At 57.6% G+C, this 56,757-nt stretch carries 53 protein-coding genes and 1 pseudogene (2 of these 54 running past the window's edge); 29 read left to right on the top strand and 25 right to left on the bottom strand.

Annotation, left to right across the window (positions count from 1 at the left end; all coding sequences use genetic code 11):
* Together JS46_RS00555 and JS46_RS00560 are read left to right on the top strand one after the other, a co-directional pair.
* On the top strand, positions 1-946 hold the 3' portion of the coding sequence (locus JS46_RS00555) for a UDP-glucose/GDP-mannose dehydrogenase family protein (protein WP_033746713.1). Its footprint begins 395 nt before the window's first position; the window shows 946 of its 1,341 coding nt (coding positions 396-1,341); its start codon lies beyond the left edge, outside the window; the stop codon is at positions 944-946.
* 14 nt (positions 947-960) lie between these two features.
* Positions 961-1,968, top strand: coding sequence for an NAD-dependent epimerase (locus tag JS46_RS00560; RefSeq protein ID WP_033746716.1), 1,008 nt, complete (start codon positions 961-963; stop codon positions 1,966-1,968).
* 86 nt (positions 1,969-2,054) lie between these two features.
* Here JS46_RS00560 and hns read toward each other — a convergent pair whose 3' ends face one another.
* Positions 2,055-2,462, bottom strand: coding sequence for a histone-like nucleoid-structuring protein H-NS (gene hns, locus JS46_RS00565; protein ID WP_033746720.1), 408 nt, complete (start codon positions 2,460-2,462; stop codon positions 2,055-2,057).
* A gap of 428 nt (positions 2,463-2,890) precedes the next feature.
* Here hns and tdk point away from each other — a divergent pair, with 428 nt between their 5' ends.
* Positions 2,891-3,508 (top strand): thymidine kinase, encoded by a 618-nt coding sequence (gene tdk, locus JS46_RS00575; protein ID WP_033746726.1) that lies wholly within the window; start codon positions 2,891-2,893, stop codon positions 3,506-3,508.
* 62 nt (positions 3,509-3,570) lie between these two features.
* Here the strand turns inward: tdk and adhE are convergent, their stop codons facing one another.
* Positions 3,571-6,258: a bifunctional acetaldehyde-CoA/alcohol dehydrogenase gene (gene adhE, locus JS46_RS00580; RefSeq protein WP_033746729.1), complete on the bottom strand. Its 2,688-nt coding sequence runs from the start codon at positions 6,256-6,258 to the stop codon at positions 3,571-3,573.
* 429 nt (positions 6,259-6,687) lie between these two features.
* On the opposite strand from adhE, the gene JS46_RS00585 reads away from it, so the two are divergent.
* From JS46_RS00585 to oppF, 7 genes are all read left to right on the top strand, one after another.
* The gene (locus tag JS46_RS00585; RefSeq protein WP_033747940.1) at positions 6,688-7,335 is read left to right on the top strand and encodes a YchE family NAAT transporter; all 648 of its coding nucleotides are present in this window, start codon (positions 6,688-6,690) and stop codon (positions 7,333-7,335) included.
* Between the two features lie 568 nt (positions 7,336-7,903).
* On the top strand, positions 7,904-9,520 hold the full coding sequence (locus tag JS46_RS00590; RefSeq protein ID WP_033746732.1) for an ABC transporter substrate-binding protein: 1,617 nt from the start codon (positions 7,904-7,906) through the stop codon (positions 9,518-9,520).
* 150 nt (positions 9,521-9,670) lie between these two features.
* Positions 9,671-11,308, top strand: a complete 1,638-nt coding sequence (gene oppA, locus JS46_RS00595; RefSeq protein ID WP_033746734.1) for an oligopeptide ABC transporter substrate-binding protein OppA — start codon at positions 9,671-9,673, stop codon at positions 11,306-11,308.
* A 93-nt stretch (positions 11,309-11,401) separates the two neighbouring features.
* Positions 11,402-12,322 (top strand): oligopeptide ABC transporter permease OppB, encoded by a 921-nt coding sequence (gene oppB / locus JS46_RS00600; protein WP_033746736.1) that lies wholly within the window; start codon positions 11,402-11,404, stop codon positions 12,320-12,322.
* Positions 12,323-12,336: 14 nt separating this feature from the next.
* Complete coding sequence (gene oppC / locus JS46_RS00605; RefSeq protein WP_033746738.1) at positions 12,337-13,245, top strand: oligopeptide ABC transporter permease OppC; 909 nt, start codon at positions 12,337-12,339, stop codon at positions 13,243-13,245.
* 11 nt (positions 13,246-13,256) lie between these two features.
* Entirely contained in the window at positions 13,257-14,270 is a 1,014-nt protein-coding gene (locus tag JS46_RS00610; RefSeq protein WP_033746740.1) for an ABC transporter ATP-binding protein, read from the top strand.
* Positions 14,267-15,268 (top strand): murein tripeptide/oligopeptide ABC transporter ATP binding protein OppF, encoded by a 1,002-nt coding sequence (gene oppF, locus JS46_RS00615; protein ID WP_033746742.1) that lies wholly within the window; start codon positions 14,267-14,269, stop codon positions 15,266-15,268. The genes JS46_RS00610 and oppF overlap by 4 nt, the downstream gene beginning before the upstream one ends.
* 69 nt (positions 15,269-15,337) lie before the next feature.
* Here oppF and JS46_RS00620 read toward each other — a convergent pair whose 3' ends face one another.
* Both JS46_RS00620 and cls read right to left on the bottom strand, forming a co-directional pair.
* Entirely contained in the window at positions 15,338-15,661 is a 324-nt protein-coding gene (locus tag JS46_RS00620) for an HI1450 family dsDNA-mimic protein (protein WP_033746744.1), read from the bottom strand.
* 45 nt (positions 15,662-15,706) lie between these two features.
* On the bottom strand, positions 15,707-17,167 hold the full coding sequence (gene cls, locus JS46_RS00625) for a cardiolipin synthase (protein WP_033746746.1): 1,461 nt from the start codon (positions 17,165-17,167) through the stop codon (positions 15,707-15,709).
* A gap of 160 nt (positions 17,168-17,327) precedes the next feature.
* Here cls and JS46_RS24000 point away from each other — a divergent pair, with 160 nt between their 5' ends.
* On the top strand, positions 17,328-17,501 hold the full coding sequence (locus JS46_RS24000; RefSeq protein ID WP_096073261.1) for a YciY family protein: 174 nt from the start codon (positions 17,328-17,330) through the stop codon (positions 17,499-17,501).
* Positions 17,502-17,529: 28 nt separating this feature from the next.
* Here JS46_RS24000 and JS46_RS00630 read toward each other — a convergent pair whose 3' ends face one another.
* The 3 genes from JS46_RS00630 to JS46_RS00635 all read right to left on the bottom strand — a co-directional run bounded on the left by JS46_RS00630 (position 17,530) and on the right by JS46_RS00635 (position 19,250).
* On the bottom strand, positions 17,530-18,597 hold the full coding sequence (locus JS46_RS00630) for an acyltransferase (protein WP_051905530.1): 1,068 nt from the start codon (positions 18,595-18,597) through the stop codon (positions 17,530-17,532).
* Positions 18,598-18,700: 103 nt separating this feature from the next.
* Positions 18,701-18,874 (bottom strand): hypothetical protein, encoded by a 174-nt coding sequence (locus JS46_RS24410; RefSeq protein WP_187143638.1) that lies wholly within the window; start codon positions 18,872-18,874, stop codon positions 18,701-18,703.
* Positions 18,875-18,953: 79 nt separating this feature from the next.
* Positions 18,954-19,250: a YciI family protein gene (locus JS46_RS00635; protein ID WP_033746748.1), complete on the bottom strand. Its 297-nt coding sequence runs from the start codon at positions 19,248-19,250 to the stop codon at positions 18,954-18,956.
* A 201-nt stretch (positions 19,251-19,451) separates the two neighbouring features.
* Here JS46_RS00635 and tonB point away from each other — a divergent pair, with 201 nt between their 5' ends.
* On the top strand, positions 19,452-20,195 hold the full coding sequence (gene tonB / locus JS46_RS00640; RefSeq protein ID WP_033746750.1) for a TonB system transport protein TonB: 744 nt from the start codon (positions 19,452-19,454) through the stop codon (positions 20,193-20,195).
* Positions 20,196-20,223: 28 nt separating this feature from the next.
* Here tonB and yciA read toward each other — a convergent pair whose 3' ends face one another.
* The 4 genes from yciA to JS46_RS00660 form a co-directional block, all read right to left on the bottom strand.
* Positions 20,224-20,646, bottom strand: a complete 423-nt coding sequence (gene yciA, locus JS46_RS00645; protein WP_033746751.1) for an acyl-CoA thioester hydrolase YciA — start codon at positions 20,644-20,646, stop codon at positions 20,224-20,226.
* A gap of 65 nt (positions 20,647-20,711) precedes the next feature.
* A complete protein-coding gene (locus JS46_RS00650; protein WP_033746753.1) occupies positions 20,712-21,251 on the bottom strand; it encodes a septation protein A in 540 nt (179 codons plus the stop codon).
* 59 nt (positions 21,252-21,310) lie between these two features.
* Positions 21,311-22,045: a YciC family protein gene (locus JS46_RS00655; RefSeq protein WP_033746755.1), complete on the bottom strand. Its 735-nt coding sequence runs from the start codon at positions 22,043-22,045 to the stop codon at positions 21,311-21,313.
* Between the two features lie 27 nt (positions 22,046-22,072).
* Positions 22,073-22,489, bottom strand: a complete 417-nt coding sequence (locus JS46_RS00660; protein ID WP_033746758.1) for a YkgJ family cysteine cluster protein — start codon at positions 22,487-22,489, stop codon at positions 22,073-22,075.
* Between the two features lie 253 nt (positions 22,490-22,742).
* Here JS46_RS00660 and ompW point away from each other — a divergent pair, with 253 nt between their 5' ends.
* On the top strand, positions 22,743-23,375 hold the full coding sequence (gene ompW / locus JS46_RS00665; protein ID WP_033746760.1) for an outer membrane protein OmpW: 633 nt from the start codon (positions 22,743-22,745) through the stop codon (positions 23,373-23,375).
* A 44-nt stretch (positions 23,376-23,419) separates the two neighbouring features.
* On the opposite strand, the gene JS46_RS00670 is transcribed toward ompW, so the two are convergent.
* From JS46_RS00670 to JS46_RS00700, 6 genes and pseudogenes are all read right to left on the bottom strand, one after another.
* Positions 23,420-23,734 carry a BON domain-containing protein gene (locus JS46_RS00670; RefSeq protein ID WP_033746762.1) on the bottom strand — a complete coding sequence of 105 codons (315 nt, stop codon included), beginning with the start codon at positions 23,732-23,734 and terminating at the stop codon, positions 23,420-23,422.
* 145 nt (positions 23,735-23,879) lie between these two features.
* Positions 23,880-24,686 (bottom strand): tryptophan synthase subunit alpha, encoded by an 807-nt coding sequence (gene trpA, locus JS46_RS00675; RefSeq protein ID WP_033746766.1) that lies wholly within the window; start codon positions 24,684-24,686, stop codon positions 23,880-23,882.
* Positions 24,686-25,876 carry a tryptophan synthase subunit beta gene (gene trpB / locus JS46_RS00680; protein ID WP_033746769.1) on the bottom strand — a complete coding sequence of 397 codons (1,191 nt, stop codon included), beginning with the start codon at positions 25,874-25,876 and terminating at the stop codon, positions 24,686-24,688. The genes trpA and trpB overlap by 1 nt, the downstream gene beginning before the upstream one ends.
* 43 nt (positions 25,877-25,919) lie before the next feature.
* Positions 25,920-27,281, bottom strand: a complete 1,362-nt coding sequence (gene trpCF, locus JS46_RS00685; protein WP_033746772.1) for a bifunctional indole-3-glycerol-phosphate synthase TrpC/phosphoribosylanthranilate isomerase TrpF — start codon at positions 27,279-27,281, stop codon at positions 25,920-25,922.
* Between the two features lie 2 nt (positions 27,282-27,283).
* Positions 27,284-28,878 (bottom strand): annotated as a pseudogene (trpD, locus tag JS46_RS24490) (bifunctional anthranilate synthase glutamate amidotransferase component TrpG/anthranilate phosphoribosyltransferase TrpD).
* Positions 28,878-30,440 (bottom strand): anthranilate synthase component 1, encoded by a 1,563-nt coding sequence (locus JS46_RS00700; RefSeq protein ID WP_033746780.1) that lies wholly within the window; start codon positions 30,438-30,440, stop codon positions 28,878-28,880. Before JS46_RS00700 ends, trpD begins: the two are co-directional and overlap by 1 nt.
* A gap of 279 nt (positions 30,441-30,719) precedes the next feature.
* Between JS46_RS00700 and JS46_RS00705 the strand changes: the two genes are divergently transcribed.
* Entirely contained in the window at positions 30,720-31,604 is an 885-nt protein-coding gene (locus JS46_RS00705; RefSeq protein WP_033746782.1) for a PHP domain-containing protein, read from the top strand.
* 13 nt (positions 31,605-31,617) lie between these two features.
* Complete coding sequence (locus JS46_RS00710) at positions 31,618-32,238, top strand: L-threonylcarbamoyladenylate synthase (RefSeq protein ID WP_033746785.1); 621 nt, start codon at positions 31,618-31,620, stop codon at positions 32,236-32,238.
* A gap of 8 nt (positions 32,239-32,246) precedes the next feature.
* Here the strand turns inward: JS46_RS00710 and JS46_RS00715 are convergent, their stop codons facing one another.
* The gene (locus JS46_RS00715) at positions 32,247-32,894 is read right to left on the bottom strand and encodes a serine protease (protein ID WP_200879013.1); all 648 of its coding nucleotides are present in this window, start codon (positions 32,892-32,894) and stop codon (positions 32,247-32,249) included.
* Positions 32,895-33,528: 634 nt separating this feature from the next.
* Positions 33,529-34,875 carry an MFS transporter gene (locus JS46_RS00720; protein ID WP_152560648.1) on the bottom strand — a complete coding sequence of 449 codons (1,347 nt, stop codon included), beginning with the start codon at positions 34,873-34,875 and terminating at the stop codon, positions 33,529-33,531.
* A gap of 270 nt (positions 34,876-35,145) precedes the next feature.
* On the opposite strand from JS46_RS00720, the gene rluB reads away from it, so the two are divergent.
* Positions 35,146-36,030, top strand: coding sequence for a 23S rRNA pseudouridine(2605) synthase RluB (gene rluB / locus JS46_RS00725; protein ID WP_033746791.1), 885 nt, complete (start codon positions 35,146-35,148; stop codon positions 36,028-36,030).
* Between the two features lie 35 nt (positions 36,031-36,065).
* Here rluB and cobO read toward each other — a convergent pair whose 3' ends face one another.
* Together cobO and JS46_RS00735 are read right to left on the bottom strand one after the other, a co-directional pair.
* Complete coding sequence (gene cobO, locus JS46_RS00730) at positions 36,066-36,656, bottom strand: cob(I)yrinic acid a,c-diamide adenosyltransferase (protein ID WP_033746794.1); 591 nt, start codon at positions 36,654-36,656, stop codon at positions 36,066-36,068.
* Positions 36,656-37,417: a YciK family oxidoreductase gene (locus JS46_RS00735; RefSeq protein WP_033746797.1), complete on the bottom strand. Its 762-nt coding sequence runs from the start codon at positions 37,415-37,417 to the stop codon at positions 36,656-36,658. The genes cobO and JS46_RS00735 overlap by 1 nt, the downstream gene beginning before the upstream one ends.
* Before the next feature lie 175 nt (positions 37,418-37,592).
* Here JS46_RS00735 and sohB point away from each other — a divergent pair, with 175 nt between their 5' ends.
* Entirely contained in the window at positions 37,593-38,642 is a 1,050-nt protein-coding gene (gene sohB / locus JS46_RS00740) for a protease SohB (RefSeq protein WP_033746799.1), read from the top strand.
* A gap of 128 nt (positions 38,643-38,770) precedes the next feature.
* On the opposite strand, the gene JS46_RS00745 is transcribed toward sohB, so the two are convergent.
* Positions 38,771-39,019, bottom strand: coding sequence for a YciN family protein (locus JS46_RS00745; RefSeq protein WP_033746801.1), 249 nt, complete (start codon positions 39,017-39,019; stop codon positions 38,771-38,773).
* Between the two features lie 371 nt (positions 39,020-39,390).
* On the opposite strand from JS46_RS00745, the gene topA reads away from it, so the two are divergent.
* The 4 genes from topA (at position 39,391) to acnA (ending at position 47,121) form a co-directional block, all read left to right on the top strand.
* Complete coding sequence (gene topA, locus JS46_RS00750) at positions 39,391-41,988, top strand: type I DNA topoisomerase (RefSeq protein WP_033746803.1); 2,598 nt, start codon at positions 39,391-39,393, stop codon at positions 41,986-41,988.
* A 198-nt stretch (positions 41,989-42,186) separates the two neighbouring features.
* Positions 42,187-43,161, top strand: coding sequence for an HTH-type transcriptional regulator CysB (cysB, locus tag JS46_RS00755; protein WP_033746805.1), 975 nt, complete (start codon positions 42,187-42,189; stop codon positions 43,159-43,161).
* A 495-nt stretch (positions 43,162-43,656) separates the two neighbouring features.
* On the top strand, positions 43,657-43,815 hold the full coding sequence (locus JS46_RS23150; protein ID WP_071997406.1) for a YmiA family putative membrane protein: 159 nt from the start codon (positions 43,657-43,659) through the stop codon (positions 43,813-43,815).
* Positions 43,816-44,439: 624 nt separating this feature from the next.
* Positions 44,440-47,121, top strand: coding sequence for an aconitate hydratase AcnA (gene acnA, locus JS46_RS00765; RefSeq protein ID WP_033746809.1), 2,682 nt, complete (start codon positions 44,440-44,442; stop codon positions 47,119-47,121).
* 114 nt (positions 47,122-47,235) lie between these two features.
* Here the strand turns inward: acnA and ribA are convergent, their stop codons facing one another.
* Positions 47,236-47,832, bottom strand: a complete 597-nt coding sequence (ribA, locus tag JS46_RS00770) for a GTP cyclohydrolase II (RefSeq protein WP_033746813.1) — start codon at positions 47,830-47,832, stop codon at positions 47,236-47,238.
* 229 nt (positions 47,833-48,061) lie between these two features.
* Between ribA and pgpB the strand changes: the two genes are divergently transcribed.
* From pgpB to yciH, 5 genes are all read left to right on the top strand, one after another.
* A complete protein-coding gene (gene pgpB, locus JS46_RS00775) occupies positions 48,062-48,826 on the top strand; it encodes a phosphatidylglycerophosphatase B (protein WP_033746816.1) in 765 nt (254 codons plus the stop codon).
* Positions 48,827-48,954: 128 nt separating this feature from the next.
* Positions 48,955-49,263: a LapA family protein gene (locus tag JS46_RS00780; protein ID WP_033746819.1), complete on the top strand. Its 309-nt coding sequence runs from the start codon at positions 48,955-48,957 to the stop codon at positions 49,261-49,263.
* 6 nt (positions 49,264-49,269) lie between these two features.
* A complete protein-coding gene (gene lapB, locus JS46_RS00785) occupies positions 49,270-50,439 on the top strand; it encodes a lipopolysaccharide assembly protein LapB (RefSeq protein WP_033746821.1) in 1,170 nt (389 codons plus the stop codon).
* A gap of 203 nt (positions 50,440-50,642) precedes the next feature.
* Positions 50,643-51,365, top strand: coding sequence for an orotidine-5'-phosphate decarboxylase (gene pyrF / locus JS46_RS00790; RefSeq protein ID WP_033746822.1), 723 nt, complete (start codon positions 50,643-50,645; stop codon positions 51,363-51,365).
* Positions 51,362-51,685, top strand: a complete 324-nt coding sequence (yciH, locus tag JS46_RS00795) for a stress response translation initiation inhibitor YciH (protein WP_033746825.1) — start codon at positions 51,362-51,364, stop codon at positions 51,683-51,685. Before pyrF ends, yciH begins: the two co-directional genes overlap by 4 nt.
* A gap of 83 nt (positions 51,686-51,768) precedes the next feature.
* Here the strand turns inward: yciH and osmB are convergent, their stop codons facing one another.
* Positions 51,769-51,984 carry an osmotically-inducible lipoprotein OsmB gene (gene osmB, locus JS46_RS00800; RefSeq protein WP_033746828.1) on the bottom strand — a complete coding sequence of 72 codons (216 nt, stop codon included), beginning with the start codon at positions 51,982-51,984 and terminating at the stop codon, positions 51,769-51,771.
* Between the two features lie 351 nt (positions 51,985-52,335).
* On the opposite strand from osmB, the gene araD reads away from it, so the two are divergent.
* From araD to JS46_RS00815, 3 genes are all read left to right on the top strand, one after another.
* Positions 52,336-53,037 (top strand): L-ribulose-5-phosphate 4-epimerase, encoded by a 702-nt coding sequence (gene araD / locus JS46_RS00805; protein WP_033746831.1) that lies wholly within the window; start codon positions 52,336-52,338, stop codon positions 53,035-53,037.
* Positions 53,038-53,359: 322 nt separating this feature from the next.
* On the top strand, positions 53,360-54,343 hold the full coding sequence (gene kdgT / locus JS46_RS00810; RefSeq protein ID WP_033746834.1) for a 2-keto-3-deoxygluconate transporter: 984 nt from the start codon (positions 53,360-53,362) through the stop codon (positions 54,341-54,343).
* A 140-nt stretch (positions 54,344-54,483) separates the two neighbouring features.
* Positions 54,484-55,350: a crotonase/enoyl-CoA hydratase family protein gene (locus JS46_RS00815; protein WP_033746837.1), complete on the top strand. Its 867-nt coding sequence runs from the start codon at positions 54,484-54,486 to the stop codon at positions 55,348-55,350.
* A 12-nt stretch (positions 55,351-55,362) separates the two neighbouring features.
* Here JS46_RS00815 and pdeR read toward each other — a convergent pair whose 3' ends face one another.
* Positions 55,363-56,757, bottom strand: partial view of a cyclic di-GMP phosphodiesterase gene (pdeR, locus tag JS46_RS00820; RefSeq protein ID WP_033746840.1) — the 3' portion only. Its footprint extends 591 nt past the window's final position; only the last 1,395 of its 1,986 coding nucleotides appear in the window; its start codon lies off the right edge, out of view; its stop codon occupies positions 55,363-55,365.

Raw genomic sequence — 56,757 nt, forward strand, 5'->3', positions numbered from 1 at the left:
CGTGATGGAAGAGACCCTGCGCGATCGCGGCGTCAGCCTGACGTTTGACGTGGTATCCAACCCGGAGTTTCTCAAGGAAGGCGCAGCCGTCAACGACTGCATGCGTCCTGAGCGCATCGTGGTAGGTACGGATAATGAGGAAGTCGAAGAGCTGTTGCGCGAACTCTATGAGCCGTTCAACCGCAATCACGACCGAATGATCGTTATGGATATCCGCAGCGCGGAGCTGACCAAGTATGCGGCGAACTGCATGCTGGCGACCAAAATCAGCTTCATGAACGAGATCTCCAACCTGGCCGAACGTCTGGGTGCGGACGTCGAGAAAGTGCGTCAGGGCATCGGTTCTGACTCACGTATCGGCTACCACTTCATCTACCCAGGCTGCGGCTACGGCGGTTCCTGCTTCCCGAAAGACGTGCAGGCGCTGATCCGTACCGCTGAGTCGATCGGCTATAAGCCGCGTCTGCTGCAGGCGGTGGAAGATGTTAACGACAGCCAGAAAACCAAGCTGCCCGCTTTTATCAAACGCCACTTCGGCGAAGATCTGAGCGGTAAAACCTTTGCTGTCTGGGGTCTGTCGTTCAAGCCTAACACCGACGATATGCGTGAAGCCTCCAGCCGCGTGCTGATGGAATCGCTGTGGGAAGCAGGCGCAAGCGTTCAGGCGTTCGATCCGGAAGCGATGGACGAAGCGCAGCGCATCTATGGTCACCGCAGCGATCTGAAGCTGATGGGCACCAAAGAAGCGGCGCTGCAGGGCGCGGATGGCCTGGTCATCTGCACCGAGTGGCAGAACTTCCGTGCGCCGGACTTTGACGTAATTAAAAATTCCCTTAAAGAACCCGTGATTTTTGATGGTCGCAACCTGTATGATCCAGAGCGTATCAGCAAACGCGGTTTTGTTTATTATGCAATCGGCCGCGGAGCGTCTATTCAAATTGCGTAATTAACGAGGGAAGTATGAACATTCTGGTCACCGGCGCCGCAGGCTTTATTGGATTTCACGTCACTCAACGCTTGCTGGCCGCCGGTCACCAGATTGTCGGCATCGATAATCTTAATGACTATTATGATGTCGGCCTGAAACAATCTCGTCTTGATTTAATCGCACAGCACCCCAGCTTCAGGTTTATTAAAATGGAGCTGGCGGATCGCGCTGCCATGGCCTCGTTATTCGAACAACATGCGTTTCAACGCGTCATTCATCTGGGCGCGCAGGCGGGCGTACGCTATTCTATCGATAACCCTCACGCCTATGCCGACGCCAACCTGATTGGACATTTAAATATTCTTGAAGGATGCCGTCATCATAAAATCGAGCATCTGCTCTACGCATCCTCCAGTTCTGTTTATGGGCTGAATCGTAAAATGCCATTTTCGACGGACGACAGCGTCGATCATCCGGTTTCGCTTTACGCAGCGACGAAAAAAGCCAATGAGCTAATGTCGCATACCTATTCGCATCTTTATAACCTGCCGACCACCGGCCTGCGTTTTTTTACCGTATATGGTCCATGGGGTCGTCCGGATATGGCGCTGTTTAAATTTACCCGCGCCATGATCGCCGGCGACGCGATCGACGTCTATAACCGCGGCGAAATGAAGCGCGACTTTACCTATATCGACGATATTGCCGAAGCCATTGTGCGCCTGCAGGATGTTATTCCGCAGCGCGATGAAAGCTGGACGGTGGAAACGGGCTCGCCTGCCACCAGTTCTGCGCCGTATCGCGTATATAACATCGGAAACAGTCAGCCGACCAGCCTGATTAAATATATCGAGGCAATTGAAAAAGCGTTGGGCGTAACGGCAAAGAAAAATCTGCTGCCGATGCAGCCTGGCGATGTGCTGGAAACCAGCGCAGATACCGAGGCGCTATATCAGGCAATTGGCTTTAAGCCGCAGACCAGCGTAGAAGAGGGCGTAGCGCGCTTTGTCAGCTGGTATCGTGAGTTTTATAACGTCTGATAAAAAAGGAAGCCTGCGCTTCCTTTCCCTGATTAATCCGGGGTCACCTAACCGGGTGACCCAAATGATTGAAGCACTATCAGTTATTACAGCAGAAAGCTGTCCAGCTGTTTACCTTCTTCTTCGATCGCTTTTTTGATTACCGCAGGCGTACGACCCTGACCGGTCCAGGTGCGGGTTTCGCCGTTTTCATCGACATACTGATATTTAGCCGGACGCGCAGCGCGTTTAGTTTTACCTGGCGCTTTAGTTTCAGCAATTGTGCTTAACAGCTCATTGGGATCGATTCCATCCGCCAGCAGCATTTCTCTGTATTGCTCAAGTTTGCGCGTGCGTTCTTCACTTTCCGCTTTAGCATGCGTCTCTTCTTCGCGGCGCTCATTAACCACGACTTCGAGTTTTTCCAGCATTTCTTCCAGCGTTTCCAGTGAACACTCTCGAGCCTGCGCGCGTAATGTACGGATATTATTAAGGATTTTTAGTGCTTCGCTCATTGTCCTGATCTCTGAATATATTAATGAAGAGGTGTTCTGCCAGCTAATAATAGTGGCGGCAAAAAATTACTGCAATAGTAAAATAAGTGGAACGGTAAAGAATGATAATTAATTTTTCCGCTGAGGTTTAATCAAATGAAACGATAAGGCGGTTGATATTCGCGCGTCGGCACGTTATGAAAAATCTGAAACGTTAAAGTGAGCAGCGTTTTCAGAGTGACGTAAGGCCAGAACCAGCGAGGCAAGGTGCCGCTTTACAATAAAGTTCAGGTACAAATGATTAAAAAAAAAGGCAAAGACGAAGCGCGTTTTTTCTCTTGCTGGCGAAGTTGTAAACAGCCTGTACGAAATAATCACCGCCATAATTTGCCTTTATCTGTGATAGAATTCCGCCCATTCTGTTTGCAATGCTTTGAGAAACCACGCTAATGGCTCAGCTCTATTTTTATTATTCCGCAATGAATGCAGGGAAATCCACCGCGCTATTACAGTCGTCTTACAATTATCAGGAACGCGGTATGAGAACTCTGGTCTATACCGCTGAAATTGACGATCGTTTCGGTGCGGGCAAGGTCAGCTCGCGTATTGGTCTTTCTTCGCCGGCAGCGCTGTTTAACGCGCAAACGCAGCTGGATGAGGAGATCGCGGCGGAACATGCGCGCCAGCCAGTGCACTGCGTACTGGTAGACGAATGCCAGTTTTTGACGCGCGATCAGGTTAAGGCGCTCTCCGACGTCGTGGACAATATGGATATCCCGGTGCTCTGCTACGGACTGCGCACCGACTTTCGCGGCGAACTCTTTGGCGGTAGCCAGTATTTGCTTGCCTGGGCCGACAAGCTGGTGGAATTGAAAACCGTCTGTCACTGCGGTCGCAAGGCAGGTATGGTATTGCGGCTCGACGCCGAAGGCCGCCCGTACAGCGAGGGCGAGCAGGTGGTGATCGGCGGCAACGAGCGTTATATCTCGGTATGCCGCAAGCATTACAAGCAGGCGATAGAACAGGGGTCGCTGGCCGCCATCTACGGCCAGCAAAAACCTGGCTGACGCCGACTCCCGACAGCCATAAAAAAACCCGCCGAAGCGGGTTTTTTCTTACAGGCCGGTTATCAGGCTTTTTTCGCTTTCTTCTCGGCTTTCTCCATTTTCAACGGCTGTGCGGCCTGTGCCTGCGCCACATCGGCGAAGGGCTCGACGTATTCGCGGCCGTAGAAGGTATCCATCATAATCTGTTTCAGCTCGGCGATCAGCGGATAGCGCGGGTTAGCGCCGGTACACTGGTCGTCGAAGGCATCTTCGGCCAGCTTGTCGACTTTCGCCAGGAAGTCCGCTTCCTGCACGCCGGCTTCACGGATAGAGGTGGGAATACCCAGCTGAGTTTTCATCTCATCCAGCCACGCCAGCAGCTTCTCGATTTTCTGCGCGGTGCGGTCGCCAGGCGCCGCCAGACCTAAATGGTCTGCGATTTCCGCGTAGCGGCGGCGCGCCTGCGGACGGTCGTACTGGCTGAACGCTGTCTGCTTAGTCGGGTTATCGTTAGCGTTATAGCGGATAACGTTGCCAATCAGCAGGGCGTTGGCCAGACCGTGCGGGATATGGAACTCGGAACCCAGCTTGTGCGCCATAGAGTGACAGACGCCAAGGAAGGCGTTCGCGAAAGCGATACCGGCGATAGTGGCGGCGTTGTGCACGCGTTCACGCGCCACCGGGTTTTTCGCCCCTTCCTGATAGCTGGCTGGCAGATTCTCTTTCAGCAGTTTCAGCGCCTGCAGCGCCTGGCCGTCAGAGTATTCGTTAGCCAGCACAGAGACATAGGCTTCCAGCGCGTGCGTTACCGCATCCAGACCGCCGAAGGCGCAGAGCGAACGCGGCATGTCCATCACCAGATTGGCGTCGACAATCGCCATATCCGGGGTCAGGGCGTAGTCCGCCAGCGGATATTTCTGACCGGTAGCGTCATCCGTCACGACGGCAAACGGCGTCACTTCCGAACCGGTGCCTGAGGTGGTGGTGATGGCGATCATGCGCGCTTTTACGCCCATTTTCGGGAATTTATAGATACGTTTGCGGATATCCATAAAGCGCAGCGCCAGCTCTTCGAAGTGGGTTTCCGGATGTTCGTACATCACCCACATGATTTTCGCCGCATCCATCGGGGAGCCGCCGCCCAGCGCGATAATCACGTCAGGTTTAAAGCTGTTCATCTGCTCGGCACCTTTACGCACGATGCTCAGCGTCGGGTCAGCCTCAACCTCAAAGAAGACTTCGGTTTCAATGCCGTGCGATTTCAGCACGCGCGTCACCTGATCGGCGTAGCCGTTGTTGAACAGGAAGCGGTCGGTGACGATAAAGGCGCGTTTCGCACCGTCGGCGGCCACCTCTTCCAGCGCAATCGGCAGCGAGCCGCGGCGGAAGTAGATGGATTTCGGAAGTTTATGCCACAACATGTTTTCTGCTCGCTTAGCCACGGTTTTCTTGTTGATAAGGTGTTTCGGTCCCACGTTTTCGGAAATGGAGTTACCGCCCCAGGAGCCGCAGCCCAGCGTCAGCGAAGGCGCCAGCTTGAAGTTGTAGAGGTCGCCGATACCGCCCTGAGAAGCCGGAGTGTTGATCAGAATACGCGCGGTTTTCATGCGGTCGCCGAAGAAGTTCACGCGCGCTTTCTGGTTGTCCTGGTCGGTATAGAGGCAAGAGGTATGGCCGATACCGCCCATCGCCACCAGTTTTTCCGCTTTCGCCACGGCGTCTTCGAAATCGCTGGCACGGTACATCGCCAGCGTCGGCGAGAGTTTTTCATGGGCAAAGGGTTCTGATTCGTCTACCAGTTTCACTTCGCCAATCAAAATCTTGGTGCTGCTCGGCACGCTGATGCCGGCCATTTCGGCGATTTTGTACGCCGGCTGACCGACGATGGCGGCGTTAAGCGCGCCGTTTTTCAAGATGACGTTCTGAACCGCTTTCAGCTCCTCGCCCTGCAGCAGATAGCCGCCGTGGCTGGCGAAGCGCTCGCGCACCGCGTCATAAACGGCGTCAACCACGATAACCGACTGCTCGGAGGCGCAAATCACGCCGTTATCGAAGGTTTTGGACATCAGAATAGAGGCGACGGCACGTTTGATATCGGCCGTTTCGTCAATCACCACCGGCGTATTGCCCGCGCCGACGCCGATCGCCGGTTTACCGGAGCTGTAAGCGGCTTTCACCATGCCGGGACCGCCGGTCGCCAGAATAAGGTTGATGTCAGGATGGTGCATCAGCTGGTTAGAGAGTTCGACAGACGGCGCGTCGATCCAGCCGATAATATCTTTTGGCGCGCCGGCGGCGATGGCGGCCTGCAGCACAATATCCGCCGCTTTATTGGTGGCTTCTTTGGCGCGCGGATGCGGCGAGAAGATAATGCCGTTACGCGTTTTCAGGCTGATCAGCGCCTTAAAAATCGCCGTTGAGGTCGGGTTGGTGGTGGGAACGATACCGCAAATCAGGCCGATAGGCTCAGCGATGGTGATGGTGCCGAACGTATCGTCGGTATCCAGCACGCCGCAGGTCTTTTCGTCTTTATAAGCGTTATAGATATATTCTGAGGCAAAGTGGTTTTTAATAACTTTATCTTCGACGATGCCCATGCCGGATTCGGCGACCGCCATTTTGGCGAGAGGGATGCGGGCGTCAGCGGCGGCGAGGGCGGCAGCGCGGAAGATGGCGTCAACCTGTTCTTGAGTGAAGTTGGCGTATTCACGCTGTGCTTGTTTTACGCGTTCTACCAGTGCGTTAAGTTCAGCGACATTAGTAACGGCCATGGTGCTCTCCTGAAGGAAGTTAAACTCTGTTAGTAAACCTGCCTGGAGTCCTGATTATAGCCATGCTGCGCTAATATTTTGGCCTAAGCCAAAAAGCCAGAATTTTCGTTGGCTTACTGAAAGAGTTTTCGCACGGGTCAAACCACTTTGCTAATCACTTTCGATGGGAAAAGATTACCTGGAATGGGGTAGATGAATATTGATTCAGATCAATTTAAACCCAAGCTGACACCTTTCAGCAGCCATTTTTGCCAATGACTGGCAGGCGGCGCGCGTTGACCGGTTTTACTCCTGTTCTGCGCGCCGCGCTGGCGCTACAGGCTCGCTGTTTTGCCCTGAAGCAGCAGAATTTTCTGTTTAGTTGACTGGTTAACGCGGCAGTTTTTGCGTAAATTAAGCGCGATTTCTTTTCCCTCATCGGAGCGAACCGTGAACCCTGCGTTGCTTGATCTTTCGGGCTATATCAAATTCTTTGTTGGCCTGTTCGCGCTGGTGAATCCAGTCGGCATTATTCCCGTCTTTATCAGCATGACCAGTTATCAGGCGGCGGCTGAGCGTAATAAAACCAATATGACCGCAAACCTGGCGGTCGCCATTATCCTCTGGACCTCGCTGTTTCTCGGCGACGCCATCCTGCATATTTTCGGCATCTCCATCGACTCCTTCCGCATCGCGGGCGGCATTCTGGTGGTTACCATCGCCATGTCGATGATCAGCGGCAAGCTGGGCGAAGATAAACAGAACAAGCAGGAGAAATCGGAAACCGCCATTCGTGAGAGTATCGGCGTGGTGCCGCTGGCGCTGCCGCTGATGGCCGGACCTGGCGCTATCAGCTCGACCATAGTCTGGAGCACGCGCTACCACAGCTGGCAAAACCTGCTGGGCTTTAGCGTGGCAATTGCGCTCTTCGCCTTTTGCTGCTGGCTGCTGTTCCGCGCCGCGCCGCTGATGGTGCGCGTGCTCGGCCAGACCGGCATTAACGTGATTACGCGTATTATGGGCCTGCTGCTGATGGCGCTCGGCATTGAATTCGTGGTAACCGGCATCAAAGCGTTATTTCCTGGGCTGGTGAATTAAGGCGGCTTAATTTCCAGCGCAAACGCCGATATGTCTCTTAATGGTGCAATTGCACATTTTATTGCACCGTTATAATGCAATTATTCCTGCGGCTTAATCCGCTGCAAAAATTATTAAGCAAATTACTTACCTGCCTGTCGCGCCAGACGCGATCTCATCCCGCTGTGACTATTTTCACATCATAAAATGTCAGCACTCGCTGAAATGGCATCATAAACTGGCATGAAAGCTGCAATTATCTGCTTTTTGTTTTCACAATGAACAAAAAGGCAGAAGGGTTGCGCATTCTTCCGCAGCCAATACGGAGAAAGCGCGAGTTAACGCGGAAAAACAGGTAAACTGCTGTATAAACAGGGTGATAACTATTATTTCCGCGCAAAAATTAACGCTATCCTCCTGCATGAAGACGTGATAAAAGAGAATCAGGTAACATTTTTGTTATTTTTACTTTGTCGGCAGAGGCGGCGTTCTGCTAATTTTCGGCGCAATAGTTTTTCATTTGGTCTCAAAGTGAGAACGCTTCTTGCTTATGAGCTAAAGGGCTTATGAAGAAGGGTTAACTTTTTTGATGAAATGGAAGATTACGCCGCTGTCACTCAGCTTAATGATACTCTCCGGCGCCGCGCACGCCGCTACTGTTCCCCCAGGCACCGAACTCGCCGCCACGCAAAATATCGTGATTAATAACGGTACTGAGGTCTCTTCGCTCGATCCGCAAAAGATCGAGGGCGTGCCGGAATCGCGCATTATCTCCAACCTGCTGGAAGGGCTGGTGACCACCGACAATACCGGCGCTATCGTGCCGGGCGTGGCGCAGTCGTGGCAAAACGAGGGCGGAAAGGTCTGGACCTTTACCCTGCGCGACAACGCGAAATGGAGCAACGGCGCGCCGGTTACCGCGCACGATTTCGTTTACAGCTGGCGACGTCTCGCCGATCCTAAAACCGCTTCGCCCTATGCCAGCTATCTGCAGGCGGCGCATCTCAGCAATATCGACGAGATCATGGCCGGTAAAGCCGCGCCTGACAGCCTCGGCGTCAGGGCGCTGGACGACCGTCATTTGCAGGTCACCCTGAGCGAACCCGTGCCCTATTTTATCTCGATGCTGGCGAACGCCGCGCTGTCGCCGGTCCACGCGGCGACGGTAGAGAAGTGGGGCGATGCCTGGACTCGCCCCGAGCACTATGTAGGCAACGGCGCCTATCTGCTAAGCGAGTGGGTGATCAACGAGAAGCTGGTGCTGAAGCGCAATCCCGGCTACTGGGATAACGCCCATACGGTAATCGAGCAGGGCACCTTTCTGCCGATCGAGTCGGACCATAACGACGTCAACCGCTATCGCAGCGGCAACACCGATATGACCAACAGCGTGGTGCCGCCCGAGCTGTTCCGTAAGCTGCAGGGCGAACTGGGCGATCAGGTGAAAGTCAGCCCGCTGCTCTGCACTTTCTACTACGAGATCAACAATAAAAAACCGCCGTTTGACGACGTGCGCGTCCGTACCGCCATCAAGCTGACGCTGGATCGCGATATCATCACGCAGAAAATCATGGGGCAGGGCCAGATCCCGGCTTATAGCCTGACGCCGCCTGCGACGGCGGGCGTGAAGTTGACGCCGCCGGCCTGGTTCACCTGGAGCCAGGCGGAACGCAACGCGGCCGCTAAAAAACTGCTGGCCGAGGCGGGCTATAACGCCCAGCATCCGCTGCGCTTTACGCTGCTCTACAACACCTCCGATCAAAACAAAAAGCAGGCGATCGCCGCCGCCTCGATGTGGCAAAAGAACCTCGGCGCGCAGGTCAGTCTGCAGAATCAGGAGTGGAAAACCCTGCTGGAGACGCGCCATCAGGCGCAGTATGACGTAGTGCGTGCCACCTGGTGTGCCGACTACAACGAGCCCTCCACTTTCCTGAATATGCTGATCGGCAACGCCTCTATCAATACGGCGTTTTACCACAGCGAAAAGTATGACCGTCTGATGGCGCAAACCTTATCCGCCAGCAGCGAGGCGGCGCGCGCCGCGCTCTACCAGCAGGCTGAAGCACAGCTCGACAACGACTCGGCGATTGTGCCAGTTTATTACCGCGTCAGCGTGCGGCTGGTAAAACCCTGGACAGGCGGTTTTACCGGCAAAGATCCGCTCGATATGACCGATTTGAAATATTACTTCATTAAAAAGCACTGAGGCTGACCCGGCAACATAAGCCGGGAAGCCCGCGCGGTGCTGAAGCCTTTCGGGGCAAACAACTATCCTCAGCCAAAATGAGGAACCCGCTAACGGGGGACGCCGGGACGGCTTGCCGTGTCGGTGAAGATAAAAAACTGGAGTGTAATAATGAACCACATCACGAAAAAAAGTCTGATTGCTGCAGGCGTTCTGGCAGCAATGGGCGCACTGGCAGGGAATGCAGTGGCGGCAAACGTTCCGGCAGGGACTGAACTGGCGGCGAAACAGGAGCTGGTGCGTGGCAACGGCGATGAAGTGCAGTCGCTGGACCCGCACAAAATTGAAGGCGTGCCGGAAGACAACGTGGCGCGCGACCTCTATGAAGGTCTGCTGGTCAGCGACAGCAATGGCCACCCGGTGCCGGGCGTCGCGGAAAGCTACGAAAACAAAGATTTCAAAGTGTGGACTTTCCACTTACGCAAAAATGCCAAATGGTCAAACGGCGAGCCGGTGACCGCGCAGGACTTCGTCTACAGCTGGCAGCGTCTGGCCGATCCGAAAACCGCGTCGCCCTACGCCAGCTATCTGCAGTATGGCCACATCGAGAACGTTGACGACATTATCGCCGGCAAAAAACCGACCTCCGATCTGGGCGTAAAAGCGCTGGACGACCATACGCTGCAGGTCACGCTGAGCGAACCGGTTCCCTATTTTTATAAACTGCTGATCAACGCCGTGATGTCCCCGGTTTACAAGCCGGCAATTGAAAAATTTGGCGATCAGTGGACACAGGCGCAAAACTGGGTCGGCAACGGCGCGTTTAAGCTGGAAGCGCATGTGATCAATGAACGCATCACCCTGGTGCGTAACCCTCAGTACTGGGACAACGAGCATACCGTGCTGAACAAAGTTACTTTCCTGCCGATCAACTCCGAAGTTAGCGACGTTAACCGCTACTTCTCGGAAAACGGCAGCGACATGACCTATAACAACATGCCGATCGAGCTGTTTAAAAAGCTGCAGCGCGAAAATCCGAAAGAGCTGCATGTCGATCCCTATCTCTGCACCTACTACTATGAGATCAACAACCAGAAAGCGCCGTTTACCGATCCGCGCGTGCGCGCCGCGCTTAAGCTGGGTCTGGATCGCGACATTATCGTAAACAAAGTGCTGGCGCAGGGTCAGCTACCGGCCTACAGCTATACTCCGCCGGCTACCGACGGCATGGATATTCTGCCGCCGGACTGGTTCAAATGGTCACAAGACAAGCGTAACGAAGAGGCGAAAAAGCTGCTGGCTGAAGCGGGCTACACCGCTGACAAACCTCTGACCTTCAACCTGCTTTACAACACGTCAGATCTGCATAAGAAGCTGGCGATCGCCGCCTCGTCGATCTGGAAGAAAAATATCGGCGTCAACATCAAGCTGGAGAACCAGGAGTGGAAAACTTTCCTGGACACGCGTCATCAGGGCAACTTTGACGTGGCGCGCGCCGCCTGGTGCGCGGATTATAACGAACCGACGTCGTTCCTGAACACCATGCTCTCCGACAGCAGCAACAATACCTCGCACTATAAGAGCGCGGAATTCGATAAAGTCATCCACGATGCGATCAAGGCGGCAGACGACAAGGCGCGCGCGGCGGATTATGCCAAAGCAGAGCAGATTATGGATAAGGACAGCACCATCGTGCCGGTTTACTACTACGTGAACGCACGTCTGGTGAAACCTTACGTCGGCGGCTACACCGGTAAAGATCCACTGGATAAAACGCTCGACAAAAACTTTTATATTATCAAACACTAATAGCAAACAGGCTATCGGCAAGGGCGGCGCGCTGTGCGCCGCCTTTATGTACTTTGTACGCTTTGTGAAGCAATAAGCCTGGTAGGTACGGCAATGTTAAAATTTATCCTGCGTCGACTGCTCGAAGCGATCCCCACGCTTTTCGTGCTGATCACGATCTCATTCTTTATGATGCGCCTTGCGCCCGGCAGTCCTTTTACCGGCGAGCGCACGCTGGCGCCGGAAGTGATGGCGAACATCGAAGCGAAGTACCATCTGAACGATCCCATCGGCAAACAGTATCTGGATTACCTGATCCAGCTGGCGCACGGCGACTTCGGCCCTTCGTTTAAATATAAAGATTACACGGTTAACTATCTGGTCGGCCATGCGTTCCCGGTGTCCGCCAAACTGGGTCTGGCGGCCTTCGTGCTGGCGGTGATCCTCGGCGTGACGGCGGGCGTCATTGCGGCGCTCAAGCAGAACAGCCTGTGGGATTATGCGGTGATGGGGGTCGCCATGACCGGCGTGGTGATACCCAGCTTCGTGGTGGCACCGCTGCTGGTGCTGCTCTTCGCCATCACCCTGAAATGGCTGCCGGGCGGCGGCTGGAACGGCGGGCAGCTGCGCTATATGGTGCTGCCGATGGTGGCGCTGTCGCTGGCCTATATCGCCAGCATCGCGCGTATTACCCGCGGCTCGATGATTGAGGTGATGCACTCCAACTTCATCCGCACCGCGCGCGCCAAGGGACTGCCGCTGCGCCGCATCGTGCTGCGCCATGCGCTCAAGCCCGCGCTGCTGCCGGTGCTCTCCTATCTCGGCCCGGCGTTTGTCGGCATCATCACCGGTTCAATGGTGATCGAGTCGATTTACGGCCTGCCCGGCATCGGCCAGCTGTTCGTTAACGGCGCGCTGAACCGTGACTACTCGCTGGTGATGAGCCTGACCATCCTGGTCGGGGTTCTGACTATTATTTTCAACGCGATTGTCGACGTGCTCTACGCCGTGATCGATCCGAAAATCCGTTACTAAATCTGGAGCTCGCGATGATGTTGAGTAAGAAAAACAGCGAAGCTCTCGACGCCTTCAGCGAAAAGCTGGAGGTAGAAGGGCGCAGCCTGTGGCAGGATGCGCGTCGCCGGTTTATCCATAACCGTGCGGCGCTGATCAGCCTGCTGGTGCTGGTGCTGATTACGCTATTTGTTATTTTCGCCCCGATGTTCGCGCAGTTTAGCTATGACGATACCGACTGGGGCATGATGTCCGCCGCGCCGGACACCACGTCCGGCCACTGGTTCGGTACCGACTCCTCCGGGCGCGATCTGCTGGTGCGCGTCGCCATCGGCGGACGCATCTCGCTAATGGTGGGCATCGCGTCGGCGCTGATCGCGGTGATTGTCGGCACACTTTACGGCTCGATCGCCGGCTATCTCGGCGGCAAAACCGACTCGGTGATGATGCGTATCCTGGAGATCCTGAACTCCTTCCCGTTTATGTTCTTCGTGATCCTGCTGGTGACCTTTTTTGGCCGCAATATCCTGCTGATCTTCGCCGCTATCGGCATGGTCTCCTGGCTCGACATGGCGCGTATCGTGCGCGGGCAGACGCTGGGGCTGAAGCGTAAAGAGTTTATCGAAGCGGCGCACGTCGGCGGCGTCTCTACCGCCAGCATCGTACTGCGTCATATTGTGCCGAACGTGCTGGGCGTGGTGGTGGTTTACGCCTCGCTGCTGGTGCCGAGCATGATCCTGTTCGAATCCTTTCTGAGCTTCCTTGGCCTCGGCACACAAGAGCCGCTGAGTAGCTGGGGCGCGCTGCTGAGCGACGGCGCCAACTCGATGGAGGTGTCGCCGTGGCTGCTGCTGTTCCCGGCCGGTTTTCTGGTGGTGACGCTGTTCTGTTTCAACTTTATCGGCGATGGTTTGCGTGACGCCCTCGACCCGAAAGATCGCTAAGGAGTTTCCCGATGACTATTCATGAATTTCAGCCGGCGATGGCCGCCCGCGCGGGAAGCGACCTGTTACTGGAAGTCAAAGATCTGCGCGTCACCTTCCAGACGCATGATGGCGACGTGACGGCGGTTAACGACCTGAATTTCTCGCTGCGCGCCGGCGAAACCCTGGGCATCGTCGGCGAGTCAGGTTCCGGCAAGTCGCAGACGGCGTTCGCCCTGATGGGGCTGCTGGCGAAGAACGGCCGCATCGGCGGCACGGCGCTGTTCAACGGCAAAGAGATCCTCAACCTGCCGGAGAAGGCGCTGAACAAGCTGCGCGCCGAGCAGATAGCGATGATTTTCCAGGATCCGATGACCTCGCTTAATCCCTATATGCGCGTCGGCGACCAGCTGATGGAAGTGCTGAAGCTGCACAAGAGGCTGAGCGGCGCGCAGGCGTTCGAAGAGTCGGTACGCATGCTCGACGCGGTGAAAATGCCGGAAGCGCGCAAGCGCATGAAGATGTTCCCGCATGAGTTTTCCGGCGGTATGCGCCAGCGCGTGATGATCGCCATGGCGCTGCTCTGCCGGCCTAAGCTGCTGATCGCTGACGAACCGACCACGGCGCTCGACGTCACCGTTCAGGCGCAGATCATGACGCTGCTGAATGAGCTGAAGCGCGAGTTCAATACCGCAATCATCATGATCACTCACGATCTGGGCGTGGTAGCGGGCATCTGCGACAAGGTGCTGGTGATGTATGCCGGCCGCACCATGGAATATGGCCGCGCGCGCGACGTCTTCTACCAGCCGGCGCATCCCTATTCGATCGGGCTGCTGAGCGCGGTGCCGCGCCTGGACGCCGAGGGCGAAAGCCTGACCACCATTCCCGGCAACCCGCCCAACCTGCTGCGTCTGCCGCAGGGCTGCCCGTTTCAGCCGCGCTGTCCGCATGCGATGCCGATCTGCACCCAGGCGCCGCCGCTGCTGCCGTTTGGCGAAGGGCGCCTGCGCGCCTGCTTTAAGCCGGTGGAGGAGTTAGTATGAGTACCGTCGCTGAGAAAAAAGTGCTGCTGGAAATCGCCGATCTCAAGGTGCATTTCGACATTAAAGATGGTCGCCAGTGGTTCTGGCAGCCGCCGAAATCGCTCAAGGCGGTGGACGGCGTCAGCCTGCGCCTCTACGAGGGCGAAACCTTAGGCGTGGTCGGCGAGTCCGGCTGCGGCAAATCGACGCTGGCGCGCGCTATCATCGGCCTGGTGAAGGCTACCGACGGACGCGTCGCCTGGCTGGGTCGCGATCTGCTTGGGCAGAGCGAAGAGGAGTGGCGCAAGGCGCGCAGCGATATCCAGATGATTTTCCAGGATCCGCTGGCCTCGCTTAACCCGCGCATGACCATCGGCGATATTATCGCCGAGCCGCTGCGCACCTATCATCCGAAAATGCCGCGTCAGGAAGTGAAAGACCGCGTCAAAAACATGATGATGAAAGTGGGCCTGCTGCCGAACCTGATCAACCGCTATCCTCATGAGTTCTCGGGCGGCCAGTGTCAGCGTATCGGCATCGCGCGCGCGCTGATCCTCGAGCCGAAGCTGATTATCTGCGATGAGCCGGTCTCGGCGCTTGACGTCTCGATTCAGGCGCAGGTGGTGAATCTGCTGCAGCAGCTGCAGCGTGAGATGGGGCTGTCGCTGATCTTTATCGCGCACGATCTGGCGGTGGTGAAACACATTTCCGACCGCGTGCTGGTGATGTATCTTGGCCACGCCGTCGAGCTGGGCACCTACGATGCGGTCTACAACAACCCGCAGCATCCCTACACGCGGGCGCTGATGTCGGCGGTGCCGATCCCCGATCCGGATCTGGAGAAGAACAAGCAGATCCAGCTGCTGGAAGGGGAGCTGCCGTCGCCGATCAACCCGCCGTCAGGCTGCGTGTTCCGCACCCGCTGTCCGATCGCCGGCCCGGAGTGCGCGAAAACGCGGCCGCTGCTGGAGGGGAGTTTCCGCCATGCGGTCTCCTGCCTGAAGGTGGATCCGCTGTAATAAAAAACGCCGGGCAGTCGCCCGGCGTTCTTCAGAGTATTGATCAAGCCCGCAAGCGGCTCAGATCGCTTATTCGCGCCAGAGAATATGACACAGCTTGTGGTCTTTTTCGCGGCACAGCAGCACGCGCGCGAACACGTCGGTAATCGGCTCGCCGTCCGCTTCGCCCAGCCCAATCACCACTTCAGAGAAGAAGTCCGGGTTAAGATCGAAATCGACGTGCTCCTTCCAGTCTTCCGAGGGATCGAACAGCTCTGCGCCGCCGCGCTCTTCGAACTGGAGGTTGAAAAGAATAATATCCGCCGGATCGAGGTTGTCGCCTGCCAGTTCAAGAAAAATGTCGTAGGCCTGTTCCAGCGTTTCGTCTTCGGTAAGGCGATTATTTAAATCCATGATCGATCCTGTCTGCCTTGAGGCGCGTTGCAATTTCCGCTCGTTTTACAGTAAAGGACTAAAGAAGTAAAACAGTCGTTCAACGATGCGCTGCCACCAGGCACGTTTTGACCATCGTTTCCCGTCCAGCAAACGGGAGCGTGCGATATAGTCGTCCTGCACGCAAGCCAGATCGCTGCCGAAGCCGGCGTCGTCTACCACCAGCGTAATTTCAAAGTTGAGCCACAGGCTGCGCATGTCGAGATTCACCGTGCCGACCAGGCTGAGCTGGCCGTCCACCAGCACGCTCTTGGTGTGCAGCAAACCATCCTCAAACTGATAGATCCTGACGCCCGCTTCCAGCAGCTCGCTGAAAAAGGCGCGGCTCGCCCAGCCCACCAGCAGCGAATCGTTATGGCGCGGCACGATAATGCTTACCTCGACGCCGCGCAGCGCCGCCGTGCAGATGGCGTGCAGCAGATCGTCGCTCGGCACAAAGTAGGGCGTGGTCATAATCAGCTGCTCGCGCGCCGAATAGACGGCGGTCAGCAGCGCCTGATGGATCATATCCTCCGGGAAGCCTGGCCCAGAGGCGATTACCTGCACCGTATGGCCGCTTTCGCGTTCGAATGGCATAATATTGCCGTCGGGCGGCGGCGGCAGAATACGCTTGCCGGTTTCAATCTCCCAGTCGCAGCTGTAGACGATGCCCATGGTGGTGGCGACCGGGCCTTCCATACGCGCCATCAGGTCTACCCACTGTCCGACGCCCGCGTCCTGCTTGAAGTAGCGCGGGTCCACCAGATTCATGCTGCCGGTATAGGCGATATAGTTATCGATCAACACCACTTTGCGGTGCTGGCGCAGGTCCATACGGCGCAAAAACACGCGCAGCAGACTGACCTGCAGCGCCTCCACCACGTCAATGCCGGCATTGCGCATCATGCCAGCCCAGGGACTGCGGAAAAAAGTCACGCTGCCCGCCGAGTCGAGCATCAGACGGCAGTGCACGCCGCGCCGCGACGCCGCCATCAGAGATTCGGCCACCTCGTCCGCCAGCCCACCGGGATGCCAGATATAGAACACCATCTCAATATTGTGGCGCGCCAGCTGGATATCACGGATAAGCGCCTGCATCACGTCGTCTGAACTGGTAAGCAGCTGCAGCTGATTGCCTTTAACGCCGGCGATGCCCTGGCGATTCTCGCAGAGCTGGAACAGCGAGCGCGCCACGTCGCTGTGTTCGGTAGCGAAAATATGGCTGCGCTGTCTCAGATCGCTCAGCCATTTTGCGGTGGCGGGCCACATGGTGCGCGCGCGCTCCGCGCGGCGCTTGCCCAGATGAAGCTCGCCGAAAGAGAGGTAAGCGATAATACCCACCAGTGGAAGGATATAGATAATCAACAGCCAGGCCATGGCGGAAGTAACCGTACGGCGCTTCATCAAAATACGTAGCGTGACGCCGGCAATCAGCAACCAGTAGCCAAACAGCAGCAACCAACTGATTAGAGTATAAAAGGTGGTCATTAAGTGGACATCCCGTTCGCGCTTGGTCAGAGAAGTTTACGTGCTGACAGACCACAACGAAACCCCCAATCGCCGCCGGGATCGATAAGAGATCCGAGTTGGCATTAGCGTGGAGATCTTTATAATGCGGCCGCGTGATGTCGAAGCAGGAGAGAAGGTGATGAGAAAAAGCAGAAATGAAGTAGCGCGCTGGAGAATGTTGCGGCAGGCGCATCGCCGTCGCGCCCGCTGGCTGGAAGGCCAGTCGCGTCGCTACAGCCGAATCCATGCGATTCGCCATCAGCTGGCGCAGCAGCAGCGCCGTTCGATACTGTTTATCACGCAGAATACCTGAGAAAAGCCGCCGCAAGGGCGGCTTTCTTTTAGGCGGCTTTCACCCGTGCGGATCGAGCAGCAAAAAGTCGATATCCCAGCGGTTCGATATAGCGCTGCGACAGCCAGGCGACAAACAATGAGATGGCCAGCGCCACAAGAAACTGCATAACGCCATGCACAGGGATCCTCTTGTCTACCATGCGCATAATGACGTTATGGATCAGGTAGAGCGAATAGGAGATATCGCCAAGCCAAATCAACACGCGCGGCGTCAGTTTAGCCAGCAGATCGTCATTGATCGCTACCGCCATCAGCAACAGGCTGACTATTCCGCCGGAGTAAGTGAGTCCGTGCGCGACATGGGACCGCTCTACAATATGCCAGATCGTCCAGAGCAGAATGCCAGTTAACAGTAGCCGACGAACCAGCGTCGGCAAGCGCAGCAGTACTGGCCAGGCGAGTCCCACCGCCACCCCGGCGGCAAATTCCCAGATAATTGGGTTCGTGATCAGGTTAAGCATACCGTGGCGAAAGGCGTAACCCTGCGTCTCAAGCGATATCGCTTGTCCCTGGAATAACGGGAACAGAATCAGCGATGCTATTAGCAAAGCGGCGAGCATTATCCAGCGGTGTCGCAGCAACAGGCTGCACGCCATCAGCAGATAGAACCAGATCTCATAATTCAATGTCCAGCGAATGCCGTACAGCCCGGAATCATCAACGTAAAAAGGGCCATTATCGGCGCTTACCGTGGTAAATGTCAGGGCGCTAATCAGATTATCGAGTTTGTCCTGATAGTGTAAAAGACTCATGCCGCCGCCCAGCGCGAAGCTGAGCAACAGCAGAAAATAATAAGCGGGCAATAAACGCAGCAGGCGACGCTGAATAAAGTGCCAGGCCGCCTTTGGGCCAGTAGACATTCGCGCAACGGAAAGCGTGATAACGAAACCGCTTAGGGCAAAGAAAAGATCGACCCCGATAGCGCCCCAGCCAAACAGGCGATCGCCCGCGCCGGGAAATTGCATATTAATGGTGTAGCGATAGTGAAAGGCCAAAACAGCAAGCGCAGCGATGCCACGCAGTGCCTGAACAGAATTAATCTGTTTATTTTCCATAACAAATCCGCGCCAGAGTGCTAAAAGAGGCGCAGTATAACGGTTATTGAGAAAATTCTTAATGTCGGGCAGGCATATTCTTTACGAAAGTTTAACGTTTGCCTCAATACAGTCGACTGACCAGCACCACATTTACCAGCTGTGCCGCCGCGGCGATTACAATCAGCATTACGATAAGCTGTTTTTTCTGTTTCCAGCCGTCACGCCGCCAGATCAGCAGCGCCTTGACGATCAACCCGAGGGCCAGCGCCAGCAGCGCAATCACCAGCCATTGCATCGCGTTCACTCCATGCGAAAGAAATAAAAATGGCTTCGGCGCGGACGCGGAAGCCATCGTGACAACATCGGTCGGAGGATCAGAAGACGCGTTTAAAGGGTTTTACCGCGACGTTTTTGTAAACGCCGGCCGCAATGTAGGGATCGGCCTCTGCCCAGGCTTGCGCAGCTTCCTGCGAGCTGAACTCCGCGATAATCGCTGAACCGGTAAAACCGGCGACGCCAGGATCGTTGCTGTCAACAGCCGGCATCGGTCCGGCGACGATCAGACGGCCTTCATCCTGCAGCAGCTGCAGGCGCGCCAGATGGGCAGGGCGCACCGAGGTGCGTTTTTCCAGAGAATCAGCGTTATCTTCGGCGTAGATGATGTACAGCACTTGAAAGCCCCCATTGGCTCATCATATTTTCGCAACACGGTAAGGGATCGTAAATAAGAGTGCAAACGAAAGATGGCGTAATGCATAAGGGGCAGCAGGTCAGGTTAAAAAACGGCAATATCTGACCATTTTTCAGCAGTTATTGAAACTGATTGCTATTTGCATTTAAAATCGTGGCTTCATTCTCTTACTGCGACTGTTATGACCACGTTGACGATGCCCATTTTAAAACGTACGCCTGTTTCCGTGCTGCTCTCTGTTGTCCTGCACGGTTCAGTTATCGCCGGCATTCTCTATGCCTCGTTTCATCAGGTAATCAACGTTCCTAAGGTCTCGCAGCCGATTAGCGTCAGCCTGGTCGCGCCGGAAGTGCAGCCTGAACCTGCGCCTGTAGTCCAGCAGCCGCAGCCCGAACCGCAGCCTGAGCCGGTTCCAGAGCCGCAGCCTGTGCCGGAACCGCCTAAGGCCGAGCCGGTGCCAATTCCGGTGCCGCAGCCTAAACCCAAGCCAAAGCCCAAACCGAAACCTAAGGTAGAGCACAAGCGTGAGGTGAAACCGCGCCAGGAGGCGAAGCCGCAGGAGAATCCGTTCAGGCAGGACGCGCCGGCCACCCAGACGAAACCGACCACTGCCCCGAAATCGACGCCGTCGCCTTCGCCATCGCAGTCGACCTCGCAGGGGCCGAAGGCGCTCAGCGTGTCGAAACCGGGGTATCCTGCACGCGCGCAGGCGCTGCGTATTGAGGGGCGCGTGCAGGTACAGTTTGACGTCGGCGACGACGGGCGCGTGGAAAATATCGCTATTCTCTCCGCGCAGCCGCGCAACATGTTCGAACGCGAGGTGAAACAGGCGATGAAACAGTGGCGCTATCAGCCAGGCCGTCCCGGCAAAAACCTGAAGATGACGATCGTCTTTAAAATCAACGGCGGCTCCAGCATCGAATAAAAAAAGCGGTCGTCTGACCGCTTTTTCGCTACTCCGCCGCTTCGAGGTTTGCGCGTCCCGGCGGCAGCGGGCGCGATTTGCCCTCATTATCCACGGCGACATAGATAAACACCGCTTCGGTGGCGCAGTAGGTCTGGCCGATAGGTTCCGATGAGACCTTCTTGATCCACACTTCGACATTGATGGTCATAGAGCTGTTGCCAGTGCGGATGCAGCGCGCGTGGCAGCTCACCACATCGCCCACCGCGACCGGCTTGAGAAACGACATGCCGTCGACGCGCACCGTTACCACGCGTCCTTCCGCAATCTCTTTCGCCAGAATGGCGCCGCCCATATCCATCTGCGACATCAGCCAGCCGCCGAAGATATCGCCATTGGCGTTGGTATCCGCCGGCATCGCCAGGGTACGTAACACCATTTCGCCTTGCGGCAACTTATGTCTTTCGCCCATTGCTCGACTTCTTATGCAGGTGAAGGCGCGCTGCGCCCGTAAGCCCCGTTCTGACCAGGCCGTTTTTATTTTTCTTCTTGTTGCGGCATCTGTCGCCAGATGTAGAGTCCGCTAATCAGGGTAAACAGCAGGGTAAGCGCGGTCAGACCGAATACTTTAAAGTTAACCCAAAAGGCTTCAGGCAACCAAAACGCGACGTAAATATTCGCCAGGCCGCATGCGAGGAAAAAGATCGCCCAGGCGACATTCAGGCGGCGCCAGCTGCTTTCCGGCAGCTGGATCTCTTTGCCCAGCAGGCTTTTGATCAGCGGCTGCGCCATAAAAAACTGGCTGTAGAGCAGCGCCAGCGCGAACAGGCTGTAGATCACCGTGACTTTCCATTTAATAAACTCATCGTTATGGAAAACCAGCGTCAGGGTGCCGAAGATCGCCACCAGGGCGAAGGTGAAAATGGTCATTTTTTCCAGCTTGCGGTAGAGCACCCAGCTCACCACCAGCGCAAGGCCGGTGGCGACGATCAGCGCGCCCGACGCGACGAAAATGTCGTAAAGCTTATAGAAAATAAAGAAGACCACTAAGGGAAGGAAATCGAGTAACTGCTTCATAGTCATTCCAGTTCAGCGAAAACAACACAAAGCCGCGCGCCCCACAGGGCGCAGCGCGCTTAACGAACCAGCATATAGAGCCGGAAAAGGTAGATAACCAGCAGGGCGGAGATCAGGTTGCCGATAGCGGTGATAGCGATGGCCAGCACGTTATCCGGCAGCGCCGTCAACGAGGAAGAGGCGAACAGCAGCGCCATTTTCGCCAGCAGCCAGAGAATAATCGCCGGCGCGATCAGCCTGACGTTTTTCCATGCCAGACGGGAGCTGGCGCGCATTGCGGCGAAAATGCCGCTTTTTTCACTCGCCAGGATCACCGGGGAGAGCGACAGCAGAATCGCCAGAATAATGCCAGGCACCATCAGCACCATAAAGCCCAGCTGCACCACCAGGGTAATCAGGAACGTCTGCAGCAGCAGCTTCGGCAGCAGCGGGGCGGAGGCGCCGATAGCGCGCAGTGCGCTGACGCGCTGTCCAGCGGAGACCATCGGGATCAGGCAGAGCATGCCGCCCAGCAGCAGCGTATTGCCGATCAGCGCGGAGAAGGTGCCGGCCGCAGAGGCGCGCAGCAAAATGCGCTGCTGCTCAGGCGACATATTTTGCACCAGTTCAAACAGCGAAGAGGCGCTGCTATCGCCCTGCTGAAGCTGAGCCAGCTGATCGCCGCCTGGGGTAAAGGCGTGCACCAGAATGACCGTGATAAAGGCCGTCAGTAACGACATCAGCACGATGGTCAGAAGCTGGTGGCGGAAAAAATTTCCTGTGTCACGGTATAACGAGCTTGCCGTGATAGACATGTACTCTCCTTGGTGGAACCGGGTTGATTAACCCGGCGATTGTACATGGTCTGGCCCGGCGCTGGCACCCGCAGCGCGATAACTTTCTGTCATGGAAGGTAAAGAAGGGTGAAAAAGAGGCGGCAGGCCATAGCGGGCGCGGGCGCGGTCGCAGGCTTCGTTATAAATGCCGTTTTCGCCCGACATGGCGAATTCGCGACAGGGCGAGGGGCGCTGCGCATAGATGCCGCAGGAGGTACAGCCGCCCGGCTCGCCCTGCAGCGCCACGCAGCGCGGTTCGCGCGTGTTGGTGCCGCGCATATTGCGCATCAGCAGGCTTAACGGCTCGGTGAGCTCGACCGGGACCGCGCCGCCGGCGTCATCGGCTTCAGCCCAGTAAAACGAGACGCGGAAATGGGCGCAGCAGGCGCCGCAGGTCATGCAAGGGTTTAGATTATCGCTCATTTGATCGCCCGCCACTCCTGAGGCATCGAACCAAAATCAACACGGGAAAAAAGCAAAATAATCACGCCGCTGAATTTCTTCAAGCGAAATTTCAGGCAAGCCTGCGGGGTTAAAATTGATCTAAATCAAACCCTTCCTTTTTATATGGTTTTTCGTGATTGATTCGGATGCATTTTTTGCAAAATCCCGCTAGAACGTTGCCCACAACGTCACACCATAATTTCCCCCGTTTATCTTGTGCAAAGGAGTGATCATGAAATTGGCAAAATGCGCTTTCTTACTGGCAATGGCTCTACCGCAGCTGGCACTGGCTCATGAGGCAGGCGATTTCTTTATGCGCGCCGGCAGCGCGACGGTGCGTCCTACCGAAGGTTCCGATAACGTACTGGGCATGGGCGGCTTTGACGTCAGCAACAATACCCAGCTCGGCCTGACCTTTACTTATATGGCGACAGACAACATCGGCGTCGAGCTCCTCGCGGCGACGCCGTTCCGCCATAAGGTGGGCCTGGGCGCAACCGGCACGCTGGCGACGGTGCGTCAGCTGCCGCCGACTCTGATGGCGCAATATTACTTCTTCGACAGCCAGAGCAAAGTGCGCCCCTACGTCGGCGTGGGCATCAACTACACCACTTTTTTCGACACGGACTTTAATCAGACCGGCCGTGATGCAGGGCTGAGCGACCTTAGCGTGAAAGATTCCTGGGGCGTGGCGGGACAGGTCGGTCTCGACTACCAGATTAACCGCGACTGGATGCTGAACGCCTCGCTCTGGTATATGGATATTGATACGGAAGTGAAGTTTAAGGCGGGCGGCAAGCAGCAGAATATCGATACGCGCATCGATCCTTTTGTCTTCTTCTTCGGTGCAGGCTACCGCTTCTGATAAAAAAAGGCCGCGAATCGCTCGCGGCCTTTTGCTTTTCTGCGTTATTTAATCTGCATGTTGTTCACAACAGACTTCACGCCTTTCACGGTACGGGTCACTTCTACCGCACGGCTGGCCATCTGCGGCGAGCTGACGAAACCGCTTAGCTGCACGCGGCCCTTAAAGGTTTCAACGTTAATCTCGCGTGATTTGAGTTCATCGTCATTCAGCAGCTGTGCTTTGACTTTGGTGGTGATCACCGTGTCGTCGATATAACCGCCGGTGCCTTCCTGCTTCGCCGTCGGCGCACAGGCGCTCAGCGTCAGCGCAACAACCACGGCGACCAGCGCGCCTGCAAGGACTTTAAACAGTTTCATTGCTTCTCTCCCTGTCTCAAACAAGATGCGCCGTTACCATAACGGCGCGCAAAACAAGTGTGGGCGGGAAAAGCGAAAGCGGCAACGTTGGGATGTAAAAAAGAGTGAAAAATCATGCTCCCTCAGCGCAGAGAGCATGAAAAGATCAGCGGGTGGCGGCTTTCAGGCTGCTGACGAAGGCGGTCAGTTTCGCCAGCATCTCTTCCGGCTGCGCATGGTGCTGCTCAATGATTTTCACAATCGCCGAGCCGGAGATGGCGCCCGCGGCGCCCGCGCTGAGCGCCTCTTTGACCTGCGCCGGTTCGGAGATGCCGAATCCCTGCAGCGGCGGCGCGGCGTTATATTCGCGCAGCTTTTCGATCAGGCGCTGCAGCGGCAGGCTGCTGGCGCGATTTTCCGCGCCGGTCACGCCCGCGCGCGACAGCAGATAAGTGTAGCCGCGGCCGTGAGAGGCGACTTCGCGCAGCAGATCGTCGCTGGCGTTAGGCGGACAGATAAAGATCGGCGCGATACCGTGGCGCAGCGCCGCCTGGCGGAACGGCGCCGACTCTTCGACCGGCACATCCGCCACCAGCACTGAATCCACGCCCGCTTCGGCGCAACGCGCATAGAAGGCGTCGATGCCGTTGGCGAACACCAGGTTGGCGTACATCAGCAGGCCGATGGGCAGATCGGGATATTTCCGGCGCACGCTGCTGAGCAGTTCGAAGCACTGCGCGGTTGTCGTGCCAGCCGCGAAGGCGCGCAGGGTGGCGTTCTGAATGGTTGGGCCATCCGCCAGCGGATCGGAGAAGGGAATGCCCAGCTCCAGCGCGTCGGCGCCGCCCGCGACCAGCGCGTCGATCACGCTTAACGACAGCGCCGGCGAGGGATCGCCCAGCGTGACGAAGGGCACGAACGCGCCTTCTTTGCTGGCCTGTAAACGCGTAAACAGCTGTTGATAACGCTCCATCAGATTTCTCCCTGCGCAGTCAGAATATCGTGAACGGTAAAGATGTCTTTATCGCCGCGGCCCGAAAGGTTTACCACCAGCAGCTGCTCTTTCTCTGGATTCTCGCGGATCATCTTCAGCGCGTGGGCAAGGGCGTGCGAGGACTCCAGCGCCGGGATAATGCCTTCGGCGCGGCAAAGTTCCTTGAAGGCGGCCAGCGCTTCATTATCGGTAATCGACACATAGTCGGCGCGGCCGATGCTGTTGAGGTGCGCATGCTGCGGGCCGACCGACGGAAAGTCGAGACCGGCGGAGATAGAGTAGGACTCTTCGATCTGACCCTCTTCGGTCTGCATCATCGGCGACTTCATGCCGAAATAGATGCCGACGCGGCCATGCTTGAGCGGCGCGCCGTGCTCGCCGGTCTCAATGCCGTGACCGGCAGGCTCGACGCCGATCAGGCCGACGCTCTCTTCATTGATAAAGTCGGCGAACATGCCGATGGCGTTCGAGCCGCCGCCGACACAGGCGATAACCGCATCAGGCAGACGCCCCTCTTTTTCCAGAATCTGCGCTTTCGTCTCTTCGCCGATCATGCGCTGGAACTCGCGCACGATAGTTGGGAAAGGATGCGGGCCCGCCGCGGTGCCAAGCATATAGTGCGCGGTTTCGTAGCTGCCGGACCAGTCGCGCAGCGCCTCGTTGCAGGCGTCTTTCAGCGTGGCGGAGCCGCTGTGCACCGGGATCACCTCGGCGCCCATCAGTCGCATGCGGAAGACGTTCGGCGACTGGCGTTCGACATCTTTCGCGCCCATATAGATGCGGCACTTCATGCCGAGCAGCGCGCACGCCAGCGCCGAGGCAACGCCGTGCTGGCCCGCACCGGTTTCGGCGATGATCTCATTTTTGCCCATGCGTTTCGCCAGCAGCGCCTGACCCAGCACCTGGTTGGTTTTGTGGGCGCCGCCGTGCAGCAGATCTTCGCGCTTCAGGTAGAGGCGCGTTTTCGTGCCTTTCGTCAGGTTGCTGCACAGCGTCAGCGCCGTCGGGCGCCCCGCATAGTTTTTCAGCAGGTCGGTGAATTCCGCCTGAAACGCCGGGTCTTTCTGCGCCTCGACAAAGGCCGCTTCCAGCTGTTGCAGCGCCGGCATCAGGATCTGCGGCACATACATGCCGCCAAAGTCGCCAAAATAGGGGTTCAGTAGAGTCATGGTTTCATCTTCCTTTTAGGCCCGCCGCAGCGGACCTGACAAATCAGTAGGCACGCAGCGTGCGGAAAACCGCCGCGATTTTGCTGGCATCTTTGATGCCGGGCGCGCTTTCCACGCCGGAGTTGAAGTCGAGGCCCGCGCAGCCGAGGCGCGCCGCTTCAACGCAGTTGTCTGCGCCAAGGCCGCCGGCAAGCAGCACGTTGCTTAAATCCTGGTCCTGCAGCAGCGACCAGTCGAAGCGTTCGCCGCTGCCGCCGTTGCCGTTGTCAAAGACGTAGCGATCGACGTGCGGCCAGTCGCGCGCGGGCAGCGCGCTTTTGATGCTGAGCGCTTTCCAGATAGCGACGGCGGCGGGCAGCGCAGCGCGCAGCTCTGCGACATAGGCGCGATCTTCATCGCCGTGCAGCTGAACGGCGCTCAGGTGCAGCGTATCGGCCATCGTGACAACGTCACTGATAGCGCTGTTACGAAACACGCCGACGTAGCGCAGCGGCGCGCCGGCTATCACCTGCTGCGCCTGCGACGCGTCGAGCCGACGCGGCGAACCGTCGGCGAAGATCAGGCCGCCGTAAAGCGCGCCGGCCTCAAAGGCGGCGCGCGCGTCTTCCGCTCGCGTCAGCCCGCATACTTTGTTGTCGCCCAGCAGCACGCGACGTACCGCGGCCGCCAGGTCCGGCTCTTCCATCAGCGCCGAGCCGATCAGGAAGCCGTTGGCAAAATGGCTCAGCTCGCGCACCTGAGCATAGTTATGAATGCCCGATTCGCTGATCACCGTTACACCGTGCGACAGGCGCGGCGCCAGCTGACGCGTGCGGTCGAGATCGATCGACATATCACGCAGGTCGCGGTTGTTGATGCCGACCACTTTCGCTTCCAGCGCAATGGCGCGCTCCAGCTCCGCTTCGTTGCTGACCTCGGTCAGCACGCCCATTTTCAGGCTGTGCGCCACGGCGGCCAGCTGACGATACTCCTCGTCGTTCAATACCGACAGCATTAGCAGGATGGCGTCAGCCTGATAGTGGCGCGCCAGATAGATCTGATAAGGGTCGATGATAAAGTCTTTGCACAGCACCGGCTGGGTAAGCGCCGCGCTGACGATGGGCAGAAAGTCGAAGCTGCCCTGGAAATATTTCTCGTCGGTCAGCACCGAGACGGCGGAGGCGTAGTGGCGATAAACGCCCGCGATGGCCGCCGGGTCGAAATCGTCGCGGATCAGCCCTTTAGAAGGGGACGCTTTTTTACACTCCAGAATAAAGACCGTGCGGGCGCCCTGCAGCGCGTGGTAAAAGCTGCGGGAGGCGGGCTGCACGTCATTCTGAAAGGCGGCGAGCGGCTGTTGCGCCTTGCGCGCCTCGACCCACTGCGCTTTGTCCTGAACAATCTTCTCTAAAATCGTACCTTGCATGGTTATCCTCTTGCTGCCAGAGCGACAACGCGTTCATAGGCTTGTCCGCTGCGGATAGCCTGAAGCGCACGCTGCGCGTTTTCACGCAAATCTTCATGACCGAATACTTTCAACAACATCGCCACGTTGACGGCGACCGCTTCCTCATGGGCCTGCTGGCCATTACCCTGAAGTAAACGGGTCAGAATGTCACGGTTTTCTTCCGGCGTGCCGCCGGCCAGCGCTTCTTTGGGATGGAAGCCGAAACCGAAGTCTTCCGGCGTGAGCTGATAGCGGGTGATTTCGCCATCGCGCAGCTCGGCAACGTGGGTTTCGCTGTGCAGCGCCACCTCGTCCATACCGGCGCCGTGCACCACCGCGGCGCGCTGGTAGCCCAGCACCTTCAGCGTCTGGGCGATCGGCAACACCAGTTCGGGGCTGTAGACGCCGATCACCGCCAGCGGCGGCCGCGCCGGGTTGATCAGCGGGCCAAGCACGTTGAACAGGGTGCGGGTTTTCAGCTGCTGGCGCACTGGCATCGCATGGCGAAAGCCGGTGTGATACTGCGGCGCGAACAGAAAGCAGACGTTGAGATCGTCCAGCGCCGCGCGCGCCTGCTCGGCGGGCATATCCAGGCTGATGCCGAACGCCGCCAGCAGATCGGAGGAGCCCGACTTGCTGGAGACGCTGCGGTTGCCGTGCTTCGCCACTTTCAGCCCGCAGGTGGCGGCGACAAAGGCGCTGGCGGTTGAAATATTGATGCTGTTGCTGCCGTCGCCGCCGGTGCCGACGATATCGGCAAAGGCGTAGGTCGGGCGCGGAAAGGGTCGGGCATCTTCCAGCAGCGCGCTGGCGGCGCCCGCGATCTCCTGCGGCGATTCGCCGCGCACCTTCATGGCGATCAGCGCGGCGGCAAGCTGCGTCGGCTCCAGCTGACCGGTAATAATGGCGCTGAACAGCTGATGGCTTTCGCCCTGAGTCAGCGACTGCGCCTGATAGAGTTTTTCCAGGATGGCATGCATGATCATTCTCCCTGTGATGTCGCCAGCGCCCAGGCCAGCGTCTGCTCCAGCAGACGGGCGCCCTGAGTGGTCAGGATGGATTCAGGATGGAACTGGAAGCCGCAGACGCGATCGGCGTCGTGGCGCACCGCCATCACCATGCCGTTGTAGCTGGCGTTGACCGTCAGCTCCGCCGGCGTATTGCTGCCCACCAGCGAGTGATAGCGCGCGACCGGCAGCGGGTTGCTCAGTCCGGCGAACATCGCTTCCTCGTCGTGATTCACGGCGGAGGCTTTGCCGTGCAGGATCTCGCCCGCCTGGCCGACATGGCCGCCGTAGGCTTCGACAATCGCCTGGTGGCCGAGGCAGATGCCGATAATCGGCAGGCGCCCGCGCAGGGTTCGCAGCAGCTCCGGCATGCAGCCAGCGTCTTTCGGCGCGCCAGGACCCGGCGACAGCATCAGCACCGGATTCTCCATGCGTTGCAGGCGTTCGGTCAGCACCGACGCCGGCACATTGTTGCGGTAGATCACCACGTTGTGGCCGAAGGCGCGCAGCTGATCAACGAGGTTATAGGTAAAGGAGTCGATGTTATCGAGCAGCAGGATATCGGCCATCAGAAAATCTCCTTGCAGTGATGGGCGGTCGCGATGGCGCGCAGCACGGCGCGCGCTTTGTTGCGGCTTTCGTCCGCTTCGGCCTGCGGGTTGGAGTCGAGCACTACGCCGGCGCCCGCCTGTACGGTGGCGACGCCGTCCTCCACCCAGGCGGAACGAATAACGATGCAGGTATCGAGGTCGCCGTTAGCGGTGAAGTAGCCGACCGCGCCGCCGTAGCTGCCGCGGCGCGTGCCTTCCGCCGCAGCGATCAGCTGCATGGCGCGCACTTTCGGCGCGCCGCTCAGGGTGCCCATATTCATGCAGGCGCGGTAGGCGTGCAGCACGTCGAGGTCTTCGCGCAGCGTGCCGACCACGCGCGACACCAGGTGCATCACGAACGAGTAACGGTCGACCTTGGTCAGATCGGCGACGTAGCGGCTGCCCGGCACGCAGATGCGCGCCAGATCGTTGCGCGCCAGATCCACCAGCATCAGGTGCTCGGCCAGCTCTTTATGATCGGTGCGCATCTCAAGCTCAATGCGGCTGTCGAGATCGCGATCCAGCGAACCATCGGCGTGTCGGCCGCGCGGACGCGTGCCGGCGATCGGGTAGATCTCGATCTGGCGCGTGGCGGCGTCATACTTCAGCGAGCTCTCCGGCGAGGCGCCGAACAGCGCGAAGTCGCGATCCTGCATAAAGAACATATAGGGGCTGGGATTGCTGTTCTTCAGCGTTTCGTAGGCGGCGAGCGGCGACGGGCAGGGCAACGAAAAGCGGCGCGACGGCACGACCTGGAAGATCTCGCCGATGCGAATCGCTTCCTGCATCTGACGCACGGTGTCGCAATAGGCTTCGTCGCTCTGGCTGACGCTCAGCGTCATCTGCTCGACTTTCTGCACCGGCAGCGCCGGCGCGGGCTGCAGCATCTGACCGTGCAGCTGCTCAATACGGCTTTGCAGACGCTGGAATTCGCTGGTGGAGGGGCAGAACAGGCTTGCCTGCAGCGTAGCGCTGCGCGTCTGATGGTCGAGCACCAGCAGCGTCTCCGCCAGGTAGAAGCAGTAGTCGGGGCAGCGCTGCTGATTTTCCAGCGCGGGCAGCTCCTCGAAGCCCGCCACCAGATCATAGGCGAACAGGCCGCCCAGCAGCACCGCTTCGCGCTCGTCCGCCGGCGCGTTCACCAGACGTGGAATCAGGCGCAGCGCGTCGAAAACCGACAGCGCCTGCAGGCGCGAGTCTTCATCCTGCACCGCGTCGGCGGACGGAAAGTGCAGCTCGCGGCCGTCCGGACGCGGTTCGATTTTCACGTCCGCAGGCAGCGCCGCGTCGAGCAGCGGCAGCAGAGCGCGACCGTTTTCCGACAGCGCCTGCACCGTTACGCAGGATCCCAGCGCGCTGACGCGCAGGGCGCTGTCGACGATCAGCAGGCTCTTCAGGTTCTGTTTGCTGTCGATATCTGCCGACTCGAGCAGCAGCGTTGCCGGACGTGCGCCGCATAACTGGTGAAACACTGCGGCCGGATCTTCGCGATAGGGCGCGGTGCCGGTAATCAACTTCACTGTAGGTTTCGCATTTGGCATGTTGTTCTCTCTGAAATTCGCCTAAAAAAAAGCCCGCTTTAAGCGGGCTCGGGTCTCTGCACTGCGTTACGCAAGGGATGCTGGACGTCGCCCGTCGGGGGAAACATCGCGCCACCAGCCTGCAGAAAGCATCAAAATCGTCGCCATGACAGAGAACCCGTTTAGTTGTGAACTTGTGTACTAGTTAACGGGTTCAGCGGATAAAAGTCAATACGCTTTTTCACCCGAGCATAAAATCGTTATCATGCTGGCCGCTTCATCGTGCAGCAGGAGTGCCATTTGAACGAGATTGCCCGTTTTCCTCTTTATGATTTACACAGCCATACCCGCGCCTCTGACGGGCTGCTGACGCCCGAGGCGCTGGTCGAGCGCGCCGTCGCCATGCGCGTCGGCGTGCTGGCGATTACCGATCACGACAGCGTGGCGGGCGTCGCCGCGGCGCAGCGCGCCGTCAGCGAGCAGGCGCTGCCGCTGAAGGTGCTGGCGGGCGTAGAGGCGTCGACGCTGTGGGAAAACCATGAGATTCATATCGTCGGGCTGAATATCGATATCAGCCATCCGGCGATGATTGCCTTTCTGGCGGAGCAGGCGCGCTGTCGTCAGGCGCGCGCAGAGCTGATCGCCGAGCGGCTGGAGAAGGCGCGCATCCCTGACGCGCTGGCTGGCGCCGCGCGGCTGGCGGATGGCGGTGTCATTACGCGCGGCCACTTCGCCCGCTTTTTAATTGAGCAGGGCAAAGCGGACACGGTGGCGCAGGTGTTCAAAAGCTATCTGGCGCGCGGTAAAACCGGCTACGTTCCACCGCAATGGTGTACAATTAAACAAGCCATTGATGCCATTCATCATTCTGGCGGCTGTGCGGTGCTGGCGCACCCAGGTCGCTACGGTTTGTCGGCGAAGTGGCTGAAGCGGCTTATCGCGCATTTCCGCGATGTGGGCGGCGACGCGATGGAAGTCGCGCAGTGTCAGCAGGCGCCCAATGAACGCGCGCAGCTGGCGCAGTACGCCCGCGATGCCGAGCTGGCTGGATCGCAAGGTTCCGATTTTCACCAACCCTGTCCGTGGATTGAGCTGGGCCGCAAACTCTGGCTGCCGGCTGGCGTCGAGCCGGTATGGGAACGTTTCCCGGCGCTGGCGCCCGCAGTCTCTGACGCGGACAGGTGATACGAGGTTTTTTATGAGTCAACTGTTTCACATTCATCCGGACAATCCGCAGCCGCGCCTGGTTTCGCAGGCGGTCGACTACCTCAATAAGGGCGGGGTGATCGTCTATCCTACCGACTCCGGCTATGCGCTGGGCTGTCGTCTGGAAGAAAAAAACGCGCTGGAGCGCATCTGCCGCATTCGTCAGCTGGACGGCAATCACAACTTCACGCTGATGTGTCGCGATCTGTCGGAAATCTCCAACTATTCTCAGGTAGATAACAGCGCGTTTCGCCTGCTGAAAAACAACACGCCGGGCAGCTATACCTTCATTCTGAAGGCGACCAAAATTGTGCCGCGTCGGCTGATGAACGATAAGCGTAAAACCATCGGGCTGCGCGTGCCGTCCAACCCGATTGCGCTGGCGCTGCTGGAAGCGCTCAACGAGCCGATGATGTCGACCTCGCTGATCCTGCCGGGCAACGATTTCACCGAATCGGACCCGGAAGAGATCCAGCACAGCATCGGCAAGCTGGTCGATTTAATTATCGATGGCGGCACGCTGGGACAGCAGCCAACAACGGTTGTCGATCTCACCAGCGATGCGCCCGCCGTCGTGCGCGAAGGTTCAGGCGATCCCCGACCTTTCCTGTAACAGCCTGGTCAGGCGCCGCTCTGCGCCGTCTGACCAATATTCTGTTTCAGCCAGTTTTGAAAGTCGGAATAGGGAATATAGAGCGACACATCTTTTAAAACGGTTTTGCCGCTGCTGCTACTTTTTATTTCATCGCTAAAACCAACAATGACGCCGCCCAGCGTATTATCCGCATTATAGACCGCGCCGCCCGACATCCCTTTTACTACGCCGGCATTTGACGCCATCGCCATACAGGGTTTTTTATTCCAGCTGTTGCGAATGGCGGTGCGCGCTAAATTACTGCCCGATGATTCAACCGGCATAGCGGAAATAAAACTGTAGCCGTACATTTTGACCGGATCGCCGATGGCGCCGCTGCGGAATTTCGCCACCGTAGCCGCATCATTCTTGTGGTAAATGATCGCCAGATCGCAATAGGGGTGATACGCCTTTACGCGCTGCACGGCAAACTTCGCCACGTGTGCCGCGGTCAGGCTATATTCAGGCGTGATGGGAATGCTGCTGCCCAGCGTGCCGAGCCCGAGAACCGTAGGAATGCCGGTGAAACTCATGTCCACGTGCTGCATTGCCGTACGGCTATATTCGGTATGGCCCACAGAGCAACCGCTCAAAGCCAGCGCAGCAAACGCCGGCCATAAGAACAGTTTTCTCATGGTGATTATCTTCATGCTGGCATGTCGGAAAATCCCTGGTGAAGATTTTTGACATGCAATTTCAGACTCATCATTGAGCCGTATTAACGCTGCATTTCCGGTAGCGCCGGTTTATTTTTTAAAGAAACTGCAAAGAGTAAGTTAAATTCTCGTTAATAACTTTCGCTGGAGTAACGCTATAAGATTAATAATACGAAAGTGATTATTTGCGTTTCTGGCTCTGATTTTACCGGTAAATAATCTGCAGACAATCGATTAAGATTAATCTTAAAAAGAAATGTGGATAAATAGGGTGATAAACCAATCTGTGGTTTTAAAGGCAGGTATAAAGTGCGACGGCCATTCAGGTAACGCGTTCTGTGTTAAATTATCAGAATAATTCACTACTGTGATAACTAATGACAGATGAAAAAATGCAGCAGAGAAGTGAGTTAAGCTTAACGCTCTTTTAATTGTATCGTAAAGCTAATGAGTCCTCTGCTGCCGCCATACATTAGCGGCGGCAATCAGAGCATGCAGCGCGTAAAACTATTTTCGCTTCAGCAGGTTGGCGAAAAAAACGGCCAAAATGTTGTTGCGCGGCAGATTAATCATTGCCCTCGTGAAGAGGGCAACTGAGAGGAAACCGGTCGAGTTAGCGCCGCTGCCAGCTGTGATATTCCGCATCGCGTCGTCCCGGCGCGGTCTCCGGCAACCGTGCCAGACCCACCAGAGAGATCGCTCCCAGTACCCCGACATAGATCGCCAGCCCATACCAGTGGCCATCCGTGATCTGCAGGATTTTAACCGCGGCCAGGCCGAGAATACCGCTGCCGATCAACGAACCGATTTGCCAGATCACCGCAATGCCGCTACAGCGGATATGGGTAGGAAAGAGTTCGGGGAACCACGACGCCTGCGGGGCGTAACACATGCTGTGGCCCAGCGTCAGCGCCACGATCATGGCGATCTGCGTCAGCCAGTAGCTGTTTTGCTGCAGGGCGAGGAAAAAGGGCACGATTGACAGCACGATCAGCAGGGTGCCAAGCAGGTAAACCGGTTTGCGGCCGATGCGATCGGAAAGCGCGCCCATCAGCGGGATGGCGAAAATTTCCAGTATCACCGCCACAATCATGCTTTCCATGAGAATATTGTTGTCGAGCTGGTTCGCTTTGCCCCATGCCAGAATGATCACCGTAAACAGCGCGAAGGCGCAGGCTTCGATCAGCTTTGCCGCCACGCCGTTCAGCACTAGCCCCGGATAAGTCTGGATTACCTCTTTCAGCGGCCGCGACTCTGCCGCTTTGGTGGAGCGGATCTCGGCGAATACCGGCGACTCGTCGATGCGCAGACGGATAAACAGCCCGACGATTACCAGCAGCGCGCTCAGCAGAAAGGGCACGCGCCAGCCCCAGCTCATCATCTGATCTGTGGTCAGCATGGCGTTCAGGATGGCGAACAGCGCCAGCGGCAGCAGAAAGCCGGTCGGCGCGCCAATCTGCACCCAACTGGCGAAATAGCCGCGCCGCGCGGGCTGCGCATACTCCGCGGTCATCAGCACCGCGCCAGCCTGCTCGCCGCCAACGCCAAAGCCCTGCAGCAGACGGATAACGATAAGGGATATTGGCGCCCAGATGCCGATGGTGGCGTAGGTCGGCAGCAGGCCGATGCAAAAGGTGCCCAGGCCGACAATAAGAATGGTGACCACCAGCGCTTTTTTACGACCCACTTTATCGCCGATATGGCCGAATATAATCCCGCCGACCGGTCGCGCCAGAAAGCCGACGGCGTAGGTGGCGAAAGCGGCCAGGGTGCTGACCAGCGGATTATCGCTGGGAAAGAAGAGGTGGCCGAAGAACAGCACCGCAGCGGTGCCGTAGGCAAAAAAATCATAATATTCCGCGGCGGTGCCGATGGCGGATGCGCTGGCGACCCGGCGTATTATCTGCCGATGATCGGCGTCTCCAGAAGCCTGGATGGACGGGGTGATTTCAGAGGTCACTGGAAAGTCTCCTTAATATAAATAAGGCACTACCATACAAGTCTGGTTTATAGGGTGTTGCGAAAGCGATCACAACTGGTGGAAAAAGCGCCTTGTTTCCATCGTCAAAAAAGGCTGCAGATTGCTAACGGCATCTCCTGCCGTCAGTAAATTAAGCAGGTTACAAAACCGTAAATTAAAGGTATAATAGGCGGAATGTCATAACTTAAGTTATTGATTTTAAAGAATTTTAACCCAAATGACGCCTGGGAAGGCGACAGTGAGGCCGCTATGAGCGAAAAGTTACAGAAAGTCCTGGCACGTGCAGGCCACGGTTCCCGTCGTGAAATCGAAGCAAAAATCGCCGCCGGTCGCGTCAGTATCGACGGCAAACTCGCCACGCTGGGCGACCGCATTGAAAATGACAAATCCCTGAAAATCCGCATCGACGGCCATCTGGTTTCTATCGCCGAGTCGGCGACGGAAGTCTGCCGCGTGCTGGCCTACTATAAGCCTGAAGGCGAACTCTGCACCCGTAGCGATCCGGAAGGCCGTCCAACGGTGTTCGATCGCCTGCCGCGCCTGCGCGGCTCCCGCTGGATTGCGGTTGGACGTCTTGACGTTAATACCTGCGGGCTGATGCTGTTCACGACCGACGGCGAACTGGCGAACCGCCTGATGCATCCGAGCCGCGAAGTTGAGCGCGAATATGCCGTGCGCGTGTTTGGTCAGGTGGACGACGATAAAATTCGCCAGCTGAGCAAAGGGGTGCAGCTGGAAGATGGCCCGGCAGCCTTTAAAACGCTGCGCTTCGCCGGCGGCGAAGGGGTCAACCAGTGGTATAACGTCACCCTGACCGAAGGACGCAACCGCGAAGTGCGTCGCTTGTGGGAAGCGGTCGGCGTGCAGGTCAGCCGCCTGATGCGCGTGCGCTACGGCGATATCACGCTGCCGAAAGGCTTGCCGCGCGGCGGCTGGATGGAGATGGATCTGGCGGCGGTGAACTATCTGCGCTCGCTGGTGGGCATGGATGACGAAACGGTCACCAAGCTGGCGGTGGAAAAAGATCGTCGCCGCACCAAGGCGAATCAGATTCGTCGTGCCGTCAAGCGGCATACGCAGGTGAGCAGCAGCGGTCGACGCAGCAACAACAACAGCGGCGGCAAACGCGGCTAATAAAAAACGCAGCTCACGGGCTGCGTTTTTTTTGCCTACCAGTCGATGCCTTGCTGCGCCTGGATCCCAGCGTCGAAGGCGTGCTTGACGGGCCGCATTTCGGTCACGGTATCCGCGCGCTCGATGAGCGCGCGATGGCAGCCGCGCCCGGTCAGGATCACGCTCTGATGCGCCGGACGCGCCGCCAGCGCGCGCTCCAGATCGTCCAGCGGCAGATAATCCATGCTCACCATATAGGTGATCTCGTCGAGCAGCACCAGATCCAGGGTAGCGTCCGCCAGCATGCGCATGGCGTGTTGCCACACACCCTGACAGGCGGCGGTGTCGGTCGCGCGGTTCTGCGTCTCCCAGGTAAAGCCGGTGGACATCACCTGAAACTCCACGCCGTGCTGCGCCAGCAGATTGCGCTCGCCGTTGGGCCATTCGCCCTTGATAAACTGGATAACGCCCACCTTTTTGCCGTGCCCCACCGCACGCAGCGCGGTGCCGAAGGCGGCGGTGGTTTTGCCTTTGCCATTGCCGGTAAAGACCATCATGATGCCGCGCGTTTCCGTCGCGGCGGCGATGCGCGCGTCAACCTGCTCTTTCAGCCGCTGCTGTCGCTGCTGGTGGCGATCGTCGCCCATTACTCTGCCGCTCCTGGCTTGCGTCCGGGCTGGGCGTCGAAGCTGATGCCGGTTTTGCGGCGGCTGTCGTCGCCCATGACATAAAGGTAGAGCGGCATCAGATCGGCCGGGGTTTTCAGCTTGTCGGCATCTTCCTGCGGGAAGGCGGAGGCGCGCATTTTGGTGCGCGTGCCGCCAGGATTGATACAGTTGACCCGCAGCGACTGGTTCTTATACTCATCCGCCAGCACCTGCATCATGCCTTCGGTGGCGAACTTCGACACCACATAAGCACCCCAGCCGGCACGGCCGGTGCGGCCCACGCTGGAAGTAGTGAAGACCAGCGAGCCGGCGCTTGATTTCAGCAGCAGCGGCAGCAGCGCCTGGGTCAGGAAAAAGGTGGCGTCGAGGTTAATCTTCATGACCTGCTGCCAGATCTGCGGATCCAGCTCGGCGAGCGGCACGATCTCGCCCAGAATGCCGGCGTTGTGCAGCACGCCGTCCAGACGCGGAAACTGCTGCGCCAGCTGGTCGGCCAGCTGCTGACAGGATGTCGGGGTCGCCTGCGCCAGATCGAACACCAGGCAGTGCGCCGGGCGCAGGCCCAGCTGAGCGATCGCCTGCTGCGTTTGCTCCAGCCGATCCAGGTTACGTCCCAGCAGGATCACTTCCGCGCCGTAGCGCGCATAGGTAATGGCGGCTTCGCGGCCAATGCCGTCGGAGGCGCCGGTGACGAGAATGATGCGGTTTTGCAGCAGGTCGCTTTTCGGTTGATAGTGCACGACGTGTTTCCTTGAGCGCGTAAACGGGTTTTTGGCTTTATGCCTCAATTCGCCGGAGGGTGCAATCATCCGCAGGCGCTTTCTGTGCCGGGCGCTGGCATTTCAGGCGACGCGCGACGCTAAACCCGGTAAACTCTCCGATCGGTGCTAATTCTCTGTTTAATAAGGCGGCAGAATGGATTTACTCTCCAGCTATGGATTATTTCTCGCTAAAGCGGTGACGGTGGTGATCGCCGTCGCCGCCGTTGTGGCGATTATCGTTAACGCGGCGCTGCGCAAGCGCGGCCAGGCGGCCGGGCAGCTGCGGCTGACGCACCTGGGCGACGACTATCAGCAAATGAAGGACGATCTGCAGCTGGCTAAAATGAAGCCGCAGGTGCAGAAAGTGTGGCTGAAGCAGCATAAAAAAGCGGAAAAGCAGAAGGCGAAGGCGGAGAAGCGCGCCGCGAAGCAGGGCGTCGTCGAGAGCCAGAAGCCGACGCTCTATGTGATCGATTTCAAGGGCAGCATGGATGCCGGCGAAGTCACGGCGCTGCGCGAAGAAGTTTCCGCCGTGCTGGCGGTGGCGGAGAAGGGCGACGAAGTGCTGCTGCGGCTGGAGAGCCCGGGCGGCGTGGTGCATGGCTACGGCCTGGCGGCGTCGCAGCTGCAGCGCCTGCGCGATCGCGGTCTGCGCCTGACGGCGGCGGTGGATAAAGTGGCCGCCAGCGGCGGCTACATGATGGCCTGCGTGGCGGATCGCATCGTGGCGGCCCCTTTCGCCATCCTCGGCTCCATCGGCGTGGTGGCGCAGATCCCGAACTTCAACCGCCTGCTCAAGCGCAACGATATCGATGTCGAACTGCATACCGCGGGGCAGTACAAACGCACCCTGACGCTGTTTGGCGAGAATACCGACGAGGGCCGCGAGAAGTTTCAGGAAGATCTCAACGAAACGCACCTGCTGTTTAAAGAGTTCGTGCATCAGATGCGGCCGTCGCTGGATATCGACAAAGTCGCGACGGGCGAACACTGGTATGGCCGCCAGGCGCTGGCGTTAAATCTTATCGACGATATCAGCACCAGCGACGAGCTAATCATCAGTCAGATGGATGTGTTTAACGTGCTGGGCGTGCACTATGCGCGTCGTCGCAAGATGATCGACCGCGTCACCCACAGCGCCGGCTCGGTCGCGGAACGCCTGCTGATGAAGTGGTGGCAGCGCGGCGAGAAGCCGCTGCTTTAACCGCCAGCCAGGCAAATATCTGATCAGCCTGCAGGCGGCTATCTGGCCCTGAAGAGCAAAGCGTCGCGCGCAAGGGAGTGCGCGGGACAAGCACGCAGAAATGCGTTTTTGCTATCAGGGCCGGGTTTTTACGCCAGGTGATAGCGCGACGAGAGCGTCAGCGCCAGATATTTAAAGACGTTAAACACCGCCGTAGTTTTCGCTGTCGGCAGCCCTTCGTCATCAAGAAAAAAGGGGCCGCGGAACACCAGCACGTCGCCTTGCTGGATCACCTCGTCGGCTTCCAGACCGGCAAAATAATCGTCGTGTTCCCGAATAAGCGTATTGGCTTTTTCCAGTAGCGCCTGGCGTGAAATGGGTTGCGTATTTTTCTGCATTGAATATCCCCTTTTTGACATCCATAAAATCCTTTCTATATTACGTGCCAAAACCGCTGCGCGGCAAATCAGCAAAACGCGTGAAAATCTGGCGCAAAATTCAACTGAGTGCTAATTAAGTTGCGTAACGAATTTTATCAGGTAGAGTGTGGGCGATTCAGATTTCAGGGAGATCACACCGGGAAGTGTGATTGTGTCAGATGAAAAAGTCGCTCTTATTCATACCCTTGCATAAACATATGCCAGCTGGCCCGAGATTGACCCCGCAGCCTTGAAAAGCAAAAAAGGCGCAACAATATTGAACCCACTGGGTTTCTGGGCATCAAATCCTCTCCCGTTTATCAGGACGTTTTCATTAGGTAAAGGTACATATGGGTAAAGCACTCGTCATCGTTGAGTCCCCGGCAAAGGCCAAAACAATCAATAAATACCTCGGTAGTGACTACGTGGTGAAATCCAGCGTCGGTCATATCCGTGATTTGCCGACCAGTGGTTCAACCGCGAAAAAGAGTGCTGACGGGGCCGGCGACAAAAAAACGAAAAAAGTTAAAAAAGATGAAAAGGCCGCGCTGGTCAGCCGTATGGGCGTCGACCCCTATCACGGCTGGAAAGCGGATTACCAGATCCTGCCCGGCAAGGAAAAAGTCGTCTCCGAACTGAAAGCGCTGGCGCAGAACGCCGACCACATTTATCTCGCAACCGACCTTGACCGCGAAGGGGAAGCCATCGCCTGGCACCTGCGGGAAGTCATCGGCGGCGACGACAAGCGCTTTAGCCGCGTAGTGTTTAACGAAATCACCAAAAATGCGATTCGTCAGGCGTTTGAAACGCCGGGCGAACTGAATATCGACCGCGTCAACGCCCAGCAGGCGCGTCGCTTTATGGACCGCGTCGTCGGCTATATGGTCTCGCCGCTGCTGTGGAAAAAAATCGCGCGCGGCCTTTCTGCCGGTCGCGTCCAGTCCGTGGCGGTGCGTCTGGTGGTTGAGCGCGAGCGGGAAATCAAAGCGTTCGTGCCGGAAGAGTACTGGGAGCTGAATGCCGATCTGCATACCGCGAAAGGCGACCTGCTGGCTATGTCGGTCACCCACCAGAACGACAGCCCGTTCCGTCCGGTTAATGGTGAGCAGACCCAGGCCGCCGTCGCGCTGCTGGAAAACGCCCGCTATGAAGTGGTGGATCGCGAAGATAAACCGACCAGCAGCAAGCCTGGCGCACCCTTTATTACCTCGACGCTGCAGCAGGCGGCGAGTACGCGACTCGGCTTCGGCGTCAAAAAAACCATGATGATGGCGCAGCGCCTCTATGAAGCGGGCCATATTACCTACATGCGTACCGACTCCACCAACCTGAGTCAGGATGCGCTGGCGATGGCGCGCGGCTACATTGACAAAAACTTCGGTAAAAAGTATCTGCCGGAGACGGCGAACACCTACGCCAGCAAAGAGAATTCCCAGGAAGCGCACGAAGCGATCCGTCCTTCCGACGTCAACGTCGTGGCGGAAAAGCTCAAGGATATGGAAGCGGACGCGCAGAAGCTCTACCAGCTGATCTGGCGTCAGTTCGTCGCCTGTCAGATGATGCCGGCGCAGTACGACTCCACCACGCTCACCGTCGCTGCCGCTGGCTTCAAGCTGAAGGCGAAAGGTCGCACGCTGCGCTTCGACGGCTGGACGCGCGTGATGCCTGCGCTGCGTAAAAACGACGAAGACCGCACGCTGCCGCACGTCGTCAAAGGCGAAACGCTCGATCTGCAGCAGCTGACGCCAAGCCAGCACTTCACCAAACCGCCGGCGCGCTTCAGCGAAGCCTCGCTGGTGCGCGAGCTGGAGAAGCGCGGCATCGGCCGTCCGTCTACCTACGCCGCCATTATCTCGACCATTCAGGATCGCGGCTACGTACGCGTCGAGAACCGCCGTTTCTACGCCGAGAAGATGGGCGAGATCGTCACCGATCGGCTGGAAGAGAACTTCCGCGATCTGATGAACTACGATTTTACCGCCACCATGGAAGACAGCCTTGACCGCGTCGCCAATAACGAGGCGGAATGGAAAGGCGTGCTGGATAACTTCTTTAGCGACTTTACTCAGCAGCTGGATAAAGCGGAGAAAGATCCGGAAGAGGGCGGCATGCAGCCGAACCCGATGGTGCTCACCTCTATCGACTGTCCGACCTGCGGACGCAAGATGGGCATTCGCACCGCCAGCACCGGCGTCTTCCTCGGCTGTTCAGGCTATGCGCTGCCGCCGAAAGAGCGCTGCAAGCAGACCATCAACCTGATCCCGGAAAACGAAGTGCTGAACGTGCTGGAAGGCGACGACGCTGAAACCAACGCGTTGCGCGCGCGTCGCCGCTGCCAGAAGTGCGGCACGGCAATGGACAGCTACCTGATCGATCCGCAGCGTAAGCTGCACGTCTGCGGCAATAACCCGGAGTGCGACGGTTACGAGATCGAGCAGGGCGAATTCCGCATCAAAGGCTACGATGGTCCGGTAGTGGAGTGCGAGAAGTGCGGGTCGGAAATGCACCTGAAAATGGGGCGCTTCGGCAAGTATATGGCCTGTACCAACGACGACTGTAAAAACACGCGTAAAATTCTGCGTAACGGCGAGGTTGCGCCGCCGAAAGAAGATCCGGTCCCGCTGCCTGAACTGCCGTGCGAGAAATCGGACGCCTATTTCGTGCTGCGCGACGGAGCGGCTGGCGTGTTCCTCGCGGCCAACACCTTCCCGAAATCGCGTGAAACCCGCGCGCCGTTAGTGGAAGAGCTGCAGCGCTTTAAAGATCGCCTGCCGGAAAAACTACGCTACCTGGCTGAGGCGCCTGCGACTGATGCCGACGGCAACAAGACGATGGTGCGCTTTAGCCGTAAAACCAAACAGCAGTATGTCGCCTCGGAGAAAGAGGGCAAAGCGACAGGCTGGTCGGCGTTTTATATCGACGGCAAGTGGCAGGAAGCGAAAAAGTAATCTCCTCTCATTATCTAAGGCCAGCGCTGCTGGCCTTTTTCTTAGCCTTATATCAAAACGTTCTACATTCCTCCCCGCGATGATATAGTGGTTATAGCATTTCCGACATGTTCCTGTGCTTTGCCTCTTTTCTCACCGATCCGGCGAAAATACGTCAATCGGGGATGCTGCTCTGTAGCTTACTGGGATGGAACAGATATGAAATTGCAGCAGTTGCGCTATATCGTCGAAGTGGTTAATCACAACCTGAACGTCTCTTCGACAGCAGAAGGGCTTTACACTTCTCAGCCGGGCATCAGTAAGCAGGTGCGCATGCTGGAGGATGAGCTGGGCGTGCAGATCTTTGCACGCAGCGGCAAGCATTTAACTCAGGTTACGCCGGCTGGCGAGGAGATCATTCGCATCGCCCGCGAGGTGTTGTCCAAAGTCGATGCGATAAAATCGGTGGCGGGAGAGCATACCTGGCCGGATAAGGGATCGCTTTATGTGGCGACAACCCATACCCAGGCGCGCTATGCATTGCCGGGCGTCATTAAGGGCTTTATCGAGCGCTATCCGCGCGTCTCCCTGCATATGCATCAGGGTTCGCCGACGCAGATCGCCGAGGCGGTCTCTAAAGGCAACGCCGATTTCGCTATCGCCACCGAAGCGCTGCATCTCTACGACGATTTGATTATGCTGCCGTGCTACCACTGGAATCGCGCTATCGTAGTAACGCCCGATCATCCGCTGGCGGGCAAGGGCCAGGTCTCTATTGAAGAGCTGGCGGAATACCCGCTGGTGACCTACACCTTTGGCTTTACCGGACGTTCGGAACTGGATACTGCGTTCAACCGCGCTGGCCTGACGCCGCGCATTGTGTTCACCGCAACCGACGCAGACGTTATTAAAACTTATGTGCGCTTAGGCCTTGGCGTCGGCGTTATCGCCAGCATGGCGGTCGATCCCATTGCCGATCCTGACCTGGTGCGCATCGAGGCGGCGGAAATTTTCACCAACAGCACCACCAAAATCGGCTTCCGGCGCAGCACCTTTTTGCGTAGCTATATGTATGATTTTATTCAACGCTTTGCGCCGCACCTGACGCGTGACGTGGTCGATGCGGCGGTCGCGCTGCGCTCCAACGAAGATATCGAAGCGATGTTCAAAGACATCAAGCTGCCGTTTAAGTAACGCCGCGTTTCGTTTAGCATTGCTAAAGGCTGCCCTGGGCAGCCTTTTTTATCCGTAGCCGTTAGCGCCACCTTAATGTCGAAAAAAGTTATTATTTTTTTGTAAATGAAACATCGATCACATGTTTTTCTGTTTACGTTACTTAAATGAGAAACAGTACACAATTTTAACTTTGCCGCTTTGCGCCACGCCAGGATTATTCCCATACTCCAGTTAAGACCTGATGTGAAAGCGCTTTTTATCAGGACTTATTAAGTTAACTCAAATTTGAAATGGCCCTAATCGCAATTTAACTCAAATTTGCAATCTAATAATTCAATTAAGGAAATGTATCGCGGTTAATTATTCCTTAAGTTTTCAGGCCACGTTGATTAATAGCGTTAATCGTTGTGCTCAATAAAAATAACTGGATTTTCGGCCTTAATGAGTTTAGGATTCGTCCTAAATCTTAATCGATGTTATCAATCGTTTTATTGAGAGTGATTATCAAAAACTATGGCTACGAGACTGACTGTACAACCGGACTTCCGGGCAAAAAGCACCAAGGTTGAGCGCTCTGGTAACACCCGTCGCAAGGCCTGGTTAACCGTAATAGCTGCTTCTGCGCTGTTTTGGGTAGTTGTAGCATTGATGATCTGGCGTATATGGGGCTAAACCATGTGGGCAAACACACTCAGCCGTAAACAGTCGTTATCCGCGCCTCAGCTTCAGGCGCGAGCCTGTAAAGGCAAAGAGAGCAGCGTGACGGAACGCAAAGTGACTATCCCGGACAGCTGGGAACTGAGTGAGAATCAGCGTCACTTCATCGAGTCTTTCATGGACACGAAAGCTAAATAAGCTGTCAGCGTAACTGGCTTCGCCAGCGTAATACTTCTTTCCGGTTATCCGGCGGGCAAATTAAAAGCCCACTCTTTTACACTCAGCATAAAAAAGGTGTCATCTGTCTGATGACTGCAGGATTTTTTTACGCCCGAATTCGGGAGGAGTGACGTATGAATATGACTATCAATAGCATTAAGATCTCCTGGCTGAGCGCATATGCATTCTCGTTTGCATTCTGGGCAGCGGCCGTATGGATTGCTGTATAACCTGAAAGCGGTATTTCTCCTTATTCTTTTCGCCAGCGCCTCGCATACTCTGCGGGGCGTTTTCGTTTGTCTGCACAATGGTGTAGCATTTCGTGTTGTAATCAAAACGTTAAAGAAAATGTAGTCTATCTTTAACATAAACCTTGTTCTCTCTGAGGTTACCGCGATCACGATAAGAAAAGGAGGAGCTATGTCGGACACCCTACGCGAGCAGAGTCAGGACACGCTGCAGGTCGACAAGCAGCAGTATCATATTTTCAGTCTACCCCGCGCCGCCCAACACCTCGGCAACATCGACCGCCTTCCCAAATCGTTAAAAGTGCTGCTGGAGAATCTCCTGCGCTGGCAGGATGGCGATTCCGTGACGGAAGAGGATATTCAGGCGCTGGTTGGCTGGCAGCAAAATGCGCATGCCGATCGAGAAATTGCCTACCGGCCTGCGCGCGTACTGATGCAGGACTTTACCGGCGTGCCGGCGGTAGTGGATCTGGCGGCGATGCGAGAAGCGGTAAAACGCCTCGGCGGCGACGTGGCGAAGGTCAATCCGCTCTCGCCGGTCGATCTGGTTATCGACCACTCCGTTACCGTGGATCGCTTCGGCGACGACAGCGCGTTTGAAGAGAACGTCGAGCTGGAGATGGCGCGTAACCATGAGCGCTATGTCTTTTTGCGCTGGGGCCAGAAGGCCTTTAACAAATTCCGCGTCGTGCCGCCGGGCACCGGCATCTGTCACCAGGTGAACCTGGAGTATCTCGGCAAATCGGTCTGGCATGAGCAGATCGACGGCAAACAGTTCGCCTGGCCAGATACGCTGGTCGGCACCGACTCGCATACCACCATGATCAATGCGCTCGGCGTGCTGGGCTGGGGCGTCGGCGGCATCGAAGCTGAGGCGGCGATGCTCGGACAGCCGGTATCTATGCTCATTCCCGACGTGGTCGGCTTTAAGCTGACCGGCAAGCTGCGTCCCGGAATTACCGCCACCGATTTAGTGCTGACCGTGACCCAGATGCTGCGCAAACATGGCGTGGTCGGCAAGTTTGTAGAGTTCTACGGCGACGGTCTGGCGGATCTGCCGCTGGCCGATCGCGCGACTATCGCCAATATGGCGCCGGAATATGGCGCAACCTGCGGATTCTTCCCGATCGACGACGTCACGCTGGGCTATCTGACGCTCACCGGGCGCGATGCCGAGCAGGTCGCGCTGGTGGAAGCCTACGCCAAAACCCAGGGGCTCTGGCGCAATCCGGGCGACGAGCCGATCTTCACCAGTTCGCTGGCGCTGGATATGGATAGCGTAGAATCGAGTATCGCCGGCCCCAAACGTCCGCAGGATCGCGTTTCCCTTGGCGATGTGCCTGCCGCGTTCAACGCCAGCAACGAGCTGGAGGTGAATCACAGCCAGCCGGCGCATAAATCCGTCACCTATACCGATAGCCGCACCGGTCTCAGCCATGAGATCGAAGACGGCGCCGTGGTGATCAGCGCCATTACCTCCTGCACCAACACCTCTAACCCGAGCGTGCTGATGGCGGCGGGGCTGCTGGCGAAAAAAGCGGTTGAGCGCGGCCTGAAGCGTCAGCCCTGGGTGAAAGCCTCGCTGGCGCCGGGTTCGAAAGTGGTGTCCGACTATCTGGCAGTCGCGCAGCTGACGCCTTATCTCGATAAGCTGGGCTTTAACCTGGTTGGCTACGGCTGCACCACCTGTATCGGCAACTCCGGGCCGCTGCCCGACGAGATTGAAGCCGCAATCAAAGAGGGCGATCTCACCGTCGGCGCCGTGCTCTCCGGCAACCGCAACTTTGAAGGCCGCATCCATCCGCTGGTGAAAACCAACTGGCTGGCGTCGCCGCCGCTGGTGGTCGCCTACGCGCTGGCGGGCAATATGAAGATCAATCTGCAGACCGAACCGCTGGGACAGGATGCGCAGGGCAGGGACGTTTTCCTGAAGGATATCTGGCCGTCGCCGGAAGAGATCGCCACGGCGGTGCAGCAGGTGACCAGCGACATGTTCCATAAAGAGTACGCCGAGGTGTTCTACGGCACCAAAGAGTGGCAGGAGATTAAAGTGAGCGAAGCGGCCACCTATGCGTGGGACGAGGGCTCTACCTATATTCGCCTGTCGCCGTTCTTTGACGATATGGAGCGCGAGCCGAAACCGGTTGAAGATATTAAAGGGGCGCGCGTGCTGGCGATGCTCGGCGATTCTGTAACCACCGACCATATTTCGCCCGCCGGCAGCATCAAAGCGGACAGTCCGGCGGGACGCTATCTCCAGTCTCACGGCGTTGACCGGGCCGACTTTAACTCCTACGGCTCACGACGCGGCAACCATGAAGTGATGATGCGCGGCACCTTCGCCAATATCCGTATTCGCAACGAAATGGTGCCCGGGGTTGAAGGCGGCTATACGCGCCATATCCCCAGCGGCGAGCAGCTGGCGATTTATGACGCGGCGATGAAGTATCAGCAGGAGGGCACGCCGCTGGCGGTGATTGCCGGTAAAGAGTACGGCTCCGGTTCGAGCCGCGACTGGGCGGCGAAAGGCCCGCGTTTACAGGGCGTGCGCGTGGTGATCGCCGAGTCGTTCGAGCGTATCCACCGTTCCAACCTGATTGGCATGGGCATTCTGCCGCTGGAGTTCGCGACGGGCGTGACGCGTAAAACGCTGCAGCTGACCGGCGAAGAGGTGTTTGATATCGATAATCTGTCGCAGCTGCAGCCGGGCTGCACGGTGCAGGTAACGATGACGCGCCCGGACGGCACGCAGGAGACGCTGGATACGCGTTGCCGCATCGATACCGGCAACGAACTGACCTACTACCGCAACGACGGCATTCTGCACTACGTTATTCGCAATATGCTTAACTAAGCGCAATGCCGGGGAAACCCGGCATTTCCCAATACGGCAATAACGCGGTCGGCGCAGGTCGCTTTGCTCTTCGAACCCTGCCGCCCGCGTCTCAGCTATTAAAACTGAAAGCAGTTATTCCGATTTCGGCAGCAAATGGCCCATCTTCGCGGCTTTGGTATCCAGGTAGTGCGCGTTCTTCGGGTTGCGACCGACGATCAGCGGCACGCGCTCAACGATATTGATGCCAGCTTCGCTGAGGATCTCCACCTTACGCGGATTATTGGTCAGCAAACGTACTTCGTTCACCCCCAGCAGCTTAAACATATCGGCGCACAGCGTGAAGTCGCGCTCGTCCGCCGCAAAGCCGAGCTGATGGTTGGCTTCAACGGTGTCATAGCCTTTATCCTGCAGCGCATAGGCGCGGATCTTGTTCAGCAAGCCGATATTGCGGCCTTCCTGACGATGATAGAGCAGCGCGCCGCGACCCTCTTCGGCGATAGCGTTCAGCGCCGCTTCCAGTTGAAAACCACAATCGCAGCGTAAACTGAACAGCGCGTCGCCGGTCAGGCATTCCGAATGAACGCGCGCCAGCACGGGCGTGTTATCGCTGATGTCGCCGAAAATGAGCGCGACGTGATCGTGACCGGTTGCCAGTTCTTCAAAACCTACCATGAGGAAATCGCCCCAGGGCGTGGGCAGTTTGGCTTCTGCCACCCGTTTAAGCTGCATGTGACTCTCCAGAACCTTCAGAGGATGCGCTATTCTAAAACAGCGCACAGGCCAGTATGGCCTGAAAAAATTGGCAATATTGTGCCACAACGTGAAGTTGGGCTGGTAATTTGTCAGAGCGATTGTAGTGATAAAGCACGATTATCCAATGCGCAACAAGTTATGTTATTATTTTTTAAGATAAAGTTATTTTCAAGCGGCAAAATGAGGCCGTACCAGAGGAGAAAGGATGCTGCAGATTTTGCGTCGCACTACGGCAGGCATGTTGCTGCTGATGATCATTCCGCTCGTGGTCTGGGCGACCGGCTGGCGCTGGCAGCCTGGCGAAAGCGACGCGGTGCTGCACGTCCTTTACTGGATGACCGAAACCGTGACGCGTCCCTGGGGCACCCTGACCAGCCTGTTGCTCAGTCTCTGGGTGCTCTGGTGCCTGCGCTTTCGCCTCAGGCCCGCGCTGCTGCTGCTGGTGATCATGAACGCCACCATTCTCACCGGGCAATACACCAAATCCTATATCAAGGATCAGGTTCAGGAGCCGCGTCCGTATGTCGTCTGGCTTGAGCATAACCACGGCCTCGACGATCGCGAGTTTTACAGCATGACGCGCAAAGAGCGCGGTCAGCGCGTCGATCAGCTGCTCGCCAGCGACCAGATGCTGCCAGGCTGGCTGAAGCGCCACTGGGCGTTTGAAACCGGCTTCGCTTTTCCTTCCGGCCATACGCTGTTCGCCGCCAGTTGGGCGCTGCTGGCGCTGAGCCTGCTCTGGCCGCGCCGCCGCTATGTCACCATCGCGGTAGTCGGCGTCTGGGCGGGTGCGGTAATGGCCAGCCGTTTGCTGCTGGGCATGCACTGGCCGGGCGATCTGGCGGTGGCGGTGGCGCTCTCCTGGCTGCTGGTCTCCTTCGCCACCTGGCTGGCGCAGCGCTTTTGCGGCCCGCTTACCTTGCCGCCCGAAGAGCGAAAGGAAGTGGCGCAGCGGGAAAACGGATTGTAATTCCGGACTTTATCCCCATATTATTGATTGCGCTTGCGTAGACGCGATGCGCCTGGCGCTGCAGGGAGCAGCATTGTTGCCGCTTTTTTGGCATACTTCTACCGGATAACCTCACAACAGGATGCACTGTGAAATATTTGCTGATTTTCTTAGTGGTATTGGTCATTTTTATCATTTCCGTCACCTTAGGCGCGCATAACGACCAGGTCATCACCTTCAATTATCTGCTGGCGCAGGGCGAATTCCGTATCTCTACGCTGCTGGCTGCGCTGTTCGGCGCGGGCTTTGTGCTGGGCTGGGCCATCTGCGGTCTCTTCTGGCTGCGCGTCCGCGTTTCGCTGGGGCATGCGCAGCGCAAAATCAAACGTATGCAGACGCAGCTGGATAAAAGCGCGCCGCCCGCCGCCTCATCGACCGCCGTCGCGGGTCGGGAATAGTCCTCCATGCATGAATTGCTGTTTCTGTTATTGCCCGTCGCTGCGGCTTACGGCTGGTATATGGGGCGACGCAGCGCGCAACAGGACAAGCAACAGGAAGCGAGTCGCCTGTCGCGGGATTACGTCGCAGGCGTTAACTTTCTGCTCTCCAACCAGCAGGACAAAGCGGTCGATCTCTTTCTCGATATGCTGAAAGAGGACAGCGGCACGGTAGAGGCGCACCTGACGCTGGGTAATCTGTTCCGCTCGCGGGGCGAGGTGGATCGCGCGATACGCATTCACCAGTCGCTGATGGAGAGCGCTTCGCTCAACTACGATCAGCGCCTGCTGGCGATCCAGCAGCTGGGTCGCGACTATATGGCCGCCGGGCTTTACGATCGCGCCGAAGATATGTTCAAGCAGCTGACCGATGAAACCGACTTCCGCATCAGCGCGCTGCAGCAGCTGCTGCTGATCCATCAGGCGACCAGCGACTGGCATCAGGCGATAGAGGTCGCCGAGCGGCTGGTGAAGCTGGGCAAAGATAAGCAGAAAGGGGAGATCGCCCACTTCTACTGCGAACTGGCATTACAGGCGATGAGCAGCGACGATCTCGATCGCGCCATGAGCCTGCTGAAAAAAGGCGAAGCGGCCGATCGCCAGAGCGCGCGCGTGTCGATCATGATGGGGCGTATCCTGATTGAAAAGGGCGAGTACGTTAAAGCGATCGACCATCTGCAGCGCGTGCTGGATCAGGATAAAGAGCTGGTGAGCGAAACGCTGCCGATGCTGGAAACCTGCTATCAGCGGCTGAATCAGCCTGACGCCTGGGCAGCCTTTCTGCAGCGCTGCGTAGATGAGAACACCGGCGCGGCGGCCGAACTCTATATGTCCGATATTCTCGAGCGCCATGAAGGGCCGGAAGCGGCGCAGCTCTATATCAATCGCCAGCTGCAGCGTCATCCCACCATGCGCGTTTTCCATCGCCTGATGGACTTCCACCTGCACGAAGCGGAAGACGGACGCGCCAAAGAGAGCCTGATGGTGCTGCGCGACATGGTCGGCGAGCAGATCCGCACCAAGCCGCGCTATCGCTGCCAGAAGTGCGGCTTTACCGCTCACGCGCTCTACTGGCACTGTCCTTCCTGCCGCACCTGGTCTTCGGTCAAACCGATTCGCGGACTCGACGGTCAATAGCCGACCGTCGCGCCATTTTATGCCTTAATTTTCCTTAGTTACAACATACTATAAAAGGGATCAGAAACGTCTGCGCGGCAATGTGCAACTTGTCGCCATGCAGGCGGCGAGGGCGCCGCAAACGTTGTCCCTGGCGAGAGGCGCGGGTAGAATGCTTGCCGTTTGTCCCCTTTGCCTGTCGCCGTCAACTACGAGGAAATGCCATGCCTTTATCGTCAACCGTGACCGCGTCGCCCATTGTGGTGGCGCTCGATTATCACGATCTCAACAGCGCATTGCGTTTCGTCGACCAGATTGATCCGCAGAGCTGCCGCTTAAAAGTCGGCAAGGAGATGTTCACGCTGTTTGGCCCGGCGCTGGTGAAGGATCTGCAGCAGCGCGGCTTCGAAATCTTTCTCGACCTTAAATTTCACGACATCCCCAACACTACCGCCCATGCGGTCGCTGCGGCGGCCGATCTGGGCGTCTGGATGGTGAACGTGCACGCCAGCGGCGGCGCGCGCATGATGAACGCCGCGCGCGAAGCGCTGCTGCCGTTCGGCAAGGAGGCGCCGCTGTTGATCGCCGTCACGGTGTTAACCAGCATGGACGCCGAGGATCTGCGCGGCCTCGGCATTACTCTGTCTCCCGCCGAACAGGCGGAACGCCTGGCGAAGCTGACTCGCGAGTGCGGCCTCGACGGCGTGGTCTGTTCGGCCCATGAGGCCGCGCGTTTCAAAACCGCTATCGGCGCCGATTTCGCGCTGGTGACGCCGGGCATCCGTCCGGCAGGCAGCGACGCTGGCGATCAGCGCCGCATCATGACGCCGCAGCAGGCGCAGCAGGCGGGGGTAGACTATATGGTGATCGGGCGTCCGATTACCCAGTCGGCCGATCCCGCCGCCACGCTGTCAGCTATTTTAACCTCGCTTAAGGAGTCCGCATGAGCCGCGACAATCCGCTGGTCTATTCCACCGACGCGGGCCGCATCGAGCAGCCGCAAGAGAAGGTCGAACGCCCGAAAGGCGACGGCATCGTGCGCATTCAGCGTCAGACCAGCGGCCGCAAAGGCAAAGGCGTCTGCCTGATTACCGGACTCGATCTCGACGACGACGCCCTGAACAAGCTGGGCGCGGAGCTGAAGAAAAAATGCGGCTGCGGCGGGTCGGTGAAAGAGGGCGTTATCGAAATCCAGGGCGACAAACGCGATCTGCTTAAACAGCTGCTGGAAGCGAAAGGGCTGAAGGTCAAGCTGGCGGGCGGTTAAATAAAAATCGGGCTACGTCTGTAGCCCGATGGTTATGTTGATACGCTGTGTAGCCTTTTATTATTAAAACGGCTTTGCGGTCATTAATGGACTTGATGACCGATAACGCCGCCCACCGCCGCGCCGCCCAGCGTGCCGAGCGCGCTGCCGTGCGTTAACACCGAACCACCAATTGCGCCAGCGCCGGCGCCGATAGCGGTGTTACGATCGCGTTTTGACCAGTTGGAACAGCCGCTCAGCGCGACAACTAAAGTGGTAGCCAAAACAGCTGCGGTAATACGTTTCATGGTTGTTGTCATAAACTTCTCCTTGGTTGTGCTCACAGAGGCAACACACTCAGTATAGGTGTTTTTTTCCTCTGTTCTTATATCTACCCGTATTACGCCATCGCTTCTTCCCTGAAGATGCCGATATGCCTTTCACTATGGACAATGTTGTCTCGGGCAGATAAATGCAGTCGGCAAACAGATCCGCCCATTGCATGAGTGAATTCTAAGCCTTATGCAAATTTTCCGAAGATGGAAGATTCCTAATTCGCGCCACATTTTTTATTTATCAGCCGTTTTCCGCCTCTTTTCCAGCCAGTCTCTCCATAAGCTTTTTAGCCAGCGCCTGCACAATTCAGAGATCAATCTGAGCAGGAGAAAACAATGCTGGAACAACTCAAACAGCAGGTTCTGGAAGCGAACCTGGATTTGCCGCGCTACAACCTGGTGACCTTTACCTGGGGCAACGTTAGCGCGGTGGATCGCGAGCAGGGTTTACTGGTGATCAAGCCTTCGGGCGTCAGCTACGCCAGCATGCAGCGCGACGATATGGTGGTGGTCGATCTCGCCAGCGGCGAGGTTGTCGAGGGAAACAAGCGTCCTTCGTCCGATACCGCCACCCACCGCGCGCTCTATCTGGCCTGGCCCGAGATTGGCGGCATCGTGCATACCCATTCGCGCCACGCCACCATCTGGGCGCAGGCCGGCCGGGCGATCCCGGCCTGGGGCACCACCCACGCGGACGACTTTTATGGCGAAATCCCCTGTACCCGCGCCATGTATGACGATGAAATTCAGCGCGACTACGAGTGGAACACCGGCGGCGTGATTATCGAGACCTTCGCCCAGCGCGATCTCTCGCCCAGCGCTATTCCGGCGGTGCTGGTAAACTCGCACGGGCCGTTCGCCTGGGGACGCGACGCCCATGCGGCGGTGCACAGCGCCGTGGTGCTGGAAGAGGTGGCCTATATGGGGCTGTTCAGTCAGCAGCTGCGCGCCGACCTGCCGCCGATTAATCAGACGCTGCTCGACCTGCACTACCTGCGCAAGCACGGCAAAAACGCCTGGTACGGCCAAAAAGAGTAATCCGCCGCGCCAGCGATGTGAAAGATGACGTAAGCATCAACACGCAGGCGGTATCAACCGAAGGTTAAGGCGCTCCGCATTACCACGTTGCCTTCGGTTGATGCCGCCTGCGTGCATTATTAAACAACCGCTAATCCCGTTAGCGATTTCGCTAGTATGGCGACGGCGATCAAAATAACGAAACATACCGGTCACTAAAAATAAAACAGCGTTTCATTTTTACGATGAGATCACTGTTTTCCCTCGCTGCGACCCGTACTTTGCTGTCACGCCCTCGGGCATAAAAAACGCACCTCCCTCTGTACAGCAAAGGTGATCCCTTATGCATATCAAACGTGCTATCGATAAAATACCTGGCGGCATGATGCTCATCCCGCTCTTTCTCGGCGCGCTTTGCCACACGCTGACGCCTGGCGCCGGCAAATACCTGGGTTCCTTCAGCAATGGCCTGATGACCGGTACGGTGCCGATCCTGGCTATCTGGTTCTTCTGTATGGGCGCTTCTATCAAGCTGAGCGCCACCGGCGCAGTCCTGCGCAAGTCCGGCACGCTGGTGATCACTAAAATCGCGGTGGCCTGGATAGTGGCGGCGATCGCGTCTCGCGTCGTACCCAAGAACGGCGTCGAGGTCGGCATGTTCGCCGGGCTCTCGACGCTGGCGCTGGTGGCGGCGATGGATATGACCAACGGCGGCCTCTACGCCTCGATCATGCAGCAGTACGGCAGCAAAGAGGAGGCGGGCGCCTTTGTGCTGATGTCGCTGGAGTCGGGCCCGCTGATGACCATGGTCATCCTCGGCACGGCCGGCATCGCCTCTTTTGAACCGCACGTCTTCGTCGGCGCGGTCTTGCCGTTTCTGATCGGCTTTGCCCTCGGCAATCTGGATCCGGAACTGCGGGAGTTTTTCGGCAAAGCGGTGCACACGCTTATTCCTTTCTTCGCCTTTGCGCTGGGCAACACCATTGATCTCACGGTGATCGCGCAAACCGGCCTGCTGGGCATTCTGCTGGGCGTGGCGGTCATCATTGTTACCGGCATTCCGCTGATTATCGCCGACCGGCTGATCGGCGGCGGCGACGGCACCGCAGGCATCGCCGCGTCGAGCACGGCGGGCGCAGCGGTAGCGACGCCGGTGCTGATAGCGGAAATGCTGCCGCAGTTTAAACCGGTTGCGCCAGCCGCCACCGCGCTGGTAGCGACGTCGGTGATTGTCACCTCTGTGCTGGTGCCAGTGATAACTGCTGTCTATTCAAAACGCGTTAAGCGTTCTCGCGTTGCGGTTGGCCAGCGCGCGGCAATTAAGTAACCCCGCTTAAGCATCCCCGACCTCTAAGTCGGGGATATCTCTGGATTTTACTTTATAAATCAAACTCTCATTTGGTCTGGCCTCTCTCTGCATTACGCTGATGTTGCGTTTAACGCATCAAATAAACAGAGGATGAGACGATGACAGTAATTAACCAACCAACCTGCCGACTGTTCACCGAAGTGGGACAGACCACCCAGCTTGCCGCGTACTACGAAGAGGGCCGCCGCACCATGTGGATGATGCTGAGGGCGCAGCCGCGCCCCAGCTTCAACCATGAATTGATCGAGGAGATCATGAACCTGAGCTATGCGGCCCAGCGTTCCGGTCTGCCGATCGATTTCTGGGTCACCGGTTCGCTGGTGCCGCAGATGTTCAACGCGGGCGGCGATCTGCGCTTCTTTGTCGAGTGCATTCGCAACAACCGCCGCGAGGCGCTGCGCGCCTATGCGCGGGCCTGCGTCGACTGCATTCACTCGGCGGCGCGCGGCTTCGACACCGGCGCGGTCACCATTGCGATGATTGAGGGCAGCGCGTTAGGCGGCGGCTTCGAGGCCGCGCTGGCGCACCACTTTATCCTGGCGCAAAACAACGCGCGGCTCGGCTTCCCGGAGATCGCCTTCAACCTGTTCCCCGGGATGGGCGGCTACTCTTTAGTGGCGCGTCGGGCCGGGATGAAGCTGGCGGAAGAGCTGATATGCGAAGGGGAGTCGCACAGCGCCGAATGGTATGAGACGCGCGGTCTGGTGGACAAGGTGTTCCAGCCCGGCGAAAGCTACCGCTGCACGCGTACCTTTATCGATACGCTGCGGCCGAAGCTGAACGGCGTGCGCGCCATGCTGAAGGCGCGCCAGCGCGTTCTGCAACTGTCGCGCGCCGAGCTGATGGATATCACTGAGGACTGGGTCGATTATGCCTTTACGCTGGAGCCGAAAGACATTGCCTATATGGAACGTCTGGTGCAGCTACAAAACCGCCATAGCGCATCCTTGCGTAAAGCGGGCTAATAACGCGGAGTTTTAAACGCGGGCAGGATGCTTAGCCAGCCAATGCCCGAACTGTTCTGCGGGCATTGGTTTTGCGTAGAAATAGCCCTGACGCCCGTCCACGCCGTTGAGGAGAACAAATTCTTCTTCCGCTTTCGTCTCGATGCCCTCGGCGATGACTTCCAGCGTCAGCGCCTTAGCGACGGCGACAATCGCGCGCACCAGCGACTGCGAGACCGGCTGCTCATTAATATTGCGAATAAAACTTTGATCAAGCTTGATGGCGTTGATCGGCACGCGCGCCAGCTGCGACAGCGAAGAGTAGCCCGTGCCGAAATCGTCGAGATGCACCTGCGCGCCCAGCTCCTGGAACTGCTTCATCAGGGTCAGCGCCTGCGCTTCGTTTTCAATCAAGCAGCTTTCGGTCAGCTCGATATCGATCGGGCACTCCGTCAGTCCGCTATCCATCAGCGCCAGCTTGAGATCGCTGTAGATGCTCTGGTCGATCAGCTGTCGCGCCGAGACGTTGACCGCCACGCGGAGATTAATGCCTTCTTCGCGCCAGGCCAGAATCTGCCGCAGCACGGTCAGCATTACCCAGCGGCCGAGCGGCACAATCAGCCCCGACTCTTCGGCATAGGGAATAAAGTCGGCGGGCGAAACCATGCCGCGCTCCGGCGAATTCCAGCGCACCAGCGCTTCCGCGCTGCGTACCACGCCGTCGCTGTCGAGCTTCGGCTGATAGAACACCGTCAGGTGATCCTGATCGAGCGCCTTGCGCAGGTTGGTGTCGAGCCAGAGATATTCAAACACGCGCTGATTCATTTCAGAGGCGAAGACGCAGAACTTGCCGCGCCCGTTCTCTTTGGCGTGATACATCGCGGTGTCGGCGTTGCGGATTAGGCTTTCGCGATCCTCGCCGTGCAGCGGCGCCAGCGCGATGCCGATAGAGCAGCCGCTGTAGACCTCAATCAGGCCGATACGGAAGGGCTGGCGCAGACGCTCGAGAATGCGCGACGCCATCGCCTCCAGCGCCGCCTGGCTGGTGTGCTCCGCCAGCACCACGAATTCGTCGCCGCCGAGGCGCGCCAGCGTCTGGTCTTTCCCCAGACAGCTGAGGATCGCCAGCGACACCGCCTGCAGCAGCTGATCGCCGAACATATGGCCGTAGGCGTCGTTCACCTTCTTGAAATTATCGAGATCGAGGTAGACCACGCCGGTCTCATCCTCTTTCGCCAGCTCCAGCGCCAGGCTAATTTGCTGGTGGATCGCGTTACGATTAGGCAAACCGGTCACCGTATCGGTGTTCGCCATCACCCGCAGGCGCTCCTGAGCCCGTCGCTCCTCGGTTATGTCCGTTCCGGAACAGATGAGGAAAATTTCATTTTTCCCGCTACCGCTGTGAACGAACTTATTACGAAACAGAAA

This window comes from Pantoea sp. NGS-ED-1003 (genome assembly GCF_000738765.1).
Taxonomy (GTDB): Bacteria; Pseudomonadota; Gammaproteobacteria; order Enterobacterales; family Enterobacteriaceae; genus Pantoea; species Pantoea septica.

Excerpts from the sequence above, each read along its gene's own strand:
- JS46_RS00655 (WP_033746755.1), bottom strand. The coding sequence starts at position 22,045 with ATGTCTATCACGGCAAGCTCGTTATACCGTGACACAGGAAATTTTTTC.
- JS46_RS00590 (WP_033746732.1), top strand. The coding sequence starts at position 7,904 with ATGAAATGGAAGATTACGCCGCTGTCACTCAGCTTAATGATACTCTCC.
- JS46_RS24000 (WP_096073261.1), top strand. The coding sequence starts at position 17,328 with ATGAGAAAAAGCAGAAATGAAGTAGCGCGCTGGAGAATGTTGCGGCAG.
- trpCF (WP_033746772.1), bottom strand. The coding sequence starts at position 27,281 with ATGCAAGGTACGATTTTAGAGAAGATTGTTCAGGACAAAGCGCAGTGG.
- JS46_RS00630 (WP_051905530.1), bottom strand. The coding sequence starts at position 18,597 with ATGGAAAATAAACAGATTAATTCTGTTCAGGCACTGCGTGGCATCGCT.
- acnA (WP_033746809.1), top strand. The coding sequence starts at position 44,440 with ATGTCGGACACCCTACGCGAGCAGAGTCAGGACACGCTGCAGGTCGAC.
- JS46_RS23150 (WP_071997406.1), top strand. The coding sequence starts at position 43,657 with ATGGCTACGAGACTGACTGTACAACCGGACTTCCGGGCAAAAAGCACC.
- oppA (WP_033746734.1), top strand. The coding sequence starts at position 9,671 with ATGAACCACATCACGAAAAAAAGTCTGATTGCTGCAGGCGTTCTGGCA.
- JS46_RS00745 (WP_033746801.1), bottom strand. The coding sequence starts at position 39,019 with ATGCAGAAAAATACGCAACCCATTTCACGCCAGGCGCTACTGGAAAAA.
- topA (WP_033746803.1), top strand. The coding sequence starts at position 39,391 with ATGGGTAAAGCACTCGTCATCGTTGAGTCCCCGGCAAAGGCCAAAACA.
- JS46_RS00560 (WP_033746716.1), top strand. The coding sequence starts at position 961 with ATGAACATTCTGGTCACCGGCGCCGCAGGCTTTATTGGATTTCACGTC.
- oppB (WP_033746736.1), top strand. The coding sequence starts at position 11,402 with ATGTTAAAATTTATCCTGCGTCGACTGCTCGAAGCGATCCCCACGCTT.
- cobO (WP_033746794.1), bottom strand. The coding sequence starts at position 36,656 with ATGGGCGACGATCGCCACCAGCAGCGACAGCAGCGGCTGAAAGAGCAG.
- cysB (WP_033746805.1), top strand. The coding sequence starts at position 42,187 with ATGAAATTGCAGCAGTTGCGCTATATCGTCGAAGTGGTTAATCACAAC.
- yciA (WP_033746751.1), bottom strand. The coding sequence starts at position 20,646 with ATGGGCGAAAGACATAAGTTGCCGCAAGGCGAAATGGTGTTACGTACC.
- sohB (WP_033746799.1), top strand. The coding sequence starts at position 37,593 with ATGGATTTACTCTCCAGCTATGGATTATTTCTCGCTAAAGCGGTGACG.
- JS46_RS00710 (WP_033746785.1), top strand. The coding sequence starts at position 31,618 with ATGAGTCAACTGTTTCACATTCATCCGGACAATCCGCAGCCGCGCCTG.
- adhE (WP_033746729.1), bottom strand. The coding sequence starts at position 6,258 with ATGGCCGTTACTAATGTCGCTGAACTTAACGCACTGGTAGAACGCGTA.
- ribA (WP_033746813.1), bottom strand. The coding sequence starts at position 47,832 with ATGCAGCTTAAACGGGTGGCAGAAGCCAAACTGCCCACGCCCTGGGGC.
- JS46_RS00670 (WP_033746762.1), bottom strand. The coding sequence starts at position 23,734 with ATGAAACTGTTTAAAGTCCTTGCAGGCGCGCTGGTCGCCGTGGTTGTT.
- JS46_RS00715 (WP_200879013.1), bottom strand. The coding sequence starts at position 32,894 with ATGAGAAAACTGTTCTTATGGCCGGCGTTTGCTGCGCTGGCTTTGAGC.
- JS46_RS24410 (WP_187143638.1), bottom strand. The coding sequence starts at position 18,874 with ATGCAATGGCTGGTGATTGCGCTGCTGGCGCTGGCCCTCGGGTTGATC.
- tdk (WP_033746726.1), top strand. The coding sequence starts at position 2,891 with ATGGCTCAGCTCTATTTTTATTATTCCGCAATGAATGCAGGGAAATCC.
- trpA (WP_033746766.1), bottom strand. The coding sequence starts at position 24,686 with ATGGAGCGTTATCAACAGCTGTTTACGCGTTTACAGGCCAGCAAAGAA.
- oppC (WP_033746738.1), top strand. The coding sequence starts at position 12,337 with ATGATGTTGAGTAAGAAAAACAGCGAAGCTCTCGACGCCTTCAGCGAA.
- trpB (WP_033746769.1), bottom strand. The coding sequence starts at position 25,876 with ATGACTCTACTGAACCCCTATTTTGGCGACTTTGGCGGCATGTATGTG.
- rluB (WP_033746791.1), top strand. The coding sequence starts at position 35,146 with ATGAGCGAAAAGTTACAGAAAGTCCTGGCACGTGCAGGCCACGGTTCC.
- cls (WP_033746746.1), bottom strand. The coding sequence starts at position 17,167 with ATGACCACCTTTTATACTCTAATCAGTTGGTTGCTGCTGTTTGGCTAC.
- oppF (WP_033746742.1), top strand. The coding sequence starts at position 14,267 with ATGAGTACCGTCGCTGAGAAAAAAGTGCTGCTGGAAATCGCCGATCTC.
- ompW (WP_033746760.1), top strand. The coding sequence starts at position 22,743 with ATGAAATTGGCAAAATGCGCTTTCTTACTGGCAATGGCTCTACCGCAG.
- tonB (WP_033746750.1), top strand. The coding sequence starts at position 19,452 with ATGACCACGTTGACGATGCCCATTTTAAAACGTACGCCTGTTTCCGTG.
- pyrF (WP_033746822.1), top strand. The coding sequence starts at position 50,643 with ATGCCTTTATCGTCAACCGTGACCGCGTCGCCCATTGTGGTGGCGCTC.
- yciH (WP_033746825.1), top strand. The coding sequence starts at position 51,362 with ATGAGCCGCGACAATCCGCTGGTCTATTCCACCGACGCGGGCCGCATC.
- JS46_RS00815 (WP_033746837.1), top strand. The coding sequence starts at position 54,484 with ATGACAGTAATTAACCAACCAACCTGCCGACTGTTCACCGAAGTGGGA.
- araD (WP_033746831.1), top strand. The coding sequence starts at position 52,336 with ATGCTGGAACAACTCAAACAGCAGGTTCTGGAAGCGAACCTGGATTTG.
- osmB (WP_033746828.1), bottom strand. The coding sequence starts at position 51,984 with ATGACAACAACCATGAAACGTATTACCGCAGCTGTTTTGGCTACCACT.
- JS46_RS00700 (WP_033746780.1), bottom strand. The coding sequence starts at position 30,440 with ATGCCAAATGCGAAACCTACAGTGAAGTTGATTACCGGCACCGCGCCC.
- pgpB (WP_033746816.1), top strand. The coding sequence starts at position 48,062 with ATGCTGCAGATTTTGCGTCGCACTACGGCAGGCATGTTGCTGCTGATG.
- JS46_RS00610 (WP_033746740.1), top strand. The coding sequence starts at position 13,257 with ATGACTATTCATGAATTTCAGCCGGCGATGGCCGCCCGCGCGGGAAGC.
- JS46_RS00650 (WP_033746753.1), bottom strand. The coding sequence starts at position 21,251 with ATGAAGCAGTTACTCGATTTCCTTCCCTTAGTGGTCTTCTTTATTTTC.
- JS46_RS00620 (WP_033746744.1), bottom strand. The coding sequence starts at position 15,661 with ATGGATTTAAATAATCGCCTTACCGAAGACGAAACGCTGGAACAGGCC.
- hns (WP_033746720.1), bottom strand. The coding sequence starts at position 2,462 with ATGAGCGAAGCACTAAAAATCCTTAATAATATCCGTACATTACGCGCG.
- lapB (WP_033746821.1), top strand. The coding sequence starts at position 49,270 with ATGCATGAATTGCTGTTTCTGTTATTGCCCGTCGCTGCGGCTTACGGC.
- kdgT (WP_033746834.1), top strand. The coding sequence starts at position 53,360 with ATGCATATCAAACGTGCTATCGATAAAATACCTGGCGGCATGATGCTC.
- JS46_RS00660 (WP_033746758.1), bottom strand. The coding sequence starts at position 22,489 with ATGAGCGATAATCTAAACCCTTGCATGACCTGCGGCGCCTGCTGCGCC.